The 57351-nt window shown below is 66.3% G+C and carries 49 protein-coding genes (2 of these 49 running past the window's edge); 21 read left to right on the forward strand and 28 right to left on the reverse strand.

Annotation, left to right across the window (positions count from 1 at the left end; all coding sequences use genetic code 11):
* From VGU03_RS07655 to VGU03_RS07675, 5 genes are all read left to right on the forward strand, one after another.
* Positions 1-545, forward strand: the end of a protein-coding gene (locus VGU03_RS07655; protein WP_327479798.1) for a cysteine desulfurase. The gene continues 712 nt to the left of window position 1, outside the view; only the last 545 of its 1257 coding nucleotides appear in the window; its start codon lies beyond the left edge, outside the window; its stop codon occupies positions 543-545.
* An 88-nt stretch (positions 546-633) separates the two neighbouring features.
* A complete protein-coding gene (locus tag VGU03_RS07660; protein ID WP_327479799.1) occupies positions 634-1185 on the forward strand; it encodes a GNAT family N-acetyltransferase in 552 nt (183 codons plus the stop codon).
* A complete protein-coding gene (locus VGU03_RS07665) occupies positions 1182-1508 on the forward strand; it encodes a non-heme iron oxygenase ferredoxin subunit (RefSeq protein WP_327479800.1) in 327 nt (108 codons plus the stop codon). The genes VGU03_RS07660 and VGU03_RS07665 overlap by 4 nt, the downstream gene beginning before the upstream one ends.
* 179 nt (positions 1509-1687) lie before the next feature.
* On the forward strand, positions 1688-3898 hold the full coding sequence (locus VGU03_RS07670; RefSeq protein ID WP_327479801.1) for a M1 family metallopeptidase: 2211 nt from the start codon (positions 1688-1690) through the stop codon (positions 3896-3898).
* Positions 3898-4797: a hypothetical protein gene (locus VGU03_RS07675; RefSeq protein WP_327479802.1), complete on the forward strand. Its 900-nt coding sequence runs from the start codon at positions 3898-3900 to the stop codon at positions 4795-4797. Before VGU03_RS07670 ends, VGU03_RS07675 begins: the two co-directional genes overlap by 1 nt.
* Before the next feature lie 38 nt (positions 4798-4835).
* Here the strand turns inward: VGU03_RS07675 and VGU03_RS07680 are convergent, their stop codons facing one another.
* From VGU03_RS07680 to VGU03_RS07690, 3 genes are all read right to left on the reverse strand, one after another.
* Positions 4836-5375, reverse strand: coding sequence for a GNAT family N-acetyltransferase (locus tag VGU03_RS07680; RefSeq protein ID WP_327479803.1), 540 nt, complete (start codon positions 5373-5375; stop codon positions 4836-4838).
* Between the two features lie 21 nt (positions 5376-5396).
* The gene (locus VGU03_RS07685) at positions 5397-5849 is read right to left on the reverse strand and encodes an SET domain-containing protein (RefSeq protein WP_327479804.1); all 453 of its coding nucleotides are present in this window, start codon (positions 5847-5849) and stop codon (positions 5397-5399) included.
* 166 nt (positions 5850-6015) lie between these two features.
* Positions 6016-6372 (reverse strand): ComEA family DNA-binding protein, encoded by a 357-nt coding sequence (locus tag VGU03_RS07690; RefSeq protein ID WP_327479805.1) that lies wholly within the window; start codon positions 6370-6372, stop codon positions 6016-6018.
* A 235-nt stretch (positions 6373-6607) separates the two neighbouring features.
* Here VGU03_RS07690 and VGU03_RS07695 point away from each other — a divergent pair, with 235 nt between their 5' ends.
* The 5 genes from VGU03_RS07695 to VGU03_RS07715 all read left to right on the forward strand — a co-directional run bounded on the left by VGU03_RS07695 (position 6608) and on the right by VGU03_RS07715 (position 11801).
* Positions 6608-8041 (forward strand): M20 family metallopeptidase, encoded by a 1434-nt coding sequence (locus VGU03_RS07695; protein WP_327479806.1) that lies wholly within the window; start codon positions 6608-6610, stop codon positions 8039-8041.
* Positions 8042-8045: 4 nt separating this feature from the next.
* Complete coding sequence (locus tag VGU03_RS07700; protein ID WP_327479807.1) at positions 8046-8738, forward strand: YggS family pyridoxal phosphate-dependent enzyme; 693 nt, start codon at positions 8046-8048, stop codon at positions 8736-8738.
* A gap of 250 nt (positions 8739-8988) precedes the next feature.
* On the forward strand, positions 8989-9630 hold the full coding sequence (locus VGU03_RS07705; protein WP_327479808.1) for a C40 family peptidase: 642 nt from the start codon (positions 8989-8991) through the stop codon (positions 9628-9630).
* Positions 9631-9761: 131 nt separating this feature from the next.
* Positions 9762-10412, forward strand: coding sequence for a rhomboid family intramembrane serine protease (locus VGU03_RS07710; RefSeq protein WP_327479809.1), 651 nt, complete (start codon positions 9762-9764; stop codon positions 10410-10412).
* A 24-nt stretch (positions 10413-10436) separates the two neighbouring features.
* Positions 10437-11801 carry an amino acid permease gene (locus tag VGU03_RS07715; RefSeq protein WP_327479810.1) on the forward strand — a complete coding sequence of 455 codons (1365 nt, stop codon included), beginning with the start codon at positions 10437-10439 and terminating at the stop codon, positions 11799-11801.
* Positions 11802-11817: 16 nt separating this feature from the next.
* Here VGU03_RS07715 and VGU03_RS07720 read toward each other — a convergent pair whose 3' ends face one another.
* The 9 genes from VGU03_RS07720 to VGU03_RS07760 form a co-directional block, all read right to left on the reverse strand.
* Entirely contained in the window at positions 11818-12522 is a 705-nt protein-coding gene (locus VGU03_RS07720) for an aspartate/glutamate racemase family protein (protein WP_414655949.1), read from the reverse strand.
* A 188-nt stretch (positions 12523-12710) separates the two neighbouring features.
* Positions 12711-15548, reverse strand: coding sequence for an RNA polymerase-associated protein RapA (gene rapA / locus VGU03_RS07725; protein WP_327479812.1), 2838 nt, complete (start codon positions 15546-15548; stop codon positions 12711-12713).
* 278 nt (positions 15549-15826) lie between these two features.
* A complete protein-coding gene (locus VGU03_RS07730) occupies positions 15827-16504 on the reverse strand; it encodes a Fe2+-dependent dioxygenase (RefSeq protein WP_327479813.1) in 678 nt (225 codons plus the stop codon).
* Positions 16505-16535: 31 nt separating this feature from the next.
* Entirely contained in the window at positions 16536-18854 is a 2319-nt protein-coding gene (locus VGU03_RS07735; RefSeq protein WP_327479814.1) for a catecholate siderophore receptor Fiu, read from the reverse strand.
* 161 nt (positions 18855-19015) lie between these two features.
* Entirely contained in the window at positions 19016-21139 is a 2124-nt protein-coding gene (locus tag VGU03_RS07740; RefSeq protein WP_327479815.1) for a M13 family metallopeptidase, read from the reverse strand.
* A gap of 168 nt (positions 21140-21307) precedes the next feature.
* Positions 21308-22426: an SLC13 family permease gene (locus VGU03_RS07745; protein ID WP_327479816.1), complete on the reverse strand. Its 1119-nt coding sequence runs from the start codon at positions 22424-22426 to the stop codon at positions 21308-21310.
* Between the two features lie 22 nt (positions 22427-22448).
* Positions 22449-23069, reverse strand: a complete 621-nt coding sequence (locus VGU03_RS07750) for a glutathione S-transferase family protein (RefSeq protein WP_327479817.1) — start codon at positions 23067-23069, stop codon at positions 22449-22451.
* A gap of 220 nt (positions 23070-23289) precedes the next feature.
* Positions 23290-25770, reverse strand: coding sequence for an ABC transporter permease (locus VGU03_RS07755; RefSeq protein ID WP_327479818.1), 2481 nt, complete (start codon positions 25768-25770; stop codon positions 23290-23292).
* Between the two features lie 85 nt (positions 25771-25855).
* Complete coding sequence (locus VGU03_RS07760) at positions 25856-26551, reverse strand: ABC transporter ATP-binding protein (RefSeq protein ID WP_327479819.1); 696 nt, start codon at positions 26549-26551, stop codon at positions 25856-25858.
* Between VGU03_RS07760 and VGU03_RS07765 the strand changes: the two genes are divergently transcribed.
* The 3 genes from VGU03_RS07765 (at position 26550) to VGU03_RS07775 (ending at position 29040) form a co-directional block, all read left to right on the forward strand.
* The gene (locus VGU03_RS07765; protein ID WP_327479820.1) at positions 26550-27182 is read left to right on the forward strand and encodes an arylesterase; all 633 of its coding nucleotides are present in this window, start codon (positions 26550-26552) and stop codon (positions 27180-27182) included. The genes VGU03_RS07760 and VGU03_RS07765 overlap by 2 nt on opposite strands.
* A 130-nt stretch (positions 27183-27312) precedes the next feature.
* Positions 27313-28038 (forward strand): response regulator transcription factor, encoded by a 726-nt coding sequence (locus VGU03_RS07770; RefSeq protein WP_209619864.1) that lies wholly within the window; start codon positions 27313-27315, stop codon positions 28036-28038.
* 30 nt (positions 28039-28068) lie between these two features.
* Entirely contained in the window at positions 28069-29040 is a 972-nt protein-coding gene (locus tag VGU03_RS07775; protein ID WP_327479821.1) for a HAMP domain-containing sensor histidine kinase, read from the forward strand.
* Between the two features lie 69 nt (positions 29041-29109).
* Here VGU03_RS07775 and VGU03_RS07780 read toward each other — a convergent pair whose 3' ends face one another.
* Positions 29110-30462, reverse strand: a complete 1353-nt coding sequence (locus tag VGU03_RS07780; RefSeq protein ID WP_327479822.1) for a 3-oxoacid CoA-transferase subunit B — start codon at positions 30460-30462, stop codon at positions 29110-29112.
* Positions 30463-31051: 589 nt separating this feature from the next.
* Between VGU03_RS07780 and VGU03_RS07785 the strand changes: the two genes are divergently transcribed.
* Positions 31052-32032 (forward strand): isoaspartyl peptidase/L-asparaginase, encoded by a 981-nt coding sequence (locus VGU03_RS07785; protein ID WP_327479823.1) that lies wholly within the window; start codon positions 31052-31054, stop codon positions 32030-32032.
* A gap of 32 nt (positions 32033-32064) precedes the next feature.
* Here VGU03_RS07785 and VGU03_RS07790 read toward each other — a convergent pair whose 3' ends face one another.
* On the reverse strand, positions 32065-33042 hold the full coding sequence (locus tag VGU03_RS07790) for a hypothetical protein (protein ID WP_327479824.1): 978 nt from the start codon (positions 33040-33042) through the stop codon (positions 32065-32067).
* A 101-nt stretch (positions 33043-33143) separates the two neighbouring features.
* Between VGU03_RS07790 and VGU03_RS07795 the strand changes: the two genes are divergently transcribed.
* A complete protein-coding gene (locus VGU03_RS07795) occupies positions 33144-33632 on the forward strand; it encodes a dihydrofolate reductase (RefSeq protein ID WP_327479825.1) in 489 nt (162 codons plus the stop codon).
* Positions 33633-33647: 15 nt separating this feature from the next.
* Positions 33648-34055 carry a (deoxy)nucleoside triphosphate pyrophosphohydrolase gene (locus VGU03_RS07800; protein WP_327479826.1) on the forward strand — a complete coding sequence of 136 codons (408 nt, stop codon included), beginning with the start codon at positions 33648-33650 and terminating at the stop codon, positions 34053-34055.
* Between the two features lie 59 nt (positions 34056-34114).
* On the opposite strand, the gene coaE is transcribed toward VGU03_RS07800, so the two are convergent.
* From coaE to pilB, 4 genes are all read right to left on the reverse strand, one after another.
* Positions 34115-34732, reverse strand: coding sequence for a dephospho-CoA kinase (gene coaE / locus VGU03_RS07805; RefSeq protein ID WP_327479827.1), 618 nt, complete (start codon positions 34730-34732; stop codon positions 34115-34117).
* Complete coding sequence (locus VGU03_RS07810) at positions 34729-35586, reverse strand: A24 family peptidase (RefSeq protein ID WP_327479828.1); 858 nt, start codon at positions 35584-35586, stop codon at positions 34729-34731. Before VGU03_RS07810 ends, coaE begins: the two co-directional genes overlap by 4 nt.
* Before the next feature lie 171 nt (positions 35587-35757).
* Positions 35758-37026 (reverse strand): type II secretion system F family protein, encoded by a 1269-nt coding sequence (locus VGU03_RS07815; protein ID WP_327479829.1) that lies wholly within the window; start codon positions 37024-37026, stop codon positions 35758-35760.
* Positions 37027-37204: 178 nt separating this feature from the next.
* Positions 37205-38929 (reverse strand): type IV-A pilus assembly ATPase PilB, encoded by a 1725-nt coding sequence (gene pilB, locus VGU03_RS07820; protein WP_327479830.1) that lies wholly within the window; start codon positions 38927-38929, stop codon positions 37205-37207.
* Between the two features lie 275 nt (positions 38930-39204).
* Between pilB and VGU03_RS07825 the strand changes: the two genes are divergently transcribed.
* From VGU03_RS07825 to galE, 4 genes are all read left to right on the forward strand, one after another.
* Positions 39205-40059, forward strand: a complete 855-nt coding sequence (locus tag VGU03_RS07825; protein WP_327479831.1) for a glycosyltransferase family 2 protein — start codon at positions 39205-39207, stop codon at positions 40057-40059.
* Between the two features lie 3 nt (positions 40060-40062).
* Positions 40063-40800: a methyltransferase domain-containing protein gene (locus VGU03_RS07830; protein WP_327479832.1), complete on the forward strand. Its 738-nt coding sequence runs from the start codon at positions 40063-40065 to the stop codon at positions 40798-40800.
* Positions 40801-40864: 64 nt separating this feature from the next.
* The gene (locus tag VGU03_RS07835; protein WP_327479989.1) at positions 40865-42019 is read left to right on the forward strand and encodes a glycosyltransferase; all 1155 of its coding nucleotides are present in this window, start codon (positions 40865-40867) and stop codon (positions 42017-42019) included.
* On the forward strand, positions 42019-42996 hold the full coding sequence (gene galE / locus VGU03_RS07840; RefSeq protein ID WP_327479833.1) for a UDP-glucose 4-epimerase GalE: 978 nt from the start codon (positions 42019-42021) through the stop codon (positions 42994-42996). The genes VGU03_RS07835 and galE overlap by 1 nt, the downstream gene beginning before the upstream one ends.
* On the opposite strand, the gene VGU03_RS07845 is transcribed toward galE, so the two are convergent.
* From VGU03_RS07845 to VGU03_RS07890, 10 genes are all read right to left on the reverse strand, one after another.
* Complete coding sequence (locus VGU03_RS07845) at positions 42953-44116, reverse strand: glycosyltransferase family 4 protein (RefSeq protein ID WP_327479834.1); 1164 nt, start codon at positions 44114-44116, stop codon at positions 42953-42955. The two genes, galE and VGU03_RS07845, sit on opposite strands and share 44 nt — an antisense overlap.
* Before the next feature lie 2 nt (positions 44117-44118).
* Entirely contained in the window at positions 44119-45216 is a 1098-nt protein-coding gene (gene glf / locus VGU03_RS07850; RefSeq protein WP_327479835.1) for a UDP-galactopyranose mutase, read from the reverse strand.
* Between the two features lie 54 nt (positions 45217-45270).
* Positions 45271-47298 carry an HAD family hydrolase gene (locus VGU03_RS07855; protein WP_327479836.1) on the reverse strand — a complete coding sequence of 676 codons (2028 nt, stop codon included), beginning with the start codon at positions 47296-47298 and terminating at the stop codon, positions 45271-45273.
* Between the two features lie 9 nt (positions 47299-47307).
* On the reverse strand, positions 47308-48495 hold the full coding sequence (locus VGU03_RS07860; RefSeq protein WP_327479837.1) for a glycosyltransferase family 4 protein: 1188 nt from the start codon (positions 48493-48495) through the stop codon (positions 47308-47310).
* Between the two features lie 53 nt (positions 48496-48548).
* Positions 48549-49511: a glycosyltransferase gene (locus VGU03_RS07865; RefSeq protein WP_327479838.1), complete on the reverse strand. Its 963-nt coding sequence runs from the start codon at positions 49509-49511 to the stop codon at positions 48549-48551.
* Positions 49508-51280, reverse strand: coding sequence for an ABC transporter ATP-binding protein (locus tag VGU03_RS07870; RefSeq protein ID WP_327479839.1), 1773 nt, complete (start codon positions 51278-51280; stop codon positions 49508-49510). The genes VGU03_RS07865 and VGU03_RS07870 overlap by 4 nt, the downstream gene beginning before the upstream one ends.
* Positions 51281-51297: 17 nt before the next feature.
* Positions 51298-53313, reverse strand: coding sequence for a hypothetical protein (locus tag VGU03_RS07875; RefSeq protein WP_327479990.1), 2016 nt, complete (start codon positions 53311-53313; stop codon positions 51298-51300).
* Positions 53314-53345: 32 nt separating this feature from the next.
* The gene (locus tag VGU03_RS07880) at positions 53346-55412 is read right to left on the reverse strand and encodes a tetratricopeptide repeat protein (protein ID WP_327479840.1); all 2067 of its coding nucleotides are present in this window, start codon (positions 55410-55412) and stop codon (positions 53346-53348) included.
* A gap of 65 nt (positions 55413-55477) precedes the next feature.
* Positions 55478-55930, reverse strand: a complete 453-nt coding sequence (locus tag VGU03_RS07885; RefSeq protein WP_327479841.1) for a pilin — start codon at positions 55928-55930, stop codon at positions 55478-55480.
* Positions 55931-56258: 328 nt separating this feature from the next.
* Positions 56259-56702, reverse strand: coding sequence for a pilin (locus tag VGU03_RS07890; protein ID WP_327479842.1), 444 nt, complete (start codon positions 56700-56702; stop codon positions 56259-56261).
* A 178-nt stretch (positions 56703-56880) separates the two neighbouring features.
* On the opposite strand from VGU03_RS07890, the gene VGU03_RS07895 reads away from it, so the two are divergent.
* Positions 56881-57351, forward strand: partial view of a S9 family peptidase gene (locus VGU03_RS07895; RefSeq protein ID WP_327479843.1) — the start only. The gene runs 1641 nt beyond the window's last position; the window shows 471 of its 2112 coding nt (coding positions 1-471); it begins with the start codon at positions 56881-56883; its stop codon lies off the right edge, out of view.

The following is a 57351-nucleotide window of genomic DNA, read 5'->3' on the forward strand; positions in this document are numbered from 1 at the left end:
AGATGCTCGGTCCCACCGGCACCGGCGCGCTGTGGGCGCGCCGCGCGCACCTGGATGCGATGCCGCCGTTCTTCGGCGGCGGCGACATGATCCGGCAGGTGCGCGTGGACGGCACCACCTTCGCCGATCCGCCGCACAAGTTCGAAGCCGGCACGCCCAACATCGCCGGCTTCGTCGGCCTGGGGGCGGCGGTGGACTACTACCGCGACCTCGACCTGGATGCCCCCCACGCCTGGGAACAGCAACTGCTGGCCTACGCGACCGAGCGGCTGCAGGGGGTCCCCGGCCTGCGGCTGTTCGGCGAGGCGGCCGAAAAGGAGCCGGTGCTCTCCTTCCTGATCGAAGGCACGCAATCGACCGACCTGGCCACGCTGCTCGACCTGGAGGGCGTGGCGGTGCGCTCGGGCCATCACTGCGCCCATCCGCTGATGCAGCACTACGGCGTGCCCGCCACGCTGCGTGCCTCGCTGGCCTTCTACAACACGATGGACGAGGTGGACGTGTTCGTCACGGCGCTGCAGAAGGTGCGCAAGCTGCTCATGTGATCGATCCGGGCCGCGCCTGGCCCGCGACCCGAGCCCGCTTGCGCCAGATCAGCGATCGCATGGGCGGCCGCTGGTTATCATGGGCGCCATGACCACCCAGCCTTCCCCTCCCACGTTCCGCACCGCCACTCCGGCGGACGTTCCCGCCGTGGTCGCGCTGGTCGAATCGGCCTATCGCGGCGATTCCGGCCGGCGCGGCTGGACCACCGAATCGGACCTGCTCGACGGCAGGCGCACCGACGCAGACGACGTCGGCGCCGTGATCGCGCGCCCCGACAGCCGCATCGTGCTGCTGGAGCGCGACGGCCGCCTATTGGGCAGTTGCCACGTGGAGCGCCAGGGCGATGCGGCCTATTTCGGCATGTTCGCCATCGACCCCGCGCAACAGACCGGCGGCCTGGGCAAGCTGCTGCTCGCGCAGGCCGAGAACGTCGCGCGCGAGGAGTGGCACTGCCGCGTGATGGAAATGACCGTGATCGTGCAGCGTGCCGAACTTATCGCCTGGTACGAACGCCGCGGCTACCGCCGCACCGGGTCCTACAAGCCCTTTCCCTACGGCGACGAGCGCTTCGGCTTGCCGCGCCGCGACGACCTGCGCTTCGAACTGCTGGTCAAGGAACTGGCCGGAGCGGCCGCATGACTCCGGCCGTGGAAGGTTGGGTGCGCGTCTGCGCGGCCGGCGAGCTGCTGCCGGGCGAGTTTCGCGTGGTGTATGACGGCGATACGCCGATCGCGGTCTACAACATCGATGGCGGCCTGTACGCGGTCGAGGATGTCTGCACCCACGACGGCGGCGACCTTGCCGGCGGCGAGGTGCTCGGCTTCGAGGTCGAATGCCCCCGCCACGGAGCGCGCTTCGACCTGCGCACCGGCGCGGTGACCCGTCCGCCGGCCTACGAACCGATCGCGGCTTTCCCGGTGCGCCAGGAACAGGGCGCCGTCTGGACGCGCGACGACCGCTGAGTGCTCCGCTCGCGCGGGGGTGTCGGTCGCCGATAGGTGATCCGGGCGTGACCTTTGGCCTATGTGGGGCGCATGGGGATGCCGCACGCTGCGCGCTTGCGGCGGATGCTGGGGAGGCATCCGTCCGTTCCGGGGACATCACACGGGCCGACGGCCCGGCATGAAGGGGAGATCGCTTGATGAGACCGACCGTTACCGGGTGGCTGGGCGTGCTCGCGCTGCTGGGCGCCGCCGCCGTTGCACACCCGGCCCATGCCCAGGCCGCCGCGCCAGCGCCGGCGGCGACCACCGCCGTGGCGGCGCCGATTCCCTTCGCACCCGCGAACGCCGCCGCGCCCAGCCTGCCCAGTGCCCCGGGCGCCTGGGGCGGGCCGCGCACCGGCCAGGAAGCGACCTTGTCCGACCGCGTGGTCGACTACCGCATCGATGCCGACCTCGATGCGGCCACGCACGCGATCGCCGGCAAGGAACAGCTCGCCTGGCGCAACCGCAGCGACCGCGAGGTGCGCAGCATCTACGTGCATCTTTACCTCAACGCCTTCCAGAACGAAGGCAGCACCTTTTTCACCGAGCGCGAGGTGCTGACCGCACACAGCGGTTCGCGCGGCGCGGCCAAGCTCGAGAAAGGGCAATGGGGCTGGATCGACCTCAAGCAGGTCAGCCAGGGCGGCACGGCGCTCAAATGGGAGTTCGTGCACCCCGACGGCGGTCCCTCCACGGACCAGACCGTTGCGCGCATCGATCTGGCCCAGCCGGTGCCGGCGGGCGGCACGCTGACACTGGACATCGACTTCCTGAGCCAGCTGCCGCGCGTGGTCGAGCGCACTGGCTGGTGGGGTGATTTCAACCTGGTCGCGCAGTGGTTCCCGAAGATCGGCGTGCTGGAGCTGCCGGGCGAGCGCGGCGCCACCCAGGCGCGCTGGAACGTGCACGAGTTCCACTTCAACAGCGAGTTCTACGCCGACTTCGGCCGCTACGACGTCACCATGACCGTGCCCAGCGACTACACCGTCGGCGCGGTGGGCGAGCAGCAGGGCGCGCCGGTCACGGCCAACGGCAAGACCACCTACCACTACGTGCAGGGCGACGTGCACGACTTCGCCTGGGTCGCGGCCAAGGGCTATAAGGTGCTCGAGAGCAGCTGGCAGGGGCCGGGCAGCCCGAAGGTCGCGGTGCGTGTGCTCTATCCGCCCGAATACGCCGCCAGCGCCCAGCCGGTGCTCAAGGCCAGCACCGATTCGCTGACGTATTTCTCCGACACGCTGGGCGCCTATCCCTACCGCACGCTGACCGCGGTAGTGCCGCCGTACAACGCCTCCGAGGCGGGCGGCATGGAGTACCCGACCTTCTTCACGGCCGAAGGCTACAAGGAGGTCACGCCCGGCACGATCAGCCAGTACGCGATCGATTTCGTCACCATCCACGAGTTCGGCCATGGCTATTTCTATGGCCTGTTGGCGTCCAACGAATTCGAGGAGCCGATGCTCGACGAGGGCATCAACGAATACTGGGACCAGCGCATGCTGCGCGCGCGCGGCCAGAACCTCGACCTGACCACCGCGGGCCTCAAGCGGCTGGGCCTGGCGCCCTCGATGACCGGCTTCGTGATGGAACGCCTGAGCGCCGATCTCAAGCATCCGTATGACCCGCTGGGCGAGAACTCCTGGGACCGCTATTCCAGCGGCAGCTACGGCACCGTCTATTCGCGTACCGCCACGGCGATGCACGACCTGGAGGAGCGCCTGGGGCACGACGTGATGGAGCGTGCGTTCCGCGAGTACTACCGCCGCTGGCACTTCCGCCATCCCTCGGCGGCCGATCTGCGCGCCACGCTGATCGACGTCTCGGGCGACGCCAAGAACGTCAACGAGGTGTTCGACCAGTACGTCTACGGCACCGCACACATCGACGACCGCGTGGCCAGCATCGACACCGAAGAGGTCCTGCCGATCGCCGGCAGCATGCCCGCCGGCGGCAAGCACAGCGACGGCGACAGTGCGGCCCTGGACAAGCGGATCGCCAGGCAGCGCGAGGACTGGAAGAAGGCCCATCCCCAGGCCAAGCCCGGTACCGGACCCTTCCCCTGGCACAGCACGGTGAGCGTGGTGCGCGAGGGTGCGCCGGTGCCGCAGATCCTGCGGGTGACCTTCGCCGACGGCAGCCACCAGGAACTCAAGTGGAACGACGACCGCCGCTGGGCCCGCTTCGATTTCACCGGCCCGGCCAAGGTCGAGTCGGCCGAACTCGATCCGCAGCGGCGCATCTACCTGGATGCGGACAAGTTGAACGACAGCCGCACCACCCAGCCCGATGGCGCCGCATCGCGCCGTTGGAGCGCCGACTTCGCCGCCCTCATGCAGGCCCTCTACTCGCTGCTGGTGTCGCTGTGATGATGACCTCGAACGCTCGACGTATCGATGTGGGCGCCGTGCTGCGCGCGCCGCTGGCCGCCATGCAGTGGCGCCTGTTGCTGCTGTGGCTGGTGTTCCTGCTGCTGCCTACCGCAGTGGTAGCCCTGCCGTTGTGGGGGGCGTTGTCCGACCTGCTCGACCATTCCGTGCACGCGGCGGACTGGGCCAGGCAGTTCGACGCGCTGATGTTCGGCGACACGATGACGGCACTGGGCCAGAACAGCGGCTGGTTCCATGGCTCGCTGGTGCTGGCCACGGTGCTGGCGCTGCTGCTCGGCCCGTTCCTCACCGGCATGGCGGTGGCCGCTGGCCGCGCCGGGCGCGTGCTGGGGCTGGGCCAATTGCTGCAGTCGGGCGTGATCGAATACGGCCGCATGTTCCGCGTGCTGCTGTGGTCGTTGCTGCCGTACGCGATCGCGGTCGGCCTTGGAGCGATGGCCCTTGGCGTGGCGCACAAGCAGGCCGAGCAGGCCGTGCTGGAAAGCGCGGCCGATCGGTTCCAGCACACGGCGCTGTGGGTGTTGGCGGTGTTGCTGGTGCTTGCCCACGCGGTAGCCGACTCGGCGCGCGCCGCTTTCATCGTCGATCCGGGCCTGCGCTCGGCGACGCGCGCGCTGGGGCGTGGGTGTGTGCAGCTCATCCGCCGGCCGCTGGGTACGCTGTCGAGCTATCTGGTGATCGGCGCCATCGGCTATGCGATCGCGCTGGCCCTGGGCGTGGGCCGTATCCACACCACGGCGGTGGGCCTGGGCGGCTTCCTGCTCGCGCTGCTGCTCACCGAGCTGGCCGTGGTCGCGGTGGGCTGGACCCGCATCGCCCGCCTGTTCGCGCTGGCGGCCGTGGGCCGGTCGCTGGCACCGCGCCGGGGCGGCATGTAGGGGATGTGGGCCGGGGTGGGGCGCTTGCGCAGGCCCCATCAAGCCCAGGCGCGCCGCGACTCGCGGTAGGGCGGGTAATAGGCAAACACGTGGTTGTGGTTGCCGTAGAAGTCCATGTCCTCGATGTGCTCGCCACCCAGCCGTTCGGCGACGCGATCGGACGCTTCGTTGCCGATGCGCACCAGGCTGATCACGCGCGGTGCGTGCAATTGGTTCCACGCGAAATCGAGCACTGCATGGCCCGCCTCGGTGGCATAGCCCCGATGGCGGAACTCGGGCTTGAGCATCCAGCCCATTTCCAGGTCGGGCCAGCCCTCCGGATACATCAGGCCGGCGCGGCCGACGAACTGGCCGCTGTCCTTCAGTTCCAGCGCCCACATGCCGCAGCCGCGCAATTCCCAGTGGCCGAGCAGCATGGCCAGCGAGCGCCATGCGCCGGTGCGGTCCAGCGGCTGGCCGTCGCCGATCCAGCGGGTGCTGTCGGGGTCGGCCAGCATCGCGGCGTAGTCGTCGAAGTGGCGCTCGCCCAGCGCGGTCAGGCGCAGGCGCGGGGTCTCGAGGGTGGGAATGGTGGACATCGTCGGTCGTGTGGCGGGCCGTCAGCGGAACAATCGGCCCAGCGCGCGGGTACTTGAGGCCAGGCTCTCGGCCCAGCCGAAGCCGACGATCTTCTCACCGCTGGCCGTGTCGATAAAGTCCTCGGCCTGCCCCGGCGGCAGCAGGTGGCGATAATCCACGGTCAGCTCCGTGCCGGCTGCAAGGTCGGCCAGGGCGAACACGAAGCCCAGGTGCCACAGCCCGGTGGGCTCGAAGCTGTGGTTGATGTAGCACTCGTCGGGCCAGTCGGGCGACAGGGTGTAGCGCTCCTCGAACCAGCGCGCGCTGGCGTAGGCCAGGTCCGGCCGCGTGGCAAGCTCCTCGGCGCCGTAGGTACGGTCGATGGCGTCGGGGGCGGTGATGATGCGTCCGGCGGCGACGTCCTCGTCCAGGAACAAGCCCTTGCCGGCGCCTCCAATGGTGGACGGGGCAATGCGATAGCGCGGAAGGATCATGGCGGCCCGGCGGCGTGGAAAGCGCGCGAGTGTAGCGCCATGGCGGGCTGATGCGGGATCTGGTTTCCGTGCGGGCCGCCGCCGGCCCGCCAATGCCCGTCCCTGGGCGACGGCCGGCCACTGCCATGGCTGGGAGAGCGCCTCCGCGCTCCCGTGCTGCCGAAACTCAGCTCTCCTGGGCCACCTTGGCCTGGCGGGATCCTGCCTTCTTCTTCTTTGCAGGCTCTTCGGCCTTCGGTGGCGGCAGGTCACCGCTGAAGCGGATGGCATCGTGGTTGCGCTCGAGCGTGCTCTTGCCGATGCCCTTGACCTGAGCCAGGTCCTCGACGCGCTTGAACGGGCCGTGCGCTTCGCGCCAGGCCACGATCGCCTGTGCCTTGGACTGCCCGATGCCGTCGAGCGACTTGGCGATCGTCGCGGCATCGGCCTTGTTGACGTTCACCGGCGTAGCGGCGAAGGCCGGCAGGGCGAACGAGGCCGCGACGGCCAGCGCGGCGAGCAGGTTGCTGAATTTCGTTTGCATGGGTTTCCCTCCCTGGGTGGTCTGGACGATGGATGGGTCGACGGCATCGTTGCCGCATCTCCAGTGTGGCGGGCAGGGCGACTGGCCGCCGTCGGCCGGCGGCGTGGCGTCGGCGCGGATCGGTCTCCCCCTGGTGTCGGCGATGCCCCACCGGTTTGTCGGCTCGTCGCCGGTCGGCGTGGGGTGCGCTGGTACACTAGGCCGCTTCCCCCGTACGTTTTGAAGGAGTCCGCCCATGGATACCGCGCGCCTGTCCGGCTTCATCGGTGGCTTGTGGGACGGCGAGATCGTGCCGCAGCTCGTCGAGTACATCCGCATCCCCAACAAATCGCCGATGTTCGATGCCCAATGGGTCGAGCATGGCTACATGGACCAGGCGGTGGCGCTGCTGGAGCGCTGGGCGCGCGGCAAGCTGGCGGGCTTGGCCGGAGCGACGCTCGAGGTGGTGAGGCTGCCCGGCCGCACGCCGCTGATCTACATCGACGTGCCGGCCACGCTGGCCGGCTGCGACGAAACGGTGGTGCTGTACGGGCACCTGGACAAGCAGCCCGAAATGACCGGCTGGGCCGAGGGTCTGGGCCCGTGGACGCCGGTGCTCAAGGGCGACAAGCTCTACGGCCGCGGCGGCGCCGACGACGGCTACGCGATGTTCGGTTCGCTCGCCGCGCTGCTGGCGCTGGCGGAGCAGGGCGTGCCGCACGCACGCTGCGTGATCATGATCGAGGCCTGCGAGGAGTCCGGCAGCTACGACCTGCCGTTCTACGTCGATCATCTGGCAGCGCGCATCGGCAGTCCTTCGCTGGTGGTCTGCCTAGATTCGGGCTGCGGCAACTACGACCAGCTGTGGCTGACCACTTCGCTGCGCGGCATGACTGGCGGCGAGCTGACCGTGCAGGTGCTGGAGGAGGGCGTGCATTCGGGCGACGCTTCCGGCGTGGTGCCCTCGAGCTTCCGCATCCTGCGCGAGATCCTCTCGCGGCTGGAGGACCCGGCCACCGGCAAGATCAAGCCGGAGGAGCTGTACGTGGAGATCCCGCCGCAGCGCATCGAGCAGGCGCGCCGCTCCACCGAGGTGCTCGGCAAGGCGGTGTACGACAAGTTCCCCTTCGTCGAGGGCATGCGGCCGGTCACCGATGACCTGGTCGAGCTGGTGCTCAACCGCACCTGGCGGCCGCAGTTGGCGGTCACCGGCGTCGGCGGCATGCCGGCGCTGGAGAGTGCCGGCAACGTGTTGCGGCCGTTCACCGCGGTCAAGCTCAGCCTGCGTGTGCCGCCGACCCTGAACGGCTCCAAGGCCGGCAAGTTCCTCAAGGAGCTGCTGGAGAAGGACCCACCCTACGGCGCCAAGGTCACTTTCAAGCTGGAGAAGGACGGCAGCGGCTGGAATGCGCCGCAGCTCTCGCCGTGGCTGGAGCAGGCGGTAGCCGAGGCCTCCGAGCATTACTTCGGCGCGCCGGCGGCCTACATGGGCGAAGGCGGCTCGATTCCGTTCATGGGCATGCTTGGCGAGAAGTTCCCGCAGGCGCAATTCCTGATCACCGGCGTGCTGGGTCCGCATTCCAACGCGCATGGCCCCAACGAGTTCCTGCACATCCCCACCGGCAAGAAGGTGAGCATGGTGGTGGCCGAGGTGGTCGCCCGCCACGGCGAGCAGGCCAAGCGCGGCTGAGTCCATGGGCGAACCGGACGACACGCTCGCCGCCCGCTGGGCCGCCGTGCGCGCCCGTGTGGATGCGGCTTGCCGCGCGGCCGGCCGCGATCCGGCCGAGGTGGCGATCCTGCCGGTGAGCAAGACCTTCGGGCCGGAGGCGGTGCGCGAGGCGGCGGCGCTGGGCCTGGCGCGCTTCGGCGAGAACAAGGTGCAGGAGCTGCGCGACAAGTCCGCCGCGCTGGCCGATCTCTCCCTGCGCTGGGTGCTGATCGGCCACCTGCAGACCAATAAAGCCAAGGACGCGGCCCGCCTCGCCGGCGAGGTGCAGTCGCTGGACCGGCTGGAACTGGCCCAGGCGCTGCACCGGCGGCTGGATGCCGAGGGCCGCACGCTCGACGTGCTGGTACAGGTCAAGACCTCGCCCGAGGAGAGCAAGCACGGCCTGCCGCCGCATGCGCTGCACGGCTTCCTGGACCAGCTGGCCGGCTTGCCCAGCCTGCGCGTGCGTGGCCTGATGACCCTGGCCGTGCAATCGGACGACCCCGGCGCCGTACGCGCCTGTTTCCGCCAATTGCGCGAATTGCGCGATGTCGCCGCGTCGGAGGGACATGACCTGCCGCGCCTGTCGATGGGCATGAGCGGCGACTTTCCCCTGGCGATCGCCGAGGGCGCGACCGAGGTGCGCATCGGCACCGCCATCTTCGGGCGGCGCTGAACGGCAACCGGCCGGCGGTCCCGCTCCCGGTATCGCGGTCCATGTCTCCCTAATTGTCGCGATTTCCCTGCGCTGGCGCGCTTGCGGGTGTGCGCCCAGTCACGCGCCTGCGTGAAGTTGTCGAAACGCCAGGGTTTAGTTAACGTCAATCGAACAACCTGGCGGGAAGCCTTTGTTAACTTCGGTCCCTCGTCGCCTCGTCTCCCGGCGTTGACGGCCAAACCCCAGAACAGCAAAGGGATTTTCCCGCATGCCCTTCCAGCGACCGATCGTAACCGCCGCCCTTTTCGCCGCGCTGTTCGCGATCGCGCCCGTGCATGCAGCCACTGAGAATTCCGCACGGACGCCGCTGTCGATGCCGTTGCTCGCGCCGATGCCGCTGGCCAGCCTGGCCCCGGCGATCGCCCGGGCGACCCTGCCGGTCGACCCCTCGGCCTTGCTGTCGGCGGCACCTGCCAGCGACCCGGTCGCGGAAGCGGCTGACGAGGAGGATTCGGACCTGCGCGGGGCGCTGGTCGCGCTGGCGATGAAGCTGCGCGACGTGCGCTACGTGCGCGGTGGGCACTCGCCGACCACCGGTTTCGATTGCAGCGGTTTCGTCCGCTACGTGTTCGCGCATGCCATCGGCCTGCGCCTGCCGGCCAATTCGGCCGCGCAGTTCCTCGCCGGCATCAAGGTCAAGCGCGACGACATGCAGCCGGGCGACCTGGTGTTCTTCCATACCCGCGGCAAGAAGCGCATCTCGCACGTGGGCATCTACCTGGACAACGGCCGCTTCATCCACTCGCCCTCGGCGGGCAAGTCGGTGGAGGTTTCCAGCCTCGATGAAGGCTATTGGGCCAAGCGCTTCGCCGGCGCGCGGCGGCCCGAGGGCATCGCACAGAACGGTTAGTGGGAAGCGCCACGGGGGTTTCCGCAGTCGGGCCGCCAACAGGCGGCCTTTTTTCATGGGCGTGCCGGCGCGCGTGGTCCGCGGCCGCAGGCCGATCGGTTACCCTTCACCGGATCACCACCGGATCGACCATGCCCTTGCAGCTGCCTCCCGTCACCCGCAACCTGCTGATCGCCAATGTGGCCGTCTACCTGCTGCAGCTGTTGCTCGGCGACGTGCTGGTGGCGCATTTCGCCCTGTGGCCCTGGGGGCCCGATCATTGGGCGCAACTGGGCGACGGCGTCGTGGCGGTGGGCTTCCGGCCCTGGCAACTGGTGAGCTATGCCTTCATGCACGGCGGCTTCCAGCACATAGCCTTCAACATGCTGGCGCTGTGGATGTTCGGCGGGCCGATCGAGCGGTTGTTCGGTAGACGCGAGTTCCTGCTCTACTACTTCGTCTGCCTGATCGTGGCGGCGCTGGCGCAACTGATGGTGGTGCAGTGGTTCACCCACGGCTTCTACCCGACGCTGGGCGCCTCGGGCGCCATCTTTGGCCTGCTGCTGGCGTTCGGCATGATGTATCCGCACGAGAAGGTCATGCTGATCTTCCTGCCGATCCCGATGCCGGCATGGCTGTTCGTGATCGGCTATGCCGCGGTCGAGCTGGTGCTGGGCGTCACCGGCACGCAGGCGGGCGTGGCGCATTTCGCTCACCTGGGCGGCATGCTGGGCGGCTACGTGCTGATCGAATACTGGCGCGGCCGCCTTCCCCTCAAACCCAAGCGCCGGCTGATGCGCTGATCCTTCCCACCTGACGGGCCTTACATGAGCGAGCAATTGCAGCGCCGGCTGACGCCGCGCCACATCACCTTCATGGCGCTGGGCATGTGCATCGGCGCCGGCCTGTTCCTGGGTTCGGCCAGCACGATCAAGCTGGCCGGGCCGTCGGTATTGATCGCCTACCTGTTCGGCGGCGCGATGATCTTCATCATCATGCGCGCGCTGGGCGAGATGGCGGCGCACGAACCGATCGCCGGCTCCTTCAGCACTTACGCGCACAAGTACCTGGGGCCGTTCGCCGGCTACCTGACCGGCTGGAACTACTGGGTGCTGATGATGGGCGTGGGCATCGCCGAGAGCACGGCGGTGGGCATCTACATGAAGGACTGGTTCCCGGAGCTGCCGCAGTGGGTCTGGGCGTTCGCTTCCGTGGCGATGATCGGCGGCCTGAACCTGATGGCGGTGAAGGTCTACGGCGAGATGGAATTCTGGTTCGCGCTGATCAAGGTGCTCACCGTGGTGCTGATGATCCTGGGCGGCCTGGGCATCATCTGGCTGGGCTGGGGCAATGGCGGGCAGCCGGTGGGCATCTCCAACCTGTGGACACACGGCGGCTGGTTCCCCCACGGTTTCACCGGCATGGTGCTGGCGCTGCCCGTGCTGGTTTTCTCATTCGGTGGCATCGAGACCATCGGCATGGCGGCGGCCGAGGCCGCGCAGCCCGAGCGCACCATCCCGCGCGCGGTCAATTCGGTGATCTGGCGCATCCTGATCTTCTACATCGGCTCGCTGTTCGTGATCATGGCGATCTACCCGTGGAACGAACTGGGCACGCAGGGCAGCCCGTTCGTGACCACCTTCGCGAAGCTCGGCATCCCGCAGGCGGCGGGGCTGATCAACTTCGTGGTGATCACCGCGGCGCTGTCGAGCTTCAATTCCACCACTTTCAGCGGCAGCCGCATGCTGCACAGCCTGGCGAGCAAGGGCCAGGCGCCCGTGGCGATGGGCCGCCTGAGCGGCAGCGGCGTGCCGGTGCGCGGCGTGCTGGTCACGATCTTCTTCCTGCTGCTTGGCGTGCTGCTCAACTACCTGGTGCCCGAGCGCATCTTCGGCATGATCATGTCGATCCTGGCGTTCAACACGGTATGGACCTGGGGCACAGTGCTGGTGGCGCACTGGCGCTTCCGCCGGCAGCAGGCCGCGCCGCTGCCGTTCCGGCTGCGCGTATGGCCGGCGAGCAGCGTGCTGGCGCTGGCCTTCCTGGCGTTCGTGCTGGTGATGCTGGGCTACAGCGCCGACACGCGCGTGGCGCTCTACGTGGGCGTGGCGTGGGTGGCCTTGCTGACCCTCGCCTACCGGCTGTTCGGGGTCGACCGGCGTATGCGCGGGCGACTGGCGACCGCGCCTTGAGGAGCCCGGCCGGCGCCTAGCCCAGCGCGAACTCGACCGCCGCGGCCGCGTGCAGGGCGGCGGTGTCGAACACGGGCACGCCCGCGTCGGCGTCGCCCAGCAGCAGGCCCAGTTCGGTGCAGCCCAGAATCGCGCCTTGCGCGCCGGCGCCGACGCCGCCCGCGATAAGTTCCAGCAGGTACTCGCGGGCCTGCGGGCGGAACTGTCCGGCGCAGAGTTCCTCGTAGATCAACCGATGCAATTCGGCCCGCCCGGCCGTTTCGGGCACCAGGCAGCGGACGCCGTGATCGCGCTGCATGCGGTCGCGGAAGAACGCTTGCTCCATGGTGAACGCGGTGCCGAGCAGCAATACCGTGTCCAGCCCCTGCGCGCGGATCGCGTCGCCGGTGGCGTCGACAATGTGCAGCAGCGGCAGCGAGGTCGCCGCTTCCACGGCGTCGGCCACGCGGTGCATGGTGTTGGCGCCGATCAGGATGCAGTCGGCGCCGCCGGCCTCCAGGCGCCGGGCCGACTCGGCCAGCCGCGTTCCCGCGCCCTCCCAGTCGCCCTCGCGCTGGCAGGCGGCGATGACCGAGAAGTCCAGGCTGTCCAGCAGCAAGCGCGCCGAGTGCAGCGGGCCGAGGCGGTCGCGTACCCCACGGTTGATCAGGCGGTAGTACTCGACGGTCGATTCCCAGCTCATGCCGCCGATGAGGCCGATGGTGCGCATGCGAGTTTCCATTGGGTGGGAGCGGCAGTGTGGTCTGAAGGCGCGGGTTGCTCAACGCAGGGAGATTCCACTCCGGTTGTCCCCATCCGCCTGTCGGCGCTTCCCGGGGAAGGCTCACACGTGGGGATCGCGATCCTTCCCCGTTTACGGGGGAAGGTGCCCCAAGGGCGGATGGGGAAGCCTTGCGGTAAGGCCCAACCTCACCGCAACGCCAGAAAATCGGGGCTAGCCACGAAGCGCACCGCATCAAGCCGCAGGCGCGACTGCGGCAAGGCGGCGAGCAGTGCCTGGCGTTCGGCCTCCAGCGTAGCGATCTCGGCCGGGTTGATCGAGGGATTGACCTCGCGCAACGCGCGCAGGCGCGAGAGCTCGGCGTCCAGCGTGGCCGTGGCCTGGGCAAGCGCCTCGTCGATGTGCTCGCGGACGCGCTGGCCGGCGATCGCCTCGGCCTTTTCCAGCATCGGCGGCACCAGCTTGGCGAGGAACTTGCGGTAGCGCGGCACCTCGATGTTGCGGTCGGCGGCCTTGCGCACGGCTGCCTCGCTGGGCTCGAAGCCGGCGCGTTCGGCCAGCCGCGTGTCGATGGTGACCGACAGCGGCAGCGTGGGCAGGAAACGCTCGGCGTCGAGCGCGCGGTCGGCCACGCATTCGAGCAGGAACACCGCCTGCAGCAGCGCGCTGCGCGGCGGCAGCGCGTCGTCGACCATGAAGGCGGCGTTGCCCTGTTCGCCGGACAGGGCCAGGTCCAGCGCGCCCTGCACCAGCGGGTGGTCGAAGCGCAGCAGCGGCAGCTCCTCGCGCGCGAGCGCCACCTCGCGGGCGAAGGTGGCCGAGAGCGGGCCCTCGGCGAAGCCGGGCAGGGCGTCGGTGGAAAGGTACTGGGGATCGAGCAGCAGCACCTGGCCGCCGAGTTCCTCGGCGTGGATGCCGAATGCTTCGAGCAGGCGCTGCACGTAGGCGTCGCGCGAGGGATCGACGTCCTCGCGGCGGAACGCCTGGCCCAGCTCGTCGGCGTGCGGGTCGCGGCTGGCGGCCAGTTCCAGCAAGTGATCGCGGCCGGCGCGGATCAGCGCGGCCAGCTCCTCGTGGGTGGCGCGCGTGTCGGCGAGCAGCGCGTCCAGTTCCTGGTCGCGGCCATCGGCGTTGCGCGCGTGTTCGTCGGCCAGGCGCACCAGCGGCTCGCCGTAGCGGCGCAGCAGCTCGCGCCCGTCGGCGGGGCTGGAACGGAAGGCATCGATGCCTTCGTCGTACCAGCGCGCCAGCACGTGCTGGGCGCTGTCCTCGACGGCGAGGATGTGGATGGCGATGTCGTGGGCCTGGCCGATGCGGTCCAGGCGGCCGATGCGCTGCTCGAGCAGGTCCGGATCCAGCGGCAGGTCCCACAGGATCAGCCGGTGCGCGAACTGGAAGTTGCGGCCTTCCGAGCCGATTTCCGAGCACAGCAGCAGGCGTGCGCCGTCGGGCTGGGCGAAGAAGGCGGCGTTGCGGTCGCGCTGCACGATGCCCAGGCCTTCGTGGAAGCGTGCGATGCCGGCGCCGGTGCGGGTGCGCAGCGCTTCCTCCAGCGCGAGCACCTTGGCCTGGCTGCGGCAGATCAGCAGGAACTTGTCGCGCGGATGCGCATCGAGCAAGGCGACCAGCGCGGCCAGGCGCGGGTCGTTGGCGTAATCGAGCTCCAGCGCCGGCGGCGGTTGCTGGATGTCGGCATGGAATTCGGCCAGCAGCGCCTGGCGTGCGTTCTCGTCCAGCGCGTCGGCCTCGATCGGCTGCCACTCGGGTAGGCGGCGCGGGAAGCCGCCGATGCCGGCGCGGCGGTTGCGGAACATCGCGCGGCCGGTGCCGTGGCGGTCGATCAGCGCGTCGAGCAGCTCGCGCGCGGCCGGGCGCGTGGTGTCCTGCAGCAGCCCCAGCAGCGCGGCGTCGCCGGCGAAGATCTCGCGCAGCGTGGCAAGCTGCGCCTCGTCCAGCGGCTCGCCCGACTGCAGGCGATCGGCGATCGGCGAGAGTGCCTGGAAGCGATCGGCCTCGGCCAGGTAGGCGCCCAGGTCGTGGTAGCGCTGCGGATCGAGCAGGCGCAGGCGGGCGAAATGGCCGCTGCGGCCCAATTGCTCGGGCGTGGCGGTGAGCAGGATCACGCCAGGCGTCTTGGCCGCCAATTGCTCCACCAGCGTGTAGCGCGGACTGGCGGCCTCGGGCGACCAGGCGAGGTGGTGGGCCTCGTCGACGATCAGCAGGTCCCAATCGGCGTCGACCAGCTGGCGCGCGCGCTTGGGGTTGTCCTCCAGGAAGCGGAAGTCGGCGATGACCAGTTGTTCGTCTTCGAACGGATTGCCCGCCGGGTCGGACTGCTCCAGCGCCTCGCAGCGCTCCTCGTCGTAAATGGCGAAGCTTAGATTGAAGCGGCGCAGCAGCTCGACAAACCACTGGTAGACCAGCGTGTCCGGCAGCAGCACCAGCACGCGCGAGGCGCGGCCGGTGGCCAGTTGGCGGGCGAGGATCATGCCCGCCTCGATGGTCTTGCCCAAGCCGACTTCGTCCGCCAGCAGCACGCGCGGCGGCCTGCGCGAGGAGGCGATGCCGGCCACGCGCAACTGGTGCGGCACCAGGCCGATGCGCGCCGCTGCGAGGCCCCAGGTCGGCGAGCGGCGCGCCTGCGCGCGGCGGCGCAGGCCTTCCAGGCGCAACTCGAACTGCGCCACCGGATCGGTGCGGCCGCCGACCAGGCGGTCGTCGGCCTGGCTCACGCTCTGTTCGTCGTCGAGCTGGCCCTCGTGCAGTTCGCGGCCTTCGCCGCGGTAGATCAGCAGTTCCTCCTTGATCTCCACCCGTTCGACCAGGAAGGCCACGCCCTTGCCGGCCACGCGCTGGCCGGGACGGAATTCGGCGCGCACCAGCGGGGCGGAGTCGATCGCGTAGGGGCGCAGCACGCCGGCCTTGGCGAACAGCACCTGCACGCCGCGCCCCTCCACCCGCAGCACGGTGCCCAGGCCCAGTTCGGGTTCGGCAGTGGAGATCCAGCGTTGACCGGGTACGAACATCGTGCCGCCGCGCTTTGCATGAAGGGGCGCCGATTATCCGCTCCTGAAGGTGTAGAGGGAACCGCTGGCCTGCGTGCCGATCGGTCCCGTTCGCGGGAGAGGTGACGAAGGGCGGATGGATGCTTGCGAAGCTCACCCTGAGCATTTCGCCCACGAGCGTCCCATCCGCCTGCCGGCGCCACCCCCGCGTTCGCGGGGAGGGACTCGATGCGGGTACTGTGGCCGATTCGCTCGCCCGCCGTCGTGAGGAAACGACGCGCAGCGAGCCATCGGCCAGCTCAGGTCTGCGACCAGCGCCGCAGCAGATTGTGGTAGATGCCGGTGAGCTGCAGCACGGCTCGCGCGTCGGCACCGCTTTGGGTCAGCCGCTGGATGGAAGTGTCCAACTCCAGCAGCAGCCGCCGCTGGCCATCGTCGCGGACCAGGCTCTGTACCCAGAAGAACGCCGCCAGGCGCACGCCGCGGGTGACCGGGCGCACCTCGTGCAGGCTGCCGGACGGGTAGACGATCGCGTCGCCGGCCGGCAGCTTGACCTCGTGCTCGCCGTACAGGTCGCTGACGACCAGTTCGCCGCCCTCGTAGTCCTCCGGTTCGCTCAGGAACAGCGTGCACGACACATCGCTGCGCAACTGTCCGCCCTCGGGCAGCGCCATCACCGCGCCGTCGACGTGAAAGCCGTAGTGGCCGCCATCCTCGTAGCGGTTGAAACGCGGCGGCAGGATGCGCTGCGGCAGCACGGCGGCATGGAACAAAGGGTGACGCGCGACCGCTTCGCCCACCTCGCGGCCCAGCTCCGGGCGCAGTGGCGAGGTGTCGGGCAGTTGCAGGTTGCGCTTGACCTGGGCGCCCTGAGCGCCCACCGTCTCGCGGCCGTCCGTCCAGGCGGCGCCGTCCAGCGCGGTGCGCAGGCGCGCAAGCTGCGCGCGGTCGAGGATCCCGGGAATGTGCATCAGCATGGCGCTCTCCCGCCGTGGTGGCCGTGGCCGATCAGAAGCGGATGTTCGCCGTCAGCATCGCCGCGCGCGGTGTGCCGGGCATGTAGCGGTAGCCGCTCTTGTTGATGGCTGCGACGTAGTGCTTGTCGAACAGGTTGTAGAGGTTCAGCTGCAGGTCCACGCGGGAGTTGAGCGGGCAGCTTGCCATGGCGTCGAAGACCCAATACGCGCCGGTGGTGGCCGGCGTGCCGATGGCACCGTCGGTGCCGCGCTTCATCGCACCGGCATAGCGTGCGCCGCCGCCCAGGGTGAGGCCGTAGGGCAGGCGGTAGGTGGTCCACGCCGTGAACGCGCTGCGCGGCGTGTAGGCGAGGTCGCGCGAGCCATCGTTGCTTACCGCTCGTCCGGAGGTGACGGTCGCGTCCATCGTGGTGAAGCCGGCGCTTGCCGACCATGCGTCGGTCAGGCGGCCGACCAGGCCCAGCTCGATGCCCTGCACCCGCTTGCGGCCGGTCTGGTAGTACTGCTGGTCGACCGGGTCCTGGGTCAGCTCGTTGCGCACCACGGTGCGGTACAACGCCGCGGTGAAGAGCAGGCGCTGGTCGAGCAGGTCCCATTTGGTGCCCACCTCGGTGGTGCTGGCCTTTTGCGGTTCCAGCGCGGGGTTGTCGGCGCTGCTGGGCGAACTGCTCAACAGCAGGGTGGCGCCGCCCGGCGGATCCTGCGACACGGCGTAGTTGGCGTAGATGCTGCCGTTGGCCGCCGGCTTGTACAGCACGCCCAGCTTGCCGTTGGGTAGCGTATCGACGATGCGCGCCGCCAGCCCCGGCACCGGCGTGCCGGCGGGCAGCGCTCCGCAGGCGGGCGCATTGCGGGCGCCACACAGCGCGACGCTATGGAAACGGGTGGTGTAGCGGTCCGCGCGCAGGCCGGCGGTGACCTGCCAGCGCTCGCCGAACTTCAGCGTGTCGAACAGGTAGGCGGCCGCGGTATCGGTGGCGCCGCTGCTCCAGGCGCCGGATGGGCCATAGCGCAGCCCGTCCACGCGCGGATCCGGGTGGTAGAGGTTGGCCGCCGGCCAGGTGCTCGATCCCAGCGGGGCGATGCCCACGTTGGTGGCCTTCTCTTCGGAGAACTCCACGCCCGCGCTGAGGTTGTGGGTGACCGCGCCGGTGGCGAAGTTCGCCGTGACGTTGGTCTGGTTGGTGAGGATGCGGTTGGACTGGTGTTTGAAGTTCGGATTGCTGCGCGCGAGCGTCCAGGTCGAGGGATCGGCGAGCTCGGGGGTGGCCAGGTTGGCGGCGTTGGCGAGGAAGGAGGTCAGCAGATAGTCCTGCCGCGTGCGACCCCAGCGCGTGGTGTTGCGCAAGGCGTGGTCGGCGTCGAACTCGTGCTGCACGATCAGCGTGAGCATGTCGGCAGTGACGTGGTCGTGGTCCTGCGCCGTGCCGTAAAAGTTCTCGCTGTCCACGCGCGGCGCCGCGCCGACCTGCGGCCGCGTGGGGTCGGGACTGCCATAGCCGGGCAGGCCGATGGTGGGTATGCCGCCGTCCGGGACGTTGTTCTGCTTGACGTGCAGGGCATCGACATAGACCCGCGTCGGCGTGCCCAGGCCGAAGGCCAGCGAAGGCGCTACGCCCCAGCGCCGGTTGCGCACGCGGTCGCGGCCCGGCACGCCGCTGTCCTGGCCTACGGCATCGAGGCGGAAGGCCGCTTGGTTGCCGATCTGGCGATTGAGGTCCGCCGTCATGCGCTGCTGCTGGCCGCTGCCGTAGGCCAGCGAAGCGGAGGCGCCGTCGGCGAGCAGCGGCTGACGGCTCACCATGTTGATCGCGCCGGTCGGCGCGGTGCGGCCATATTCGGTGCCGTCCGGGCCCTTGGTCACCTCGATCTGTTCTATGTTGAACAGGTCGCGGGAGATCGAACCTAAGTCGCGCACGCCGTCGACGAAGATGCTGCCGGAGGCGTCGAAGCCGCGCATGCTGACGCCGTCGCCGGTGGTGGTAGTGCCGTTCTCGCCCGCATAGAAGGTGCCCACGCCCGGGCTGTTGCGCAGCGCCTCGGTGAGCGTGGTCGCGCCCTGCTGCTGGAACAGGTCGCGGGTGATGATGCTGATCGTCTGCGGCGTATCCAGCAACGGCTGGGTGAACTTGGGTGAGTCGACCATGTCAGCGCGGTAGTCGGCGCCCGCGGTGGCGTTGACCTGGACGCTGGGCAGGCGCTTGGCGTCGCGTACCTGCGGGTCGGCCGGATCGGTGTTGCCGGCATAGGCGGGCAGGGCGAACGCCAGTCCGGCCAGCAGGCCCGCGGCCGTGGTGCGGGCCAGCGGGAGTGGGCGGGTCGGGTGCTTGCGGCTGGTGATGCCGGCCATGGGAGTCCTTGTCAGGCGTTATCGATGGCTGCGAACTTTAATGATAATGATTCGCAATAACAAGCAGAGCTCCGGTTCGTTGGCATAAAAAAAAGGCCCCGCCGGAGCGGGGCCTCGTTCGAAGCTTGCTGGCAAGCCCCTCCCGGAGGAGGGGCCCGGAATTACCAGATCTTCACCTGCTTGTCGCCCGAACGGACCATCGCGTCGCCCGGCTTGCACTGGAACGCGGCGGCGAACGCTTCCATGTTGGAAGGGGCGCCGATCGCGCGCAGCGAAGCGGGGGCGTGCGGGTCGGTGTTGAGTTGCAGCAGGGCCTGCTTCTCGCGGATCGAGCCACGCCACACGCGCGCCCAGTTGAGGAAGAAGCGCTGCTCCTCGGTGTAGCCGTCGATCTTCTTGCCGGCTTCCTCGGGGTTCTTCTTCAGCGCCGTCTGCAGCGCGTCGTAGGCGACGTTCAGGCCGCCCAGGTCGGCGATGTTCTCGCCCAGGGTCAGCTTGCCGTTGACGTGCGCGTCGGGCTTGTCCTTGATCGGCGTGTAGTCGTTGAACTGCGCCACCAGCTTGTCGGTGCGCGCGTCGAACTTGGCGCGGTCGTCCTTGGTCCACCAGTTGACGTTGTTGCCGGCGCCGTCGAACTGGCTGCCCTCGTCGTCGAAGCCATGGCTGGCCTCGTGGCCGATCACCGCGCCGATGCCGCCGTAGTTGATGGCGTCGTCCGCGTGGGCGTCGAAGAACGGCGGCTGCAGGATCGCGGCCGGGAAGTTGATCGTGTTGTCGGTCGGGTTGTAGTAGGCGTTGACCGTCTGCGGGGTCATGCCCCATTCCTTGCGGTCGGTCGGCTTGCCGATCTTGTGGATGTCGTACTCGTAGTTGTACTTGGCCGCGGCCATCACGTCGTCGTAGTAGGCGCCGGGCTTGATGTCCAGGCCCGACCAGTCACGCCACTTTTCCGGATAGCCGATCTTGGGCAGGAAGGTGTCCCACTTGGCGATGGCCTTGGCCTTGGTCTCCGGGCTCATCCAGTCGAGGTTCTCGATGCGCGCCTTCAGCGCGTTGCGCACGTTGTCGACCAGCTCCTGCGCACGCTCCTTCGCCTCGGGCTTGAACACCTTGTCGACGTAGAGCTGGCCCAGCGCCATGCCCATCGAGGAGTTGACCGCGCCGAGCACGCGCTTCCAGCGCGGCTTCTGCTCCGGCTGGCCGGAGAGGGTCTTGCCGTAGAAGTCGAACTTGTTGTCCTGGAACGCCTTGGACAGCAGCGGCGAGGCGTCGTCGGCGACGTGGAAGCGCAGGTAGGCCTGCCACTGGTCGATCGGCGCGCTTGCCAGGAGCTTGTCAAATTCGGCGAAGAACTTCGGCTGCGACAGCGAGAAGCCCTTGTCGATGGTCACGCCCTGCGCGGCGAAGAACTTGTCCCAGTTGAAGTGCGGGGTGACCTTGTCGGCGTCCTTGACGCTGACGAAGTGGTACTGGTTCTCCGGGTTGCGCAGATCGACCGGAGCCAGCGAGGCCTTGGCCAGCTCGGTCTCGAACGCCATCACCTGGTCGGCCTGCTTCTTGGCGTCGGCGGCGGGAACGCCGGTCAGCTCCAGCGTCTTGGCCACGTAGTCCAGGTACGCCTTGCGCTCGTCGGCGTGCTTGGGGTCGAGGTAGTAGTCCTTGGTCGGCAGGCCCAGGCCGCTCTGGAAGACGTAGCCGATCTGCATGTCGGCGTGCTTGAAATCGGCGCCCGAGCCGAACTGGAACACCTGCATGTCGCCGTCGGCGAAGCTCTTGTCGAGGTAGTCGGCCACGTCCTGGCCGCTCTTCAGCGCGGCGATCGCATCGAGCTTGGGCTTGATCGGGTCGAAGCCGGCCTTCTCGATGGCGTTCTCGTCCATGCCCGAGGCGTACAGGTAGCCGATCTTCTGCTGGATCGAGCCGGCCCGCGCGCTGGCGGCGTTCTTGGCCGCGGCGTCGACGATGTCGTGCTGGGTGTTCAGGCTGTTCTCGGCCAGTTGGTCGAAGGCGCCCCAGCGGCTGCGGTCCGACGGGATCGGGTTGGCGGCCACCCACTTGGCGTTGACGAACTGGTTGAAGTCCGTGCAGGCCTCGCCCATCGCGCCCAGTTCGCTCACGTCGAATACGCTCTTGGGAGCGGCGGCCATCGCGGTGGTGCCGGCGGCGGCGGGTGCGCTGGCGCTGGCGGCGGGCTTCTGTTCCGCGGCCTCGTGCTTGCCGCAGGCGGTCAGCGACAGCGCCAGGCTCACCGCGAGCGCCAGCGGCTTCAGATACTGCTTGGACATGGATTTCCCTCTGTGTGGTTCGCCCGAAGGCGGTTGCGTCGTTGCCGGCCGCGTCCCTCGGCGCGGCCATGGCCGGCCAAGCTAGGCCATGAGTCATGGGTCAGACAGTGTCAAAGGTCAGGGGTGGACGGCGCGGAAGGCACGCCTGCTGCGCCGCGCCGTCGCGGCTCACCCGGCCCAACGCCAGGCCAGGTAAACCAAGGGCGCGCATACCAGCAGGAACGGGATCGACACCCGGTGCAGCGTACGCAAGCCGTGCGGCTGGCGCGCCAGCCGCAGCGCGATCAGGTTCGCCAGCGAGCCGATCGCCAGGCCGAAGCCGCCCACGTTGACGGCCACCGCCAGCGCGATGGGGTCGCGCGCCCGCTCCAGCAGCAGCACCGTGGCCGGCACGTTGCTGATCGCTTGCGAAGCCAGGATGCCGCCCAGGTAGAGCGTCAGCGGCCGGCCGAAGTCGAGGCGGTCGAGCGCGCCCTGCACCCGCGGCAGCTCGGCCAGGTGCCCCAGCCCCAGGAAGATCGCGGCGAAGGTCAGCAGCAGCAGCCAGTCCACCCGCGCCAGGCTGCCGCGGGCGACGAGCATGAACACCGCCAGCAGCAGGCCGGCCCCCAGCAGCGCGTGGCCGTATTCCATCAGCACCACCATGGCCGCCAGCGCCAGCAGCGATAGTGTCGCCAGGCCGCCGGCCACGGCCCGGCGTGACAGCGCCTCCGGCGCGAGCTCGACGCGCTCGCGCGGCAGCCAGGCCCAGGCGAGCGCCGCCACCATGGCGAACATCACCGTGGCGGCCGGCAGCATCGCCCATGCGAACCTGAGGAACGGCAACTGCCCGTGCTGCCACAGCAGCAGATTCTGCGGATTGCCGATCGGGCTCAGCGTCGAGCCGGCGTTCACCGCCAGCGCCTCCAGCACCACCATGCGCAGCACCGGCAGGTTGGACAGCCCGCCGATCGCCACCGTAAGCGGCACCAGCAGGAACAGGCTGACGTCGTTGGTCAGGACCATCGACAGCAGCGCGGCCGAACTTGCCAGTAGCAGGCCCAGGCCGCGCAGCGAGTGCGTGCGTGCGGCGAGCGCCGCGGCCAGTTGCTGCACCAGGGCGCTGTCGCGGATGCCCTGGATCGCGATGAGCAGGCCGGCCAGGCCCGCCAGCGTCGGCCCCTGCAGCCAGCGCTGCCAGGCGCGCAGCGGCTGCGGATCGAGACAGCCCAGCACCACGGTGAGCAAGGCAAAGGCGAGCAGCAGCCACTCGGCCTTCAGCCGGTCGAGCCAGCGCCGTGCGGTCATCGGGATGCGCCGCTATCGCGGCCTACCACTCGCGCAGCCCTTCGATCTCGTACAGGCGCTGCCAGCTCGGGCGCGCACGCACGCGCCCGGCCAGCCGTTCGAGTGCCGGCCACTCGGTGGCCGGGCGCGGCATGTTGCGCGACCAGCGCATCAGCATGGTCAGCAGCAGGTCGGCGCCGGAAAAGCGCTCGCCCAGCAGGTACGGGCCATGCGCGGCCAGGTGCGCGTCCAGGTGGTCCCACACGCTTTCGATCTTGTGCTGCACGGCGGCGTGCACCGGCGGCGTGTCGTCCAGGTCCTGCGGGTAGAACCACAGCCGGAAGGAGGACATCAGCGTGTTGCTCAGGTACACGATCCACGAGTACCACGCGCCACGCTCCGGCGTGCCCAGGGGCGGCGCGAGCGGCGATTGCGGATGGCGCTCGGCCAGCAGCATCAGCAGCGCGGCCGACTCGGACAAGGGCTGACCGTCCACCACCAGCGTGGGCACCAATCCGCGCGGATTGAGCCGGAGGTAATCGGGACTGCGCTGCGCCCGGGCGTCCAGGTCGACCAGCTTCAGCTCGTGCGGCGCGCCGGCTTCGAGCAGCGCCAGGTGCACCACCATGCTGGCGGTGCCGGGCGAGTAATAGAGCGTGTACACGGCGGTCGGCCTCGGCTGGCGTCAGGATCGGCCCGGCGGTGGCGTGTCCTTGCTCCCGCATGCCTTGGCGGGGGACGCACCGATGGAGGTGCCCAGGGCTGCGCCGATGGCGATGCCTTGTCCCAGGCCCGACGCCATCCTGCGCCGCTTCGGGTCGTTCGCTGGTTTCCGCTGCTCGCTCATCGACTAGCCCCGGTGAAAGCAACAGTCTGCGGTCGATTCACTGCTCCCGCAACAGCCGCATCGGCGCCGTGCGGGTGACCTTGCGGGTACCGGCCAGGCCCAGCAGCATGACGATCAGCGCGGCCAGCAACGCCGCGCCCAGCAAGGGCCACACCGGCGGCACGAAGCGGTCCAGATGGAATATCGCCCGCCCCAGCCACCAGCCCGCGCCCGCGGCGCCGATGGCCGCGGTGAGGCCGGCGATCAGGCCGAGCAGGGCGAACTCGCAGGCCGCCGCCAGCCGCAACTGCCCGCGCCGCGCGCCCAGCGTGCGCAGCAGGGCGGCCTCGTGGCGGCGCTCGGCTGCGCTGGTGGCCAGCGCAGCGGCCAGCACCAGGGCGCCGGCCAGCAGGCTGAAGCCGAGCACCCAGCGCACCGCGCCGCCGACCTGGTCGACGATCTCGCGCACCCGGTCGAGCAGCGCCTCGACGTCGACCAGGCTGAGGTTGCCGTAGTCGCGCGAGAGCCGCGCCAGCGCCTGCGCATGCCCTCGCGGCAGGTAGAAGCTGGCCAGCCACGTATGCGGCAGCGCGCCGGCGTGGGCGGGGTCCAGCAGCAGGAAGAAGTTGACCCGGAACGAACTCCAGTCCACCTGGCGCACGCTGCCCACGGTCGCCTCCAGCGAGCCCTCGCCCACGTCGAAGCGCAGGCGATCGCCGAGCTTCAAGGCGAACATGTCGCGCCACAGGGTATCGATGGAGACTTCCGCTCGGGCCGGCGCAGGGCCGGCCCAGCGGCCGGCGATCACGCGGTTGGAAGGCGGCAACGCGCCCGTCCAGGACAAACGCAGCTGGCGGTCGACCCACTCCTTGGCGCGCGGGTCGGCGAAGTTGAGCTGGTCGACCGGGACGCCGTTGATGGCGGTCAGCTTGCCCACCGCCAGCGGCAGCATGTTGAGTTCCTGCGCGCCCAGTTGCCCCAGCCGCTGCGCGAAGTCGGCGCGCTGGTCGTCCTGCAGGTTGAGCGCGAACCAGTTGGGCGTGTCCGGCGGCAGCTCGCGCCGCCACCCCTGCAACAGCGCCGGCGCCACCACCGCGAGCAGCAGCAGCGCCATCAGCCCCAGGCTGAGCGCGGTGGCCTGCACCATGCTCAGGCTCCGGCGCCGCGCCAGCGCGGCCAGGCCCAGCCGCAGCGCCGGATGCGCACCGGGCGCGATACGCCGGATCAGCCACAGCAACAGCGCCGCCAGCGCCGCGGCGAGCGCCGCCACGCCGAGCAGGCTCACCGCCAGGATGCCGGCGAGCCGGGCCGAACCGCTCTGGCTCCAGATCAGCACCAGCGCGACCAGGGCCGGCACCAGATAGAGCGCATCCACCCGGCGCACGCGGCGCGCCATGCTGGCGCGGAACACGGCCACCGGCGGCACCTGGGCCAGCCGCGCCAGCGGCGGCAGCGCGAAGCCGGCCAGCACCGCCAGCCCCAGCATCGCGGCGGCCAGTGCCGGCAACAGCGGCAGCTCGGTCGGCACGTGCACGAACAGCACGCCGGCAAGGCGCCAGGCGCCTTCGGCCAGACCCCAGGCGATCAGCACGCCGAGCAGAGCCGCCGGCAGCGCCAGCGCGCCCAACGTCGACAGCAACAGGCCCAGCACGCGGGCGCGGGCGGTGCCCAAGGCGCGCAGCAGGGCGATCTCCGGCGTCTTGCGGCGGGCGTAGCGCTGGGCCGCCAGCGCGATGGCCACGCCGGCAAGCAGGGCCGACAGCAGCGCGGTCAGGCGCAGGAAGGCGCCGGCGCGATCGAATGCGCTGCGCATGCGTTCCTGGGTCTGCTCGGGCGTGATCAGCTCCGCGCCCTGCGGAAGGGCGCGCGCCTTGACCCAGCCCAGCCAGTCGCCGACCGCCGCGGGTGTGCCGGCGACCAGCAGCCGATGGCGCGCCCGGCTGCCGGTGCCGAGCAAACCTGCACGTTGGGCATCGGCCAGGCTCATCAACGCGCGCGGTGCCATCGCCACCAGTTCGCCGCCGTCGGGCTCGCGCACCAGTTCGGCGGCAATGGTCAGTTCCAGTCCGCCCAGTTGCACACGGTCGCCGACGGCAAGGCCGAGCGCGACCAGCGCTCGATGGTCGAGGTAAAGCCTGCCGGGGGCGGGCCCATGGCCGGTCATCGAGCGGCCGTGGGCGGCCAGCTCCAGCGTGCCGCGCAGCGGCCAGCGGCCGTCCACCGCGGCGACGTCCAGCAACTGGCTGCGATCGCCGGCGAAGGCCACGCTGGGAAAGCCCGCGCTGCGGGTCGCCGCCAGGCCGTCGGCCCGCGCCCGTTCCTCATAGGCCGGCGCAAGTGCCTCTGGCGAGGCCAGGCCGGCATCGCCGCCGATCAGTTCCGCGGCGCTGGCGAGCAGGCCGCGTTCCACCCGCGTGGACAGGGTGGCGACCACGCCCAGCGCGACCACCGCCAAGAGTAACGAAGCGGCCAGGGTACGCAGCTCGGGCAGATGCCATTCGCGGCGCAGGGTACGCAGGGCCAGGCGCAGCAGCTTCATCCTGCGCATTCCTGCCCAAGCGCAACCGGCATGCCGGCCGGGCATGGCACGCCAGCGTGCGTGTCCATCACCGGTTTGCGCAGCGTCATGGCGTGCCGACCGGTGCGGCGACGCGGCCCTCGGAGAGCTCCACACCGCGTGCGCAGCGTGCGGCCAGTTGCGCATCATGGGTCACCAGCACCAGCGTGGTGCGCTGGTCGCGGTTCAGCGCGAACAGCAGATCGGCCACGTGCCGGCCGGTGCGTTGGTCCAGGTTGCCGGTGGGCTCGTCGGCGAACAGCACGCCCGGGCCGTGCACGAAGGCGCGCGCGATCGCCACGCGCTGCTGCTCGCCGCCGGAAAGCTGCGCCGGATAGTGCCGATGGCGAGCCGTCAGGCCCACTGCAGCGAGCGCCTCGTGCGCCCGCGTGCGCGCGTCGTCGCGACCTTCCAGCTCCAGCGGCAGCATCACGTTCTCCTCCGCGGTGAGCGCGGGCAGCAGGTGGAAGGACTGGAACACGAAACCCACCCGCCGCCGGCGCAGGTCCGCACGCGCTTCCTCGTCCATCGTTTCCAGCGTATGGCCGTCCAGGCGGATGGAGCCCGCGCTGGGCGTGTCCAGTCCGGCGAGCAGGCCGAGCAGGGTCGTCTTGCCGGAACCGGACGCGCCGACGATGGCGAAGCTCTCGCCCGCGTGCACCGCCAGGCTCACGCCGGCCAGGATGTCCAGCCGCCCTTCGGGGCCGCGCACGGTCTTGCTAACATCGCGGGCCTCCAGAAGAGGTTGGGAAGGTTCGCTCATGCGTCGATTCCTCATGCTGCTGGCGGTGCTGCTGATCGGATGGTGCGGCCTGGCACAGGCGGCCGCACCGAAAGCGGCGGCGACGAAGACCGTGCTGGTACTGGGCGATTCGCTCTCGGCCGCACACAACATCGGCGCGAACGAAGGCTGGGTGCATCTGCTGGAAGTACGCCTCGCCAAGATGGAGCCGCCCTGGCGCGTGGTCAATGCCAGCATCAGCGGCGAGACGACGCTGAGCGGCCGGCATCGCCTGCCGCAACTGCTGGCGACCTACAAGCCGACCGTGCTGGTCTTGGAACTGGGCGCCAACGACGGCCTGCGCGGCCTGCCGCTGGAGGCGATGAAAAGCAATCTCGCCGCCATGGTCGACATGGCGCAAAAGGCGCACGCGCGGGTGTTGCTGCTGGGCATCGAGCTGCCGGTCAACTACGGGCCGCGCTACCGCGATGGCCTGCGCGCCGTTTACGTCGACCTCGCGCGCGCCAAACGCACCGCGCTGGTGCCTTTCCTGCTAAAAGGCGTGGCGCTGGATCCTTCGCGGATGCAGGAGGACGGCCTGCATCCGACGGCGGCGGGCGAGCCGGCCGTGCTCGATACGGTGTGGTCGCAGCTGGCGCCGCTGCTGCGCTGAAGAAGCGGAGGAATACGCTTCAAACCGTGCGCCAGCTCCCGTTCTGCATCGAGGCTGAAAAAATTCACGCTGCTGTCACCCCACGCATCGTTAGCTCTTCACATTTGTGAAAACAAACAACGGAGGGACCATGAGCCTACGCGACGAGCAGTCCGGCCTGATCTTGCTGGTTGAGGACAATCGGCAGATCGCTGAAATGGTTGGCGAATTTCTGGAGCGCCGTGGCTATTCGGTGGACTACGCCGCCGACGGGGTCAGCGGCCTGCACCTGGCCGTATCCAACAGCTACGACGTCATCGTGCTCGACCTGATGCTGCCGGGCATGGATGGCTTGGATGTCTGCCGCAAGCTGCGCAAGGACGCGAAGAAATCCACTCCGGTGCTGATGTTGACCGCGCGCGACACGCTGGAAGACAAGCTGATCGGCCTGGAAGCTGGCGCCGACGATTACCTGGTCAAGCCCTTCGAAGTACGCGAACTCGAAGCGCGCCTGCGCGCCCTGATCCGCCGCGACCGCCGCCAGGTTTCCTCCGAGGTGCTCACGGTCGGCGACATGACGCTGGATACCGCAACGTTGCGGCTCACCCGCGGCGGGCAGGAGCTGACCGTCTCGCCGATCGGCCTGAAGCTGCTGGCGATCCTGATGCGCGAATCGCCGCGCGTGGTCAGCCGCCGTGACATCGAGCGGGAGATCTGGGGCGACACGCTGCCCGATTCGGACACCTTGCGTTCGCACCTCTACAACCTGCGCCGCGTGATCGACAAACCGTTCGACCGGCCGTTGCTGCACACCATCCACTCGGCCGGCTATCGTCTTGCCGACCTGGAAACGGAAGTGGCCACGGCCACCGCCTGACCGAGCGGGGTGAGCATTACAGCAACAGACATGGATAGAGGTCTGACACAGGGACACGCAGAGGTGCGAGGGCCGGCCGGCGCATTCCATCGCCGGCTTGCGCTCATTTTCGGCCTGCATCTGCTCGGCGTGCTGATCTGCGTGATGCTGGGCTGGTTCAGCGTCGCGCCTTTGGCCGCGGTGTTCGTGCTGATCGTGGTCATCAGCGTCCTTGCGTGGCTGGCGGCACGGCGGCAATGGCGCCCAGTCGGACGGCTCGCGCGGGTGATCGATGCCTGGGACGAGCGGCCCGACCTGGACGCGCTGGCGCCGTCGCGGCTGTCCGGGGGTGCCGACGCCGACGTGGTGTCGCTGGCCCGCGGCCTGCATGGCTTCGCGACGCGCATCGCGGGCTACAACCTGCGCGAGCGCAACTTCACGCGCGACGCCAGCCACGAGCTACGCAGTCCGCTCACCGTCATCAAGATGTCGGCGGACATGCTTTCGGACGAGTCCGAACTGAGCAAGTTCGGTGTGCGGTCGGTCAAGCGCATCCAGCGCGCCACGCGCGAAATGGAAGCACTGATCGAAGCGCTGCTGATCCTGGCGCGCGAGTCGGACGTGGGTGCAGGCGAAGAGGAGTTCGTCGTCAACGACGTGCTGAGCAAGAGCCTGGATGACCTGCGTCAGCTGCTGGAGGGGCGTTCGATCGATCTGGAACTCGAGGAACCGGCCCGCTTCGCGCTGCGCGCTTCGCCGCGCGTCTTCATGGTGTTGTGCTGGCAGTTGATCCGCAATGCCAGCCAGCAGGCCGATCATGGAACCATCCGCATCACCGTGCTGCCGGGCGCCATCGCGGTGTCCAACCGCGTCGATGCCGCGCCTGCGATCGACCGGCATGGCTTCGAGCTGGCCATTGCCCAGCGGATCAGCGAGCGGTTCCACTGGCCGCTGGAACTGCAGACACGCGACAGCACCGAGCACATCGCGCGCATCAGCTTCCCCGATACGCTGCCGGCCTGAGCCTCGTCCCGGGTTGTGCGGAAGATCGTGCGCGGCCGCGTCTGCATGGCCGCGCACGCCGTGAGGGTTTCAGCCAGCCAACGCGACCTTGAAGCCGCAGCCGGTCTTGGCTTTCACCTCGTCGAGTGAGACGCCCTCGTTGAGCTCGATCAGGGTCAGGCCCTGGCCCTTGGCCACTTCGAACACGCACAGGTCGGTGATGATCAGGTCGACCACTTCCTTGCCGGTCAGCGGCAGGTCGCACTGAGGCTTGATCTTCGGGCTGCCGTCTTTCGCGGTGTGCTCCATCAGCACCACCACCCGCTTGACGCCGCTGACCAGGTCCATCGCGCCGCCCGGGCCCTTCACCATCTTGCCCGGCACCATCCAGTTGGCCAGGTCGCCGGTGGCCGAGACTTCCAGGCCGCCCAGGATCGACAGGTCGATGTGCCCGCCGCGGATCATCGCGAACGAGTCCGCGCTGGAGAAGAAAGCCGAGCCGGGCAGGGTGGTGATGGTTTGCTTGCCGGCGTTGATCAGGTCCGGGTCGATCTGGTCTTCGGTAGGGAACGGGCCGATGCCCAGCAAGCCGTTCTCCGACTGCAGGATCACGTCCATGCCTTCGGGAATGTAATTGGCCACCAGCGTCGGGATGCCGATGCCCAGATTCACGTAGAAGCCGTCGCGCAGTTCCTTCGCCGCGCGTCGCGCCATCGTGGTGCGCAGGGGGCTTTCCTTGCCGGTATTGGCGCCGGCGATGGTGCGGAATTCGATGCGCTTTTCGTATTTCTCGCCCTGGATGATGCGGTCGACGTAGATGCCGGGAACATGGATGTTGTTCGGGTCCAGTTCGCCCACCTCGACCAGGTGCTCCACCTCGGCCACGCAGACCTTGCCGCAGGTGGCGATCATCGGGTTGAAGTTGCGCGCGGTCTCGCGGAAGACCAGGTTGCCCAGGCGGTCGCCCTTCCATGCCTTGACGATGGAAACATCGGCGTGGATGGCTTCCTCCAGCACGTACTCCTTGCCGTCGAAGGTCTTGGTTTCCTTGCCCTCGGCCAGCTTGGTGCCGAACGCGGTGCGCGTGTAGAAGCCGGGGATGCCGGCGCCGCCGGCTCGCAGCTTCTCGGCCAGCGTGCCTTGCGGGGTGAGGTGCAACTCGAGCTCGCCGGAAAGCACCTGGCGCTCGAATTCCTTGTTCTCGCCGACGTAGGAAGCGTAGACGCGCTTGACCTGGTGGGTCTTGAGCAACGGTCCCATGCCGAAGTCGTCCACGCCGGCGTTGTTGCCGACGATGGTCAGCCCCTTGGTGCCGGCCTTCAGCAGCGCCCCGATCAGGTTCTCGGGGATGCCGCACAGGCCGAAACCGCCGGCGGCGATCGTCATCTCGTCGAACAACAGGCCGTCGAGGGCCGCCTCCGCGCTTGCGTACACCTTGTCCATTGCAGTGCCTTCCGGTGGGAGAGTCAGCTGCCAAGGATACGACGGAAGAGGCGGGCGCCGTGTCGTACCAAGGTCGCAAGCCACCGTGCCGCCCGGGCTTTCCACGGTTGCCGGAGCGTGCCTGGTGGCGGCTGGGGGAGCTACGGCAACAAGCCGTGGAAAGATCCGTTTCGCTCGTAAACATGGCCTTCGTTTGCGAATACCACCACCTGGCTCCCCGTCGCCGTGCCGTGGGCCTGCTCATGGACCTCGCCCTGGCGACGGGCCTGACGGGCATCGTGTACGGCGGCCAGCGCCGGCGGGAAGCTTCCGCAGGGCGCGGCTCGAGGCGTTGCCGAGCTGATCGCCCTTCAAGCAGGCTTGTCGCTGGCCCATCCGCAGGCCCGGCCGCAATGGAGTTACGCCACGTATCCGCGGATCGGGCCTTGCCGGAGTAGCCGGTGGGGCCGTCTACACGCGGTGTTCGAAGGCAGGCAGGTACGCTTCCAGGCCGAGTGAATGGCCCACGCGCCCGGTGGGTGGGTCTACCGGAGGATCCGTCATGAGAGCGTGGGGCCTGCTTGCCATCGTCGCTTTTGGAGCCGCCGCCATGAGCCATGCCGCCACGCCCGTACTGGTGATCCACGGCGGCTCCGGCGTGGTCAGGCGGGACTTGGATCCGGGGAAGGAAAAGGAGATCCGCGCGGCGCTGGCCAAGGCCCTGCAGAGCGGCTATGCGAGGCTGAAGGCGGGCGGGGCGGCGCTGGACGGGGTCACCGCCGCGCTCACGGTGCTGGAGGACGATCCCAACTTCAACGCTGGCAAGGGCTCGGTCTTCACCCATGACGGGCGCAACGAGCTGGACGCGGCGATCATGGACGGCAGCACGTTGCGCGCCGGTGCGGTGGCCGGGGTGCATCGGGTGAAGAACCCGATCCTGCTGGCGCGCGCGGTGATGGAGAAGTCGCAGCACGTGATGCTGATCGGCGACGGCGCCGAGGAGTTCGCGCGGGAGGTGGGCGTGACGCTGGTGGACCCGTCCTACTTCCGTACCGAACAGCGCTGGCAGCAGCTGCAGAAAGCGTTGCGGGAAGACAGCCAGGGCAAGCCGCATGCGGACGGGGAGACGGCCAGGCATTTCGGCACCGTCGGCGCGGTGGCGTTGGATGCGCGAGGGCACCTGGCGGCCGGCACCTCCACCGGTGGCATGACGGACAAGCGCTGGGGCCGGGTAGGCGATTCGTCCATCATCGGCGCGGGTACCTATGCCAATGCCGACTGTGCCGTGTCGGGCACCGGCTGGGGTGAGTTCTACATCCGCACGGTGGCGGCGCACGCGATCTGCATGCGGGTGTCGCTGATGCACGTGCCGCTGGAGCGTGCAGCGGCCGAAGTGATCAACCAGGAGATCCCCGCCATGGGAGGCAATGGCGGCGCCATCGCGCTGGATGCCCATGGTCATATCGCCATGCCGTTCAATACCGAAGGCATGTATCGCGGGTGGATCAGCAGCGACGGCGTGCCGCACGTGGCGATCTACGACGACGAGCCGGACGTGGGCGTGGGAGCGCAGGATGGTCCGGGCCGATAGACCTCCGGGCCACGCGTGCGAAAAAAGTCGTGCTAGGGCGATGCCGTGCAACCGGTCACGCAGCGGAAGTACGCCTTGGCGCCCGGATAGTCGATCGTCATCGTGAAGTGCCCAAGCACGTTGCCGCCGACGGCCCCTTCCACCGGCTTGTCCATCATGCTCGACATGAATACGTGGAAGGCGTGGTCAGGGCGCTCGGTGAACCACACGGGGCCTGCCGACCAGCCGGCGACCCCTACCCGCGGCACCTCGATCAGCCGGGTGGCGCGCTGGGCGCCGAACAGGTCGTCGCCCTTGTCCACCACACGCCAGTCTGGATGCGCACGGCGCCAATGCTCGAGCATGGACGTGGTGATGTAGCTGGCCACGCCATAACCGCCCACGGTCGGCGTACCGCTTGCCTTCTCACCCGCGGCGGTGGGGTGGGCGGTGGCGCCGGTGTCCAGCAGCATGTCCAGCGGCTGGCCGTCGACGCGGAGGGTGATGCGCGCAAAGCCGGAAGCCAGCTCGCCCTTGGCGTTACGCTGGAATCCCAGCGCGGTGGAATGGCTGGCCGGATCGGGGTGCCAGCCGGCGCCTTCCAGGGTCAGGCGCCGCGCCGGATAGTCAAACGTCCACACGCGGCCGGGCAGGTAGCCCGCGCCGAGTTGTCCATCCACATCGTAGCTGCCGCCGTTGATCATCAGGGCGGTGCCGCACGGACCCGGCAATGGCGGCGGCAGGCCCCGGCCGCTCTTGTATGCAGGCGGTTGCGCCACGGCGACCGGCTCGCCGCCCAACTTGCAGGTGCCGGTCTTCAGCTGCAGCCGTGTTGCCGCGGCTTGCGTGAGCCAGTACATCCCGCCGCTGCCTCCGCCGCCGGTATCCACCAGCAGTTTCAAGGACTGGCCGTCGGCCGTTCGCGGGACGGCATAAAAGTGGCCTGCCTGGTAAAGAGTAGGCACCACCACACCGCCGGCTGGCGCGGCGGCCGATGCGGCGCTGGCAAACAAAGCGGCGGCGAGGAGCATCTCCGTATTCTCCTTGAATGGCTACAATGCGAACGATCATGGCTGGCGGTCCTTGCCGCTGCATGTGCCGGTAGCACCACCCAACCCTTCCTGGAGCCTCGATGTCCATTTCGCTGATCGCCGCACTGGATGAGAACTTCGCCATCGGCCGCAAGGGGCAACTGCCCTGGCACTTGCCGGACGACCTGCGCTGGTTCAAGCAATTGACGCTCGGCAAGTACGTGCTGATGGGCTACAACACCGCGGTGGCGATTGGCCGGGCCTTGCCCGACCGGCACAACCTGGTGCTCTCGCGCCGGCACGAGGCGCCGTTCCCCGGGCAGGTCGCCGTGCGCTCGCTCGAGGAGGCACAGGCGCGCGCCGGCGGCACCGGGCTGATGGTCATCGGCGGCGGCCAGGTCTATGCCGCGGCGCTGCCGCATGCCCGGCGCATGTACCTGACCTGGGTCAGCGCGGCGGTCGAGGGCGCCGACACGTTCTTCCCCGGCGTGCACCTGCACGACTGGACCGAGGTCTCGCGCACGCATCACAAGGCCGATGCGGAGCACCAGTACAGCTTCGACATGGTCGAGTACGTGCGCGAATCCTGATCGTCGATGGCCATCATGCACGTGGTGGCCGGCGTGCTTGTCGACACGGCCGGACGCGTGCTGCTCGCGCAGCGGCCGCCAGGCAAGCACCTGGCCGGGATGTGGGAGTTTCCCGGCGGCAAGCTCGAATCCGGAGAAACGCCGCAGGCCGGACTGGCTCGCGAGCTGCACGAAGAGCTGGATATCCGGATCGAGCCGGCCGACATCGCTGCGCTGACCCAGGTGCCGTGGAGCTACGGCGAGCGCGAGTTGCTGCTGGACGCGTGGCGGGTCCATGCCTGGCAGGGCGCGCCGCGATCCGTGGAAGGCCAGGCCTTGCAATGGCGGCACCCGCACGACATCGAGCCTGCGCAGCTGGCGCCCGCTGACCGGGAAATCCTGCGCGCCGTTGCCCTGTGGAGTAGCCGTCCGCAACGCGTCTAGCGCGGCGCCGACCCGCGTGGTGGCGGGATGCGGAGACGCTTCCGCCGTGACCGCGCTGTCTACCGTCCGGCTGCCAGGGCCAGGTACCGCCGGTGCAGCGCCTGCACGTGGGCTTCCAGGGCCGCTTCGCTGCCGCTGTTGTCGATGATGTCGTCGGCCAGCGCCAGCCGTTCGGCCCGGCTGGCCTGGTGCGCCAGCATGCGCTCGGCGAGCGGACGATCGATGCCGTCGCGTGCGCAGAGCCGCTCGATCTGCACCGCTTCGGTCACGTCCACCAGCAGGATGCGGTCCAGCCAGCGGTAGTGCGCCATGTTTTCGGCCAGCAGGGGAATGACCAGCAGGCAGTACGGCGCCGTTTCGGCGATGACCCGTCGATGCAGCCATTCGCGCACGCGCGGGTGGACGATGGCCTCGAGTTGCTGCTTGGCCGCCGCATCGGCGAACACGTGGCGGCGCATGGCAGGGCGGTCGAGGCGTCCGTCCGCATCCAGCACTTGCGCGCCGAAGGCGGCGACGATGGCCGCCAGGCCCTCGCTGCCGGGCTCGACCACCGCGCGCGCGGCCACGTCCGCATCGTGGACCGGCACGCCGAGCGCTTCGAAACGGCGGGCGACGGCAGTCTTGCCGGCCGCGATGCCGCCGGTGAGACCGACCGCGTAAGCCTGCCGCCGGTTCATCGCAACCCGGTCAAGTGAAGGTAAGCGCGAAGCAGCGGCTCGCCGGCGACGAACCAGATCCACCCCGCCATCGCGATGAACGGGCCGAAAGGCATCGGCATCTCGCGTTCGTGCTTGCGCAGCAGGATCAAGGTGCCGCCGAGCAGCGCTCCCACCAGCGAGGAGAGCAGGATCACCGGCAGCAGCGCACCCGGCCCCATCCAGGCGCCCAGCGCGGCAAGCAGCTTGAAGTCGCCGTAGCCCATGCCTTCCTTGCCGGTGAGCAGCTTGAACAGCCAGTACACGCTCCACAGGCTGAGGTAGCCCAGGACGGCGCCCAGGATCGCCGGCGCCGGCAGCACGAACATCGGCAACAGCGAAAGCAGCAGCCCGAGCCACAGCAAAGGCAGGGTGAGCTGATCCGGCAGCAACTGTGTGCGCAGGTCGATGCCCGCCATGGCGATCAGCATCCAGGTGAAAACCAGGCCTGCCAGGGCGGTCCAGCCGGGCCCGAACTTCCACACCACCAGCACGCTGAGCAGTCCCGAAAGCAATTCCACCAGCGGATACTGCGCGGAGATCGGCGCGCGGCAGTAGCGGCAGCGCCCGCGCAGCAACAGCCAGCCGAACAACGGGATGTTGTCCGCCACCGACAGCGGGTGCTTGCAATGCGGGCAATGCGATGGCTCGCGCACGATGCCCGGGGGCAGCGGCTGGTCGGGCGTTGCCAGCTCGAGCTCCTCCTGCGCCTCCCGTCGCCATTGCGCTTCCAGCCGCGCGGGCAGGCGCAGTATCACCACGTTGAGGAAACTGCCCACCAGCAGGCCCAGTACGCCGGCGAAGACAAGCCACAGCCAGAGCGGAAGTTCGAGCATGTGCATCGGATCCAGGCAGTTGTTGCAGCGATGACGGGGGGCGGTGGCAAACGGGCCGCGAAACGCGGCGCCGAGGCGGCCGGTCTCCCGCTCTGCGGAACGAAGAGCTTAGCCATCCCGAACACGAAAAAGGCCCCCCTCCCTGCGGAGAGGGGCCTGCATTGCCGAAGATTACACCGTGCCGGCCAGCTTGAAGATCGGCAGGTACAGCGACACCACCATGCCGCCCACCAGCACGCCCAGGATCACCATGATCAGTGGCTCAAGCAGGGTGGAGAGCGTGTCGACCGCGGTGTTGACCTCTTCCTCGTAGAACTCGGCGACCTTGAACAGCATGTTGTCCAGCGCGCCGGACTCTTCGCCGATGGCGGTCATCTGCACCACCATGTTGGGGAACAGGCCGGTCTGCCGCATCGACAGCTGCAACTGGTGGCCGACCGCGATGTCGTCGCGCATCTGCCGCACCGCATCGCCGTAGACCACGCTGCCGGTGGCGCCGGCGACCGCGTCCAGCGCCTCCACCAGCGGCACGCCGGCGCGGAAGGTGACGCCGAGCGTGCGCGCGAAGCGGGCGATCGCCGACTGGCGCAGGATGTTGCCGATGACCGGCAGCTTGAGCATCAGCCGGTCCAGGAAGTGGGCGAACTTCACCGAGCGCTTCTTGGCCATCACGACGGCCACGATGCTGCCGATGATCAGGCCGATCACCAGCCACCAGTAGCTCTGCATGAACTGCGAGGCGGAGATCACGATCTGCGTCGGCGCGGGCAGCTCGGCGCCCGCGTCCTTGAAGGTCTGCTGGAACACCGGCACCACGAACAGCAGCAGGATCATGCTTACCAGCAGCGCCACCGCCAGCACCATCACGGGGTAGAACAGCGCCTTCTTGATCTTGCTCTTGATGCCTTCCATCCGCTCCTTGTAGGTGGCCACGGTGTCAAGCACCGTGTCCAGCACGCCCGCCGATTCGCCGGCGCGCACCAGGTTGCGGTAGAGCTCGTCGAATTGCACCGGATACTTGCCCAGCGCCTCGTGCAGCGAGGCGCCGCCCTCGATGCCCTGCTTGACGTCCGTGATCATGTTCTTGAAGCGGACGTTCTTCTGGCCGCCGGCGATGATCTCGAAGGACTGCACCATGGGCACGCCCGAGGCCATCATGGTGGCGATCTGGCGGCTGAAGATGGCCACGTCGCGCGGCTTGACCGTGCTGCCGGTGGCGCCGAACAGCGGCTTCCCGCGCTCGCGCACGGTCTGCGGGTTCATGCCCTGGCGACGCAGCTCGGCCTTGACCAGCGAGGCGTTCTTCGCCGGCATCTCGCCCTTCATGCGCTTGCCGCGCTTGTCCAGCGCGACCCAGTCGTAGACGGTCAGCCTGCTGACCTCGGCGCGCTGGGCGCCCAGGTCGCGCGCGTTCTTGGCGAGTGCGTTAGCCGTAGCCATGCCCGATTCCCCCGGTGGTTCGATCCGCGGCCGCCGCCTGCGCGACGGACCGTTTGTGCAGCTTATGCCAAATCCGGCCAGTTATTTCGTGGCCCCCCGCGCAACTTCGCGCTTTCCGGCCTGGCTCCGGAGCGAACGCCACGCGCGAATGATCCCTCGTGTGCGCCGCTAGCCGCGCTCAGTCCTTGGTGACGCGATCGATCTCGGCAAGGCTGGTCACCCCGTTCTTGGCCTTCTTCAACGCAGAGGCACGCAGGTCGTTGATGCCGGCCTGGCGCGCCACTTCCGCGATCTGCAACGCGTTGCCGCCCTGCAGGATGATCTTCTGGATGTCCTCCAGCATCGGCATCACCTGGTAGATGCCTACGCGGCCCTTGTAGCCCTCGTTGCAGTGCTCGCAGCCGACCGGCTCGTACAGCGTCAGCCCATCGTCGATCTCCTGCTGGCTGAAGCCGGCGGCCAGCAGCGCGTGCGGCGGAAGGTTCTGCGGCTTCTTGCAGTCGTGCAGGCGGCGGGCCAGGCGCTGGGCGATCACCAGGGTCACCGAGGAGGTGATGTTGTACGGCGCGATGCCCATGTTCATCAGGCGCGCGACGGTCTGCGGCGCGTCGTTGGTGTGCAGCGTGGAAAGCACCATGTGGCCGGTCTGAGCGGCCTTGATCGCGATCTCGGCCGTTTCCAGGTCGCGGATTTCGCCGACCATGATCACGTCCGGATCCTGGCGCAGGAACGAGCGCAGCGCCGCGGCGAAGGTCATGCCGCGCTTGACGTTCTGCTGCACCTGGTTGATGCCCTCGACGCGGATTTCGACCGGGTCCTCGACCGTGGAGATGTTGCGCTCCGGGGTGTTGAGGATGTTAAGCGCGGTGTACAGCGACACGGTCTTGCCCGAGCCGGTCGGGCCGGTCACCAGCACCATGCCGTAGGGCTTGTGGATGGCGTCCAGGTAGAGCTTCTTCTGGTCCTCCTCGTAGCCGAGCTTGTCGATGCCGAGCTTGGCCGAGGAACTGTCCAGGATACGCAGCACGATCTTTTCGCCGAACAGCGTGGGCAGCGTGCTCACGCGGAAGTCCATCGAACGGCTCTTGGAGAGGTTGAGCTTGATGCGACCGTCCTGCGGCACGCGGCGCTCGGCGATGTCCAGGCCGGCCATCACCTTCAGGCGCGAGGATATGCGGCTGGCCATCTTCATCGGCGGATTGGCCACCGGGCGCAGCATGCCGTCCATGCGCAGGCGCACGCGGTAGTTGGTTTCGAAGGGCTCGAAATGGATGTCCGAGGCGCCGCGGCGGATCGCATCGACCAGCACCTTGTTGACGAACTTCACCACGGGTGCGTCGTCGCCGCCGGTCGCGTCGATGCCGGTGGCGGGCTCGCCGTCCTCGTCACCGGCTTCCAGCGAGAGTTCGTCGAACTCGTCGTGGCCCATGTCCGGCATGGTCGCGTTGGCGCTCGCCAGCGCTCCGTCGATGGCGCGCGCAAGTTGCCCGCGCTCGACCAGGATCGGTTCCACCATGCAATTGGAGTGGAACTTGATCTCGTCCAGCGCGTGCGACTGCATCGGGTCGGCGATGCCCACGAACAGGCGCTTGCCGCGCTTGAACAGCGGCAGCGCCTGGTGCTTGGTCATCAGCGCCTCGCTGATGAGGTTGACTGGCATCGACGCGGGGGCGATGGCGCTCACATCCATCATCGGCATGCCGAACTCGGCCGAGGCGATCTGGGTGAGCTTGACGCTTTCGACCAGGCCGTGGTCCAGCAGCCAGGCGGCCAGCGAGACCTTTTGCTGGGTCGAATCGGTGACCGCCTTGCGGACGTCGGCCTCCGGCAGCATGCCCTCGGACACCAGGCGACGCGCCATGCCGGTAAGACCCGCGAGCGACGGTTGCAATTGGGATGACATGATAGATTTTGGCCTTAAGCCCCCTTATTGACAGGGAATTTACCCTAGAAAGGCAGCGCGGTCATCTGCTGCCGGGAGCCCGTGGCGGTCGACCTGGGAAGCCGCCAAGACCGTCGCGAAAACGATCCGTATAGGTTCACGCAAGGGCGGATGAGCTTGTGCAGTGGGGGCGGACGACACCACTGCTGCCCCGTGCCTTTGCCCGCAAGCATGAACCGCGACCGCCTTCGCCGTGATCGCCCGCGTTATGATCGCCCGACACCTGGGGGAACCTCTTGGCGCACCTGAGCATCATCCTGCCCGCGAAGAACGAAGCGGCCGCCCTGGCCGGCCTGCTGCCGCTGCTGCGCGCGGCGCAACCGGAGGCGGAAATTCTCGTCGTCGACGACGGCTCGACCGATGGCACCCGCGCCATCTGCGCCGAGCACGGCGTCAGCTGCCTGTCCTCGCCCTACTCGATGGGCAACGGCGCGGCGATCAAGCGCGGCGCGCGCGCCGCCAGGGGCGAGCGGCTGGTGTTCATGGACGGCGACGGCCAGCACGACCCGGCCGACATCGCGCGCCTGCTCGCCAAGCTGGATGAGGGCTACGACATGGCCATCGGCGCCCGCGACTGGGGCAGCCAGGCGGGCGTGGGCCGGGGCCTGGCCAACACCTTCTACAACTGGCTCGCCACGCGCATGACCGGCCACCCGGTGCTCGACCTCACCTCCGGCTTCCGCGCCGTGCGCGCGGAGAAGTTCCGCGAGTTCCTGCACCTGCTGCCCAACGGCTTCTCCTACCCCACCACCAGCACGATGGCTTTCTTCCGCAGCGCCTACCCGGTCGCCTACGTACCGATCAAGGCCGCCCAGCGCGTGGGCAAGAGCCACATCCGCCCGCTGCGCGACGGGCTGAGGTTCCTGCTGATCATCTTCAAGATCGCGACGCTGTATTCGCCGTTGAAGTTGTTTGCGCCGGCGAGCGTGGTGTTCTTTTTACTGGGGTGCCTCAACTATTTTTGGACCTATCACTACTACGGTCGCCTGACCAACGGCAGCACGCTGCTGTGGAGTGCCGGCGTGATCGTGTTTTTGATCGGGCTGGTGTCCGAGCAGATCACCGCACTGACATATCGCCGCACGGAGTAGTGCATGCGCGCACGGCAATTGCGTCGGCTTGCATCCCATATCCGCAAATGGCCGTTGCATCCCCAATGGCTGCTCGCCATCAGCGATGAGCAGAGTGATCTGGACGAAGCGCTCAGGCCCTTGCGGGGAACGATCGCGGACGTTGGCTGCGCCGATCGCCATATCGCCAGTCGCCTTCACCCCGAGGCCCTCTACGTGGGTCTGGACTACCCATCCACGGCGGTGGGCATGTACCGCACGCGCCCGGACGTTTTCGGCGACGCAAGGCACCTGCCGATCGGTAGTGCGTCAGCCGATGCCGTCATTCTGAAGGACGTCCTGGAACATGTCGCGCAACCCGAACTGGCGCTGGCGGAAGCTGCGCGCGTCTTGCGCGCAGGCGGAACCTTGGTCTTATGGATGCCGTTCCTTTATCCGATACATGACGCGCCCCACGACTTCCAGCGCTACACCGGCCACGCCATGGCAACCTATCTTGGCAGACAGGGGTTTGCGATACGGTCCTGCAAGCCCGTGCTCAAACCCATCGAGACCGCGGCACTCATGGCGGCCTTGGCACTGGGCGATGCCGTGGAGAGCATCTTCCAGCGCCGACGTTGGCTGGCGCCTCTGACTCCGGTGCTCGCCGTGCTGGTCTTGTTTGCCAATCTCGCGGGAAAGGCGCTTTCATGGCTGCCCTCGAGCAGCTTCATGCCGGCTTTTTACCGGGTGCTGGCCGAACGGGTAGAGCATGGTCCCTGAGACGCAGCGGGAAAGATCGGATCGTCCCTGCCTCCTTGTATTGGCATCGACCTATCCGCGCTGGATGGGAGACCCGGAGCCCGCATTCGTACATGAACTCTGCCGTCGCCTGGCGCGGCGGTTCGAGGTATACGCGATAGTCCCCGACGCGCCCGGGGCCGACTCGAGCGGAACGTTCGAAGGCGTGCATGTGATCCGTTATCGCTATGCACCCCGGCGTCTCCAGACGCTAGTGAACAACGGTGGCATCGCGGCGAATCTGAAGCTCAATCGTTGGAAGTGGTTGTTGTTGCCTTGCTTCGTGCTGGCGCAGTTCGTCGAAGCTCGACGGCTACTCCGCCAAAGGCGGGTTGACGTGGTGCACGCACACTGGCTGCTTCCACAGGGCATGGTCGCCCGCTGGCTAGGGCGGCCCTATCTCGTGACCTCGCACGGCGGCGACCTATTCGGCTTGCGCGGTCGTCTTTTGACGGTATCGAAACGCAAGGTGGCCGCCTCGTCGGCAGGCATGACCGTGGTCAGCCGCGCAATGCAGGACGAGGCATCAGCCCAACGCATACATGCTCCAGCGATGGCTGTCGTGCCCATGGGAGTGGATCTGCGGGGGCGCTTCGTTCCCACGGACGAACCGCGTTCGTCCGACGAACTGCTGTTCGTGGGCCGACTGGTGGCGAAAAAGGGGCTGCGCTTCCTGCTGCAGGCGATGCCGGACATCATCGCGCGGCGCCCCAGCGTGCGGCTGCGTATCGCGGGCTTCGGGCCGGAGGAACAAGCGCTGCGCGAACAGGTGCAGGCGCTGGGATTGGCTAACCGTGTTTCGTTCGAAGGCGCAATCCCACAGGAAAGGCTGCCCGCCTTGTATCGCCGGGCGGCGCTGTTCGTCGCGCCGTTCGTGCGTGACAGTTCCGGCGATCAGGAAGGATTGCCCGTGGCGCTGATGGAGGCCGTGGGTTGCGGCTGTCCGGTAGTCGCAGGCGACGTACCGGGGCTGGTCGATCTGCTTGGCGAAATGGCGGCGCAGGTTTGCGTGGATCCGAAAGATACGGCAGCGCTGGCCGACGCCGTGTTGAAATCGCTGGAACATCCAGAGCAGGCGCAGGCCCGGGCGGATCGCATCCGCAGGAACGCGATGGCATGGATCGACTGGGAAACCGTGGCCGAGCGCTATGGCGACCTGCTCATGCACTGTATTACGCCATCGGAAAAGGAGAGCCGCTGATGTCCCGCATCCTGGTCTGCGGTGGGGCCGGCTACATCGGCTCGCACATGGTCAAGCTGCTGCTCGAGCAAGGCAGCGAAGTGACCGTATTCGACAACCTCTCCACCGGTCACCGCGCCGCTGTCGGGGAGGCGGAGCTGGTAGTAGGGGATATCCGCGATCGTGGAGCGCTGTCCGGCCTGTTCCAACGACGATCCTTCGACGCAGTCATGCATTTCTGTGCCTCGTCGATCGTGGCCGAGTCCGTAACCGATCCTTACGCGTACTACGACAACAACGTGAGCGGCGCGCTGAGCTTGCTGGATGCAGTTCGGACAGCCGGCGTCGGGCGCTTTATTTTCTCGTCGACGGCGGCCGTGTACGGTGTGCCCGAACAGGCCCTCATCGATGAAGATCATCCGGCCCGGCCCATCAATCCCTATGGTGCGAGCAAGCTGATGGTCGAGCGGATGCTGGAAGACGCGGCCGGCGCCTATGGGCTGTGCTCCGTCGCATTGCGCTACTTCAACGCGGCCGGCGCCGATCCCCAAGGCGAGCTAGGCGAGTCGCACCAGCCCGAGACGCATCTGATACCGAACGTCCTGAGAAGCGCGTTGGGCCAAGGTGAGCAATTGCAGGTGTTTGGCACGGACTACGATACGGTCGATGGCAGCTGCGTGCGCGATTACATCCATGTCGCGGATCTGGCCGAGGCACACCTGAAGGCGCTTGCCTTCCTCGACAGACATCCGGGCGCACATCACTTCAATCTGGGCAGCGGATCAGGCCACAGCGTGCTGCAGGTGATCGAAGCGACGCGGCAGGTCACGGGTCGGGCGATACCCGCAGCCATTCGGCCGCGCCGACCCGGCGATCCGCCCGTATTGGTGGCCAGCAATCGGCGTGCACAGGCGGCGCTGGGCTGGCAGCCACGTCAATCGGAACTGCGGGAGATCATCGCCAGCGCGTGGCGCTGGCATTGTGATCCGCGCTACTGAGCTGCCGTGCTGTCGGCACCAGTGAGCGAAGCTGCGGTTCGATGTCGGCTAGCAGTTCCCGCCAGTCCCTGATCGGAACCTGAGCCACAACGGGGGATGCCAATTGCCCTTCGATCCGTCTCGCGAGTTCTGCGGCGTCGCCTGGCCGGTAGAGACAGGCAGGCATGTTCGCCAGCAATTCGCCCATCGCACCCACGTCGGCGGCGGCTACGGGCAGGCGGCAGGCCAGCATCTCGTAGGCCTTTTGCGGGAAGCAGTAGCGACCAAAGGCTGTGTCCAGCACGCAGATGGCACCCACGTCCAAGGCACCGAACAATTGGGCCACCTTGTCATGCGCAAGCGCGCCCAGGTAATGAACTCGGGGGCCCGTGGGCGGAGGCAGTGCCTTCTCGTGCGGACCAGCCAACACCAGGTGGACGTCCGGGTGTGCATCTCGCAGCTGCGCCCATGCCGCGTACAGGGCCGCCACGCCTTTGTCCCGATACAGCCCACCCGCCGTGCCGACCAGCTTGGCGTCCAGCGGCAGCCCAAGCGCCTGGCGGCATGAGCGCTGGTCTCGCGGATGGAATACGGCTTTGTCGACCGAGCTCGGCATCGCCAGCACTTTGCCATGGGGCCGGTACACCTCTATCACGAAGCGCCGTAATGGCTCGCTTGTCGTCAATACCAGCGCCGCACGTCGCACTGCGCGCCGAAGCATGCCCACCATCCCGGGGATACGCGCCTGCCCGAAACCCTCGAAGTTGTCGTACAGATCCGCCACGAATGGCACATGCAGGCGCCCCGCCAGCCAGGCACCCAACGCCACCTGCGGGATGTCGGACGCGCCAATCACCAAGTCGGGGGCAAACGCCCGTAGCCGTCGCAGCGTTCGCGCGGGATGGCCGAACAGGCCGAATCCAAGGTGTCCCAACGAACGCGACTCCCAGTGCAGCGCCCCCGGTGCAGCTTCATGTTCCCAACGCCTAGAAGCCGCGCCCTGCCGGTAATCCAGACAAATAGCCTCGACGGTATGCCCGAGCTGGGCCAGCTGGCGAGGGATCTCGTACAGGCGCGCATAGCGGTCAAGGATCACGTCCTTGCCCATGTAGCGACGCTTGCAAACGAACGCGATGCGCATGCTCAGTCCAGCAGCCGCTTGGCGGCTGCCAGCGCCGCGCCTACCACCTGGTCCATGTTGTAGTAGCGGTACTGCGCCAGCCGCCCGACGAAGGTGACGTTGCGCTCGGCCTTGGCCAGCTCCTCGTAGCGCTTGAAGAGCGCCTCGTTTTCGGCGCGCGGAATGGGGTAGTAGGGTTCGCCCTCCGCCTGCGGATACTCGCGCACGATGGACGTGCCCGAGTGCGTCTGCCCGGTCAGATGCTTGAACTCGGTGATGCGGGTATAGGCGTGGTCGTTGGGGTAGTTGATCGTGCCGGTCTCCTGGTACTGGGTCAAGCCGGCCAGATGCTCGTGTTCGAAGCGAAGCGAGCGGTAAGGGAGGGGGCCGAAGCAATACCGGAAGTAGGCGTCGATCGGCCCGGTATAGACCACGTGCGCGGCGCGCATGTTGTCGCGGAGGTCTTCGAAGTCCACGCCCAGTTCCACCGTAATGTTCGGGTGGTCAAGCATGGCCTCGAACATCCTGGTGTAACCGAACTTGGGCATGGCCTGAAAGGTATCGGTGAAATACCGATCATCGGTATTTGTGCGCACCGGGATTCGCGCCGCGACCCCGGCCTTCAACTGTGAAGGATCCAGGCCCCACTGCTTGCGCGTGTAGTTCAGGAAGAACTTTTCGTACAGGTCGCGGCCCACGCTGTTGAGCACTACGTCTTCGCTGGTGAGTACAGGGTCCCTGGGCTCGCGCACCCGCTCGAGGAAGGCTTCCGCACCCGTGTCGTCGAGGTCCAAGCCATAGAGTTGATTTAGAGTGTCCCTGTTGATCGGGAAAGGGTACGCACGACCATCCACCACGCCACGCACCCGATGTTCGTAGGGGCGCCATTCGGTGAAGCGGGAAAGGTAGTCGAAGATTCGCTCGCCGTTGGTATGGAAGATGTGCGGCCCGTAGCGGTGCACCAGCACGCCATGAGCGTCCAGTTCGTCATAGGCGTTGCCGGCGACGTGGATGCGCTTATCGACCACGCGCACCAACCATCCGGCATCGGCCAGCTCACGTGCGATCACACTGCCGGCAAAGCCGGCACCCACGACTAGGGCAAAAGAGGATGCTTGCATACGGATATCCTACCGGAAGGATATCGCCGGCAAGCCGGCAGATGTCGCTCGCTTCTAGCTCCTCAGGCGGTTTCGCAGGGAGTCGGCAAGCAGAGCAAGTTTCAACGGCAAGCGGACGTGCCACGGGGAGAGTGCGATAGAGCCCTCCAGCCACATGAACGATGGTGATTCGAAGCTCTTCTTCTTGGATAACGTCATGGAAAACACCGCCCACACATCATTCCAGCGCAGAGGGCGGCACAACGGTTCCACAAAAGGCATCTCGTGCCTCATGTCCGCCACGGTGCCAAAAGTCGACATCGCTCTGGCCTCGATTGCGTGCGGGTGACGCAGCAGTCTTTCGGCATTGGCCAGGATCTCGCCGATGTGTTCGTTCAGCGCGACCAGGATTCTTGGGTCGCTGGAGGCCAGCCTAGCGGCGGAGAGCGCTGCTTCCTGCAGCGCGGCAGCGTAGCTGAGCTCCGCCGTGCTACGGAGTTCTCGGCCGAAAACGGGGTGCGCGCGAGCTCCTTCCAAGCGGTAGCTTTGCGTGGTGGCGTGCGTGGACGGCAAGAAGCAATGTTCGATGATGACGCGGCGACGTGAGAAGATGGACCCCGCCCTCGGCACGAGGGGATACGCGACACCGGCTTGGCTTTCATCAAGATGGTCCCGAGCCAACGCCAGGTAATAGCCGCAGGGCATCTGATGCGCGCCGCCTGCGGCTGCCAGGATGCGCTTGAGCGCGGCCTGCGCATTTAGGGACCAACCTGCGTCAACTAGGGCCCAGGGAGTTGCGTCGAACAGGCCCTCTTGTCGGAAGTAGGCTAGCGCCGCCTCTCGCTCACGCTCGATCGAGGAGAGAATCAGCTCCATGGCGGAAACGCTATCCGCTATTTCACTCAAGAACCCGCGGGCTTGGTCGTATGGCAAGTTCGCCACCCATGCTGCGCGGCTACAAGACAACATTTCGCGCAAGGTCTCTCGGGCCGCTTCGTTCAGCCCCATTCTTGCGGTGATGTCGTGCCGACTACTCGTCTGTCCAGGAATGATCAATAGGCGTTGCCAGTCGGTATCGTGCCGACTTATCGAAGGCCCGAGCCATGCTCGCCGAGACCCGTAAAGGTAGCGGAGCTCGATAGCGTCACTTTCGCCTTGCAGCAATTGAGCGATGCGAAGCATCACCTCGGCGTCGCGAGCCACAAAGTAGAGCCGCCGTACGCCGTGTTGTTTCGCGTGCTCGAGAACCCACGACACATAGGCCAGCAGCAACGGGACGACTATGCCGTGTATCACATGGTCCAGCGGTCCGCCTTCGCAGCCTGCGGGGTTGGAAAGCCGTAGCCGCCGGGCCAGCGCAGCCAGAAACGATTTGGCTCTTTCCCTGGGAAGGCGACGGCCAGCCATTGCTGCCTCCGGTGACGTCAGTATTCCGTCCCGCCAATGCTCTGCCCGGATGCTGGCCTTGGTGGCCATAGCAATGTCTGCGTGCGGGTTGTCTCCGGCATGAACCAATTGCGCGGCCTCAAGGCGCTCCGCATTCAACACATGGTGGAACAATTGTCCATGTTGCTTTGTTATGCCTGCATCGCAAGAAACATACAAAATGTCGCCATCTTTCATTACCCCACATTCCTTCAGAACAGGAGCGAGAAAAGATGAGGAAAGGTACATATCAGAAATGAAAATGATTCGATGCCCGGCTTTCCGAAGACTCTCGAGGCGAGATACCGCCGCTGGGATCGGATAGATGCTTTCGCGCTCTAGCTCGAGTTCCGCCCTGATCAGGTTGGATGCGTCGAACGGTAGACCGCCAGGCATGGAGAAGTGTGCATAGATCTCTTCTATCGTTACCGTCTGGTTAGGACGCGCGTGGCGGTGTGCCATTTTCTCGGCGCGTATGCGGGAGGACTGAAAGCGGGTGGCGAACTTGCGTTGCTCGCGCTCCTCACAGTCCGGTGGCGCCAAGCGTCGCCCAAGCTCATAGAAAAGATCGCGTGGATGAGCGTACGTCCGCGAGACGCACGTATCAAAAACGTCAAAAGAATAGACGGGTATCGATGCCTTGCCTGAAGGCTCCGGTTTATTCTGCTCAGTTTGCACTACAGGACCTTAAGGTGGCGTTGGCACGTCCGACGAGGAGATAATGTGGCGCAGGACCTTCTCCATCTTCGAACTAGCGAGGTTCCAGTTATGTTCGTTGGCCACTTGTGTTGCGGACGACGCAATTCGCTTTAGTAACGCTCTATCGGTAGCTAAGCGAATGATCGCTTGAGTTATGGAGTTAACGTCACGTGGCTCTACCACAAGGCAGTTTTCTTCGCTGATCGCGTAATCTTCCGTGCCATTGGGTGTCGTGATGACCGCCAATCCGCTTGCCATGGCCTCGATTGGAAAAAGCGGGAAGCTTTCGTACCAAGATGCAGAGAGCAGCACGTCGTTCATTCTATAAGCAGATGCCAGCTCGGCCTGGCTTAGGAAACCAAGATGTGTATATGGAGTGATATGATTTTCGGGTGAAAGGAGCGCAGGTCCATAAACGTTCCACTCAATTGTCATGCTAGGCAGCGCTGCTCGGGCAGCACGCACGGCCTCGGCCATTTCAATAAACCCTTTCCATCGCGCATCACGACCGCCATAGCTGATAATACGTAGCGTGGATGAGCTGCCCTCGATGCGTCGGTCGGCAGGGATGCAAGGCATGAAGACTTGTGGGTCGATAGCGTTTGTGGCGAGATATACTTTTTTATCCTCGGCAGTGGCCAGCAGCCGGTTTTCCAGTCGAGACTTGAGCCAGGAAGAGTTGGCGATCAATGTCAGTCCATATGAATAGCTGGCGTCGACATCGCTGCGGTCTACAGGGTCGTCAAAAAATAGTGGTTCATAATGTTGGCAAAAGTAGGCCTTTCGTCCCTTTCCATGTTTGGCCACCAGTGATGCGGTTTCCCACAAGGTCGCAATAGTTATATCGGCCTCCGGCAAGATATCCGACATAAACGCATGTGCCGTGGCTCTTGAATAGTAATCCCCCTTGTAACCATAACCAATGTAATCCAGGGCGTAGCTAGTCATCGCCAACGAGGCTTGGCCGAGCGGTAACCCTCCCGGCCACTTAAATTTAGAGGGAACGATCAGCTTAGCTTTCAGGTCTATCCATTCAGGCATGGCGCTTTTAGGATAAGCGACAACCGATACCTCATGACCCCGGAAGACCAGCTCATTTGCATGCCTGAGTGCGCAGTACAGTCCGCCTGTAAAATTTCTTCGGTCAATTCTGGGGAATACAAAGGTAATTTTCATTCGAGGCATTTTCTCGCATTTTTCGGTTTGTCCGATGCCAGCCTTCGCGGGAACTAACTTGGATAGTAGTTTGGACGAAGTAAGTGCTTCAATCGGTGGCCGGCCACGTACTTCAATGCCAATTGAAACCTGGACTTCTCCTTGAGAAAAGCCTTGTGAGTGATTTCGCCGTCACGTAAAACGGCGCGAAACATGGATAGGTCGAGATAACTTTTACGCCAAGCCAACCAAGCGTTGCGGATTGATTGCGCGTATGATTGATAATCGCCTGGAAATTCCGCCATCGCGCGTAGGCGGCGGAAATCTTCGTTCAAAAATTTCTTCCGTTGCGCAGACGTCTTGCTGGTTGAGGCTTCTTTCGTAACGGATGCGCCGTGGCGCCTGTAATCCACCAGCACCTCGTCCACGTAGGTGATATGACCTAGATTGGATGCAACGAAGGCGAGCCACCAATCGTGGGGTACGCGCGTGAGGGCTCCATGGTTGGAGAGTATGTGCTTGCGAAACATCATGGCATGCCCAAGCACCGAATTGCTAAAGAGGAAGGGGCGTGGATCGTTGCCTTCAAGCATATTGAGCGTATCCGCCAGTGTGCGACCTGTCGGCCGTCCTCTGTCATCGATAAGCTGGCTATTGCAATAGACCAGTAACGCATCGCCCATTGCCTCTACTAGTCTTCGTGTCTTGCCGGGATACCAAACGTCGTCTTGGTCACAAGGTGAAATAACATCGCCTCGGCACTCGGAAAAACACAGCGCGAAGTTCTGAATAATTCCGATATTCTTGTGAGGCGGCAGCAGGCGGATGCGCCTGTCTTGTAAAGCATATCGTTGCAGTATCTCTTGCGTGGTATCAGCAGAGCCATCGTCTGAGGCAACAATTTCAAAATTTGGATAGTCTTGCCCGATTAGCGATTCCAACTGTTTTTCGAGATATTTACCCCCGTTAAAGGTAGCGAGCGCGATGGAAACCAGGGGCGTTTGAGTCATATCACTTATTGTTTTCGCAGTGCTCATGACCTGCCCGTCCGGGGGCTTTCAGGAGCGCCATAGATAGCCTCACGTAGCTGGCCTGTGCTGCCGCCCACGGTCACGACATTTTGGCAATAGTGCAGCGAAGCTTCTTTGTGGGCTATGACGACGACGGTCTTGCTCCCCGACAGTTGGCGGATGGCCTCATTCAAGGCTTGTTCGGTCTGCTCGTCTAGCGCGCTTGTCGCTTCATCCATCAGCAGCACGGACGGGTCGCGATAGAGCGCGCGAGCGATGCCGACGCGTTGGCGTTGGCCGCCGGAAAGCCGGATGCCGCGATCGCCGACATAAGTGTCGTAGCCCTGCGGCAGCTCGCTCACCACGAATTCGTGGATCTGCGCGGCGCGGGCAGCGCGTTCCACAGCGGCCATATCGATGGCCTTCCGGGGAACGCCAAAAGCGATGTTCTCGGCGACGCTGGCGTCCGAGAGATAGATATGCTGCGGCACGTAGCCGATGGTGCGTTGCCAGTCAGCCGCGTTGTCGGCAGTAATGGGCACGCCGTCCACGCTCATCACGCCTTCCTGCGGGTGCAGTAGGCCGAGCAAGATGTCCATCAACGTACTTTTGCCTGCACCGCTCTTGCCTACGATCCCGACGCTACTGTTGGCTGGAATGACCAGGTCGAACCCGTCAAAAATCCACTTCTCCGGGGCCGAGGGATAGGCATAGCGAATACTATCCAGCCGGATTTCCCGATGCAGGGACAAGGCGTTGCCGGGCTTGACTTCCGGCTCCTTTGGCAGGCCCAAGTCCCGGGCGATGGAATCCAGGTGGGGGGACGCGAAACGCAATTTGGCCAAGCCGCGATACATGATCTGGGCTGAGGGCAACATCCGGTAGGCCGCGAAACCGTAAAGGCCAAGTGCCGGTAGCACGTGAGCGATGTCGTTGCTCCTCAGCAGTAGCACCAGGGCGATGACAATCAGCCCGGTATAGCCCGTGGCCTCCACGAGATACAAAGGCGACTGAGCCAGTGTTTCGTTGGTGGCGAAGTGGCGCGAGAAAAGGTGGGAGGCGCGTTCGAAGTGACCAAGATAGGCTTTGGTCGCGTGCGTGATTTTTACGTCCTTGATGCCACCTAACGCTTCGTTGCAGGCCTGGTACCGCTGCCCGTCCGCCGCCTGGCGCTCGTTGCCGATACGCGCCAGGCGTTTACGCACCAGCGCGTAGATGGTGCCGTACAGCACCGCTAAGGTGGCCATGATGCAGATCGCCGTCAGAGCGTCATAGCAGAAGATCAGCAGCGTCATGGCCAACAGCACGGCCCCTTGGGCCAGCAGCTGTGATAGAGGCTGGACTAGATCGAACAACAGCTGGTCGACTTCGGAAAGCACATTTTTGGCGAGAATCGACGGGTTATGGACGAGGAAGAACTCGTAGGGTTGCTCGAGGTAGCGCGACAGCAAGCGCGTGCTGATGGAGTGTCGTTCCATGTGCACAAAGCGATTCAGCACATGCAGGGTGATTGTCTTGAACAGTGACGAGGCAATGACGAGTGCAATGGAAGCGAAGCCAAGCAGAAAGATGAACTGGCGCGTATCGGTTAGACCCAATCTGCGATAAAGGTCTAGTAACAACGGCGTTTCGTGAATGATCGCCGGCCGCCCCAGCACCGAAAGAAACGGCATGATGGACAGCACGCTGGCGGTTTCCGCCATGGCCATCAACACGACGAGCACGAGCATCCGTATCGACTTGCGCCGCTCGGCCGGTGTGAAGATGGTCCAAATCTTTTTGAGGATGATCAGCATCGCTTGCCCAAGTCCCGTTAACCGTCGGAACCGCCACGCGCGGAGTGGATATCCAACGTGTCTATGGCTTGGCGCAGGTCCTGCAGTTCCTTGTCCAGCTCGCCGCCGATGTTCATCTGCTCCAACTTCTGGTATGCGTGCAAGGCATCCTTGGTGCGCCCGAGGGCGACGAGCATGCGGATGTACGTGATCCGATATGCCGATTCAGCAGGCTGTGCAGCCATCGCCTCTTCACTGAGGTTCAAGCCAAGTTGGCGGTCCCCGAGGGCGTTCCAGGCATAGTCCCCATAGGTGGCTAGCAGGCGGGCGCTGGGGTTCGGATGGGAGAGCGCGGCGAGAAAGGCGTCGACCATGCGCTGCGGGGGCAAGTGGCAAAGCCCCTCAAGCGCACACTGAGTTAGCGCACTGAGCGAACTCTCGTCCTGCACGCCTGGCCGCCTAGCGCCGAGCTTGGCGATCATGCTGTCCCACCACGACTCCTTGAGCGGAAGCCCCATGCGGGAGTTCATGAAGATCAGCGCTTGTTGCGGCAGGATCGAGGAAGAAGGCATGGCCGCAGCTCGTTCGAGTGGTGCATAGGCCAATCGGGTGAACGGCGAGTCGCGTTCGTAGCGAGAGTAAATGATGTACATGCGCCCGAGTTCGTACTGGGCTCGCGGCGAGTCAGGCGCTCGGTCTGCCAGCTCTATCGCCAGACGCAGCGGATCGCCCCAGGCGTGAGCGGTCAGGCCTGTGTTTACCGCCCAGAACAGTATGAGCCCGCCGAGCGCCACATAGCGAGGCAAGGACATTGGCAGAGGGCGGTCGATTTCACTCGGCAAGGTGGGCATCACCGTCCCAGCGATTCCCGCGCGCGGTGCAGCCAAGAACGGTACGACTGCGAGCAGAAGACCAAAGCTCGCGAAATAGTTGCGATGTTCGTATATCAATTCCAGCGGGAGAATGGTGCCGGTAAGTAGGTGGCAGGCGAGGTAGAGCGCCAGCCCAAGCGCGAACAAGGGATGGCTGTGCCGGCTGCGCACGACTGCCCACGCCATCGCCGCCAGAGCGAGCAGGCTGGCGAGTGTGGTCCAGGGTTGGAGCAATCCGGTCGAGGCGTGGAAGTCATCGTGGTAGAACGAGAGCGCATTAGAGGTGGGTAGCAAGGTCCAGCCGATGTAGTCCGTCACGATGCGCGCTTCACTCAGCAGACGTTGCCCGAGCGTGTAATCCCGCGTCGAGAAGGCTCCTGGCGAAAGCACCTGCGGCACGATCCAAGCCAGGCCGGCAAGCATCGGCAAGATGAGTACGACGAAGAACAGCAACAGTACGCGCCAGTCGCGGGCGGAGGGAGATGCAGGGCGACGGAAGGCGAAGACGATCCATTCGATGAGGAACGCGTAAAGCGGCAGCATCACTGCGGTTTCTTTCGCCAGCAGGCCGAATGCGGTAGGCAGGGTGATGCTCAGGACGCAGCCGACAACCCCGCGACCGCCAGCAAGCATGCGTTGCCGGCTGGCGACGTAGCCGATCAAGCCAAGCAGGACGAAGGCGTTGGCCAGGCTTTCCATCCGTTGGACGATATAGAGCACGCCGGTCAGATTGATCGGCAGTACCAGCCACGCGGCGGCAATCAGCGCCGCCAGTACGCCGCTGCGGCCGTCGTAGAGATTGTGTGCGGCACGTCCTGAAGTCGCCGATGCCAGGGTGGCGCGTGTCCGCACGGCAAAAAGCAGGCGGCGTGTTAGCAGGAAGATCAGCAGCCCGTTGATCAGATGGATGAGCAGATTAGTCAGCTTCATCCAATATGGATCAAGTCCTGCTGCCAGATAGTTCGCGGCGAAGCTGAGTGATGCCAGTGGGCGCTTGAACTCGCTGGAAGGCGAGGACAAGGCAGCACGTACAAGGCTGGAGAGGTGGGCGTCGGGCGGTTGTACGGCGCGGTTGTCCACGATGTTGGGGTAGTCGTCGAACAGCCAGCCACCCGAAAGGCCCGGCCAGTAGACGATGGTGGCCAGCAGCAAGGCGAACCCGAGCAGGCCCCACGAGCGCATGCGCGCGCGGGCGTAGTCCTGGTTCAATGGCCTCATTCGCTCCTCACCTCTTTGCTGCGTGCATCTTCAAGCAGTGTAGCGCGCAGCCGGCTCAGCTCCCGATTCCAATAGCCTTGTCGGCGCAGAATCCAGGCATGGATGCGCGGCATGCCGAATGGAGGGTGATAGGCGTCACCTGACTTCGCGGCGGACGCTTGCATGGCGTCGTAATGCGACAGGTGCGCCAGCCCAAGCTCCGGGTAGCCGGCCGACCCAAGTATGGCAGCCTGCCGCATGGCGGCTTCTACTCGAATCTGCTGATCGAGCGCCTTGTCGAAGTACGTCAATGCCTCCCTTGCCCGCCCTCGGGTAAGCGCAAGACGTCCCTGAAGATAAGCCACATCCTGACGCCTCCCGGGGCTCGCCATCAGCCGTTGGTTTTTATCCGCCGCTTCTAATAGAAGTTCTATGTGAGAGAAATCGGCTTGCGGACAGGCCGGATGGGCGGCGCCGTCGATCGCGCGCTCGAACCAATGGGAGAGCAGCGTCCCGGGATCGGTGGTCAATCGCAGCGCCTGTTCCGTGGCGGCAAAGGTCGCCGGGGTTACACCGCCGATTTGGCACTCAGCGCCAAACAGGTTTATCGCCAACTGGATTTCGCCGGGGGAGCGGGAAAGCCCTCGGCGCAGTGAAGGTATGGCCAGATCCGGATGGCCGCTCGCAATGAGCGCTTGCGCCGCATTGGCTTGCGCGCGTGGGGAACTCGGGTTGATCCGAACCCAAAGCAGCGCTTGTTCACGCGTATTGCCCCACAGATCCGAACGGGCATGGGTCATCACGGCCAGAACTGCCATGAGCGATATGGCCAAGGCTGCTCGTGGTACGACCCGTGTCAGCAGGACGGGTTCCTGTCCTGCGCGTGCTTGTGGCACCGCGCAGATCCACAGGCTCAAAGGCCAGAACAGCAGCATCGCAGGCATGTAGTTCCGGTGCTCGAAATAGAGCTCAAGCGGCAGAACTGTGGACTCGACCAAATGCCCGCCGAAGAAGAACAGCAGCGCCAGGGATACTGCCGGCCGCCTGCGCCGCAGGCCGAAGCCGAGCGCCAACAAGGCGAGCACGAACGCAATCGCGTACAGGGTTGATGGTGGATCGACAAGCGAGTGCGAGGCAAGCAACTGGTCGTTGAATAGCCCGCTGGTATAGGGGGGCGGTATCCACAGCAAACGCAGGTAATCGGTGATTACCCGTGGCTCGGTGAGCATCCGCTGGCCTATGGTCCACGGCCGCCCGTGGGTCTCTCCGGCGAGGATGTCTGGCACGCCCTGGAACAGGAGCCAGCACACGATTGCCAGGGAGGGCAGCCAAAGGAAAAACACCCGAACCAGGCCGTAGCGGCTCGTGGAGCGCTGTGCGTCGTTGGCAAGGGTGTCTGGGTGCGTATACAAGGGCCCGAGCAGCACCCACTCGATGATCCACGCAAGCAGAGGCAACAGGACTCCGTTGGCCTTGCTGAGCGTCGCCAGTAGCGTGCCGCCACCGAGGCCGGCGATACACCACAGGGTTCCTGCAATGGAGCGGCCCTCCGCATACTGGGCGCGGCCATGCATCCACGTCAGGAGGCCAAGCAGCACGAAAGTCGCGGGCAGCATGGCTTCACGTTGGACGACGTACAGAGTTGTCGACACGAAAAGCGGATGCAACAGCCAGAGGCCGGTACCGAGCGCCGCCGCCACGTCGGCTCGTGTACAAACGCTGGGTGGCCTGTTGACTGTCAGTGCGCGCCCCAGCCGCAGCAGCAGTAGGAACAACAGCAGTCCGTTAAGCAGGTGCAGCACGAGGTTGGTGCGCTTGAAAAAGAATGGATCTGCAGGCCAGTCCTGGGCGTCGATCAAGAAACTTAGCAAGGCCAGCGGACGGCCTGTGGGGTCCGCTGTACCGGAAGTGATGTATCGCCAGAAACTGGCGGCGTTATCCACCGGCCCGGTAGCACCCAGTGTGGGCAGATTGGCGAAATCATCAAACAGGAAAGAGCCATGAAGGCCGGGCGCGTAGGCCGCTATGGCGATTACGGCAATTACGGCATAGAGCGCCGTCGAGAGAATGATTTGCCTGCGCATCGATAATTCCAAAAAAGAAGGGCCGCGTGAGCGGCCCTTCCGAACATACACGAGCTTACGGCTGATTAGCGGCAGGACGACGGCAGATACTTCGCGGCCATCTGGCTATTACCAGATTTGCAGACCCACGCGATGCTGCCCACGCTGGGCGACGGCGAAAGCAGGAGTTGTGCACCATTGATATGGTTATTGGCCTTGCTGCCAAAAGTTCCAGAACCACCGTACGCAACCGTAATCAAACCGTTAGCGACAGTAACGGAGCTCACATAGCTACCGCCGATGCTAGCGGCGGAGGCGAGACCCGCGGACTGGTTGCTGGTCGGCATATGACCGGCATTGGAGTAGAACTCCGCCACTGCGGTCTTGGAGCCGTCAGCCAAGCTCATGCCCTCAGACACCTGCGAACGGATGGTGTAGTCCTGGTAGGCCGGGATGGCGATGGCCGCCAGGATGGCGATGATCGCGACCACGATCATCAGCTCGATCAGGGTGAAGCCTTTCTGCAGATTCTTCTTCATGGTGGTTCCTCTGTACTGGTTAGCTAACCGTTTGATGCCCCCTGAGCCCCGGTCCCGGATCCCCCTAGGCGGAATCGGACCCCACATGCTGCGGTCAGGAACGACCAGGAAGCTCGCGGTGTTCGAAGCAGCTTGCGTGCCACGCTCGCTGCTTACTTATTGCCGCATAGCTTTAGGCCGGGTGATTGTGCACGTCGTCACGTATGTCTACAACCTGTGTGCTTATTGAGCTCGTCGCCTGCGGAAGCGTGATCAGGACGACATCCGGGCATGTGTCCCGCAGCGACGACTACTGACGAAATTTGTCAACAAGGCGCCTAGCAGGAGGTCACGTCCGGCAAGACGACGGCAGATATTTTGCCTTCAGCGTCGTCCCCGTGCCTCCGCACGTCCAGGTGATGCTCCCCACATGCGTCACCGGCGAGAGAACCAGCTGAGATGTACGAATGGAGTCGTTTGCCTTTGGGCCTGCGAACGCTACACGGATCTTGCCACCCGTAACGTCCACGCCCGAAACGTAGGTACCGGAGATCGACGTGGTATTGGCGAGCCCGGCAGACTGGTTGTTGGGCGGGAACCGGCCGGTGTTGGACACGAAATCCCACACGGCCGCCTTCGCTCCGGTAGACAGGCTCATGCCCTCCGTCACCTGCGCCCGGACGGTGTAGTCCTGGTAGGCCGGGATGGCGATGGCGGCCAGGATGGCGATGATCGCGACCACGATCATCAGTTCGATCAAGGTGAAGCCTCGTACGGCTTGCGTGCGGTGCATGGTGGATTCCCCTGGTAGACGCCGGAATAAGGCAGATTTCGTACCAAACTAGCCTGATCGCCTGTGATCCACAGCACGCGGCCGCGTGCTGGAGGCGGTTGCGGCACCAGGCGCTTCCTTGCGCCGCCACGCGCCTGCCCGTACCGTGACCCGCTGATCAACCATAGGGGATCGTCTCATGAAGCCGCTGTTCGCCGCGCTCGCACTCGGCCTGCTCGCCGCGCCCGCATTCGCCGCAGACCTGGAAACCCACGCGCCGCACCCGTTCAACGTGCGCGATCTGGTGATGATGGACCGGGTGAGTGACCCGCAGCTTTCGCCCGATGGTCGCTATGCGGCCTTTGGCGTGCGCAGCACGGACTACGCGGCGAACAAGGGCGTCAACGCGATCTACGTGCTCGACCTCAAGAAGGGTGGTGCGCCGGTCAAGGTGGCGGACAAGGGCGGTTCGGCGCGCTGGGCGCCCGATGGGCATCGCCTTTATTACGTAGCGGCCTCCGAGGGCGTATCCCAGCTGTGGCGACTGGATCTGGGAACGGGCGATGGTGGCCTGAATCTGGCCGGACACGGGGCGGCGGTGCAGGTCAGCCATGCGGCGCTGGATCTGGGCGGCTACAAGCTGTCGCCGGACGGCAAGAGCGTCCTGCTT

Source organism: Frateuria sp. (genome assembly GCF_035944355.1).
In the GTDB taxonomy this organism is placed as follows: domain Bacteria; phylum Pseudomonadota; class Gammaproteobacteria; order Xanthomonadales; family Rhodanobacteraceae; genus Frateuria_A.

Bases quoted from the DNA above. Each gene is read 5' to 3' on its own strand.
- VGU03_RS07700 (WP_327479807.1), top strand. From the start codon at position 8,046: ATGGGCGAACCGGACGACACGCTCGCCGCCCGCTGGGCCGCCGTGCGC.
- VGU03_RS07865 (WP_327479838.1), bottom strand. From the start codon at position 49,511: ATGAGCACTGCGAAAACAATAAGTGATATGACTCAAACGCCCCTGGTT.
- VGU03_RS07810 (WP_327479828.1), bottom strand. From the start codon at position 35,586: ATGCTCGAACTTCCGCTCTGGCTGTGGCTTGTCTTCGCCGGCGTACTG.
- VGU03_RS07715 (WP_327479810.1), top strand. From the start codon at position 10,437: ATGAGCGAGCAATTGCAGCGCCGGCTGACGCCGCGCCACATCACCTTC.
- VGU03_RS07830 (WP_327479832.1), top strand. From the start codon at position 40,063: ATGCGCGCACGGCAATTGCGTCGGCTTGCATCCCATATCCGCAAATGG.
- VGU03_RS07770 (WP_209619864.1), top strand. From the start codon at position 27,313: ATGAGCCTACGCGACGAGCAGTCCGGCCTGATCTTGCTGGTTGAGGAC.
- VGU03_RS07710 (WP_327479809.1), top strand. From the start codon at position 9,762: ATGCCCTTGCAGCTGCCTCCCGTCACCCGCAACCTGCTGATCGCCAAT.
- coaE (WP_327479827.1), bottom strand. From the start codon at position 34,732: ATGAACCGGCGGCAGGCTTACGCGGTCGGTCTCACCGGCGGCATCGCG.
- VGU03_RS07775 (WP_327479821.1), top strand. From the start codon at position 28,069: ATGGATAGAGGTCTGACACAGGGACACGCAGAGGTGCGAGGGCCGGCC.
- VGU03_RS07690 (WP_327479805.1), bottom strand. From the start codon at position 6,372: ATGCAAACGAAATTCAGCAACCTGCTCGCCGCGCTGGCCGTCGCGGCC.
- VGU03_RS07875 (WP_327479990.1), bottom strand. From the start codon at position 53,313: ATGCGCTCGTGGGGCCTGCTCGGGTTCGCCTTGCTGCTGGCCACCATC.
- VGU03_RS07860 (WP_327479837.1), bottom strand. From the start codon at position 48,495: ATGAAAATTACCTTTGTATTCCCCAGAATTGACCGAAGAAATTTTACA.
- VGU03_RS07765 (WP_327479820.1), top strand. From the start codon at position 26,550: ATGCGTCGATTCCTCATGCTGCTGGCGGTGCTGCTGATCGGATGGTGC.
- VGU03_RS07880 (WP_327479840.1), bottom strand. From the start codon at position 55,412: ATGCGCAGGCAAATCATTCTCTCGACGGCGCTCTATGCCGTAATTGCC.
- VGU03_RS07800 (WP_327479826.1), top strand. From the start codon at position 33,648: ATGCACGTGGTGGCCGGCGTGCTTGTCGACACGGCCGGACGCGTGCTG.
- VGU03_RS07730 (WP_327479813.1), bottom strand. From the start codon at position 16,504: ATGCTGATGCACATTCCCGGGATCCTCGACCGCGCGCAGCTTGCGCGC.
- VGU03_RS07760 (WP_327479819.1), bottom strand. From the start codon at position 26,551: ATGAGCGAACCTTCCCAACCTCTTCTGGAGGCCCGCGATGTTAGCAAG.
- galE (WP_327479833.1), top strand. From the start codon at position 42,019: ATGTCCCGCATCCTGGTCTGCGGTGGGGCCGGCTACATCGGCTCGCAC.
- VGU03_RS07680 (WP_327479803.1), bottom strand. From the start codon at position 5,375: ATGTCCACCATTCCCACCCTCGAGACCCCGCGCCTGCGCCTGACCGCG.
- VGU03_RS07835 (WP_327479989.1), top strand. From the start codon at position 40,865: ATGGGAGACCCGGAGCCCGCATTCGTACATGAACTCTGCCGTCGCCTG.
- pilB (WP_327479830.1), bottom strand. From the start codon at position 38,929: ATGTCATCCCAATTGCAACCGTCGCTCGCGGGTCTTACCGGCATGGCG.
- VGU03_RS07695 (WP_327479806.1), top strand. From the start codon at position 6,608: ATGGATACCGCGCGCCTGTCCGGCTTCATCGGTGGCTTGTGGGACGGC.
- VGU03_RS07670 (WP_327479801.1), top strand. From the start codon at position 1,688: ATGAGACCGACCGTTACCGGGTGGCTGGGCGTGCTCGCGCTGCTGGGC.
- VGU03_RS07745 (WP_327479816.1), bottom strand. From the start codon at position 22,426: ATGACCGCACGGCGCTGGCTCGACCGGCTGAAGGCCGAGTGGCTGCTG.
- VGU03_RS07790 (WP_327479824.1), bottom strand. From the start codon at position 33,042: ATGCTCCTCGCCGCCGCTTTGTTTGCCAGCGCCGCATCGGCCGCCGCG.
- VGU03_RS07660 (WP_327479799.1), top strand. From the start codon at position 634: ATGACCACCCAGCCTTCCCCTCCCACGTTCCGCACCGCCACTCCGGCG.
- VGU03_RS07705 (WP_327479808.1), top strand. From the start codon at position 8,989: ATGCCCTTCCAGCGACCGATCGTAACCGCCGCCCTTTTCGCCGCGCTG.
- VGU03_RS07685 (WP_327479804.1), bottom strand. From the start codon at position 5,849: ATGATCCTTCCGCGCTATCGCATTGCCCCGTCCACCATTGGAGGCGCC.
- glf (WP_327479835.1), bottom strand. From the start codon at position 45,216: ATGCAAGCATCCTCTTTTGCCCTAGTCGTGGGTGCCGGCTTTGCCGGC.
- VGU03_RS07795 (WP_327479825.1), top strand. From the start codon at position 33,144: ATGTCCATTTCGCTGATCGCCGCACTGGATGAGAACTTCGCCATCGGC.
- VGU03_RS07870 (WP_327479839.1), bottom strand. From the start codon at position 51,280: ATGCTGATCATCCTCAAAAAGATTTGGACCATCTTCACACCGGCCGAG.
- VGU03_RS07815 (WP_327479829.1), bottom strand. From the start codon at position 37,026: ATGGCTACGGCTAACGCACTCGCCAAGAACGCGCGCGACCTGGGCGCC.
- VGU03_RS07890 (WP_327479842.1), bottom strand. From the start codon at position 56,702: ATGCACCGCACGCAAGCCGTACGAGGCTTCACCTTGATCGAACTGATG.
- VGU03_RS07785 (WP_327479823.1), top strand. From the start codon at position 31,052: ATGAGCCATGCCGCCACGCCCGTACTGGTGATCCACGGCGGCTCCGGC.
- VGU03_RS07675 (WP_327479802.1), top strand. From the start codon at position 3,898: ATGATGACCTCGAACGCTCGACGTATCGATGTGGGCGCCGTGCTGCGC.
- VGU03_RS07885 (WP_327479841.1), bottom strand. From the start codon at position 55,930: ATGAAGAAGAATCTGCAGAAAGGCTTCACCCTGATCGAGCTGATGATC.
- VGU03_RS07755 (WP_327479818.1), bottom strand. From the start codon at position 25,770: ATGAAGCTGCTGCGCCTGGCCCTGCGTACCCTGCGCCGCGAATGGCAT.
- VGU03_RS07720 (WP_414655949.1), bottom strand. From the start codon at position 12,522: ATGGAAACTCGCATGCGCACCATCGGCCTCATCGGCGGCATGAGCTGG.
- VGU03_RS07845 (WP_327479834.1), bottom strand. From the start codon at position 44,116: ATGCGCATCGCGTTCGTTTGCAAGCGTCGCTACATGGGCAAGGACGTG.
- VGU03_RS07665 (WP_327479800.1), top strand. From the start codon at position 1,182: ATGACTCCGGCCGTGGAAGGTTGGGTGCGCGTCTGCGCGGCCGGCGAG.
- VGU03_RS07735 (WP_327479814.1), bottom strand. From the start codon at position 18,854: ATGGCCGGCATCACCAGCCGCAAGCACCCGACCCGCCCACTCCCGCTG.
- VGU03_RS07740 (WP_327479815.1), bottom strand. From the start codon at position 21,139: ATGTCCAAGCAGTATCTGAAGCCGCTGGCGCTCGCGGTGAGCCTGGCG.
- rapA (WP_327479812.1), bottom strand. From the start codon at position 15,548: ATGTTCGTACCCGGTCAACGCTGGATCTCCACTGCCGAACCCGAACTG.
- VGU03_RS07780 (WP_327479822.1), bottom strand. From the start codon at position 30,462: ATGGACAAGGTGTACGCAAGCGCGGAGGCGGCCCTCGACGGCCTGTTG.